Source organism: Streptomyces sp. NPDC085931 (assembly GCF_044540565.1).
Lineage (GTDB): Bacteria > Actinomycetota > Actinomycetes > Streptomycetales > Streptomycetaceae > Streptomyces.
In genome coordinates, this window is sequence record NZ_JBITSK010000025.1 from 1 (window position 1) to 55565 (window position 55565).

55 protein-coding genes, 1 rRNA gene, 1 pseudogene and 1 riboswitch (1 of these 58 running past the window's edge) are annotated in these 55565 nt (G+C 72.0%); of the genes and pseudogenes, 39 read left to right on the plus strand and 18 right to left on the minus strand.

Annotation, left to right across the window (positions count from 1 at the left end; translation table 11 throughout):
* The 11 genes from rrf to ACIGAN_RS34550 form a co-directional block, all read left to right on the plus strand.
* Positions 1-98: ribosomal RNA gene (gene rrf, locus ACIGAN_RS34500) — 5S ribosomal RNA — on the plus strand; the annotation flags it as partial.
* A 110-nt stretch (positions 99-208) separates the two neighbouring features.
* Positions 209-817 carry a CDP-alcohol phosphatidyltransferase family protein gene (locus ACIGAN_RS34505; protein ID WP_365742106.1) on the plus strand — a complete coding sequence of 203 codons (609 nt, stop codon included), beginning with the start codon at positions 209-211 and terminating at the stop codon, positions 815-817.
* A 115-nt stretch (positions 818-932) separates the two neighbouring features.
* Positions 933-3428 (plus strand): mannose-1-phosphate guanyltransferase, encoded by a 2496-nt coding sequence (locus ACIGAN_RS34510; protein WP_365099348.1) that lies wholly within the window; start codon positions 933-935, stop codon positions 3426-3428.
* 98 nt (positions 3429-3526) lie between these two features.
* Positions 3527-4441, plus strand: coding sequence for a DUF881 domain-containing protein (locus ACIGAN_RS34515; RefSeq protein ID WP_365099349.1), 915 nt, complete (start codon positions 3527-3529; stop codon positions 4439-4441).
* A complete protein-coding gene (locus ACIGAN_RS34520; RefSeq protein WP_003988855.1) occupies positions 4438-4770 on the plus strand; it encodes a small basic family protein in 333 nt (110 codons plus the stop codon). The genes ACIGAN_RS34515 and ACIGAN_RS34520 overlap by 4 nt, the downstream gene beginning before the upstream one ends.
* A gap of 5 nt (positions 4771-4775) precedes the next feature.
* Positions 4776-5750, plus strand: coding sequence for a DUF881 domain-containing protein (locus ACIGAN_RS34525; RefSeq protein WP_399863401.1), 975 nt, complete (start codon positions 4776-4778; stop codon positions 5748-5750).
* A 61-nt stretch (positions 5751-5811) separates the two neighbouring features.
* Complete coding sequence (locus tag ACIGAN_RS34530) at positions 5812-6768, plus strand: FHA domain-containing protein (protein ID WP_365742101.1); 957 nt, start codon at positions 5812-5814, stop codon at positions 6766-6768.
* Between the two features lie 52 nt (positions 6769-6820).
* Complete coding sequence (locus tag ACIGAN_RS34535; protein WP_399863404.1) at positions 6821-7558, plus strand: transcriptional regulator FtsR; 738 nt, start codon at positions 6821-6823, stop codon at positions 7556-7558.
* An 84-nt stretch (positions 7559-7642) separates the two neighbouring features.
* Positions 7643-8116, plus strand: coding sequence for a bifunctional nuclease family protein (locus ACIGAN_RS34540; RefSeq protein ID WP_026253112.1), 474 nt, complete (start codon positions 7643-7645; stop codon positions 8114-8116).
* A gap of 310 nt (positions 8117-8426) precedes the next feature.
* Positions 8427-9110, plus strand: a complete 684-nt coding sequence (locus ACIGAN_RS34545; protein WP_365099353.1) for a MerR family transcriptional regulator — start codon at positions 8427-8429, stop codon at positions 9108-9110.
* Between the two features lie 328 nt (positions 9111-9438).
* Entirely contained in the window at positions 9439-10896 is a 1458-nt protein-coding gene (locus ACIGAN_RS34550; protein ID WP_399863406.1) for a DNA polymerase IV, read from the plus strand.
* On the opposite strand, the gene ACIGAN_RS34555 is transcribed toward ACIGAN_RS34550, so the two are convergent.
* On the minus strand, positions 10830-11228 hold the full coding sequence (locus ACIGAN_RS34555; RefSeq protein WP_365099355.1) for a PRC-barrel domain-containing protein: 399 nt from the start codon (positions 11226-11228) through the stop codon (positions 10830-10832). The genes ACIGAN_RS34550 and ACIGAN_RS34555 overlap by 67 nt on opposite strands.
* A 113-nt stretch (positions 11229-11341) precedes the next feature.
* Positions 11342-11437: riboswitch (glycine riboswitch) on the plus strand.
* A gap of 174 nt (positions 11438-11611) precedes the next feature.
* Between ACIGAN_RS34555 and gcvP the strand changes: the two genes are divergently transcribed.
* The 6 genes from gcvP to ACIGAN_RS34585 all read left to right on the plus strand — a co-directional run bounded on the left by gcvP (position 11612) and on the right by ACIGAN_RS34585 (position 20372).
* Complete coding sequence (gene gcvP, locus ACIGAN_RS34560) at positions 11612-14497, plus strand: aminomethyl-transferring glycine dehydrogenase (RefSeq protein WP_365742095.1); 2886 nt, start codon at positions 11612-11614, stop codon at positions 14495-14497.
* A 294-nt stretch (positions 14498-14791) separates the two neighbouring features.
* Positions 14792-15337 (plus strand): DUF1707 domain-containing protein, encoded by a 546-nt coding sequence (locus ACIGAN_RS34565; RefSeq protein ID WP_399863411.1) that lies wholly within the window; start codon positions 14792-14794, stop codon positions 15335-15337.
* A 718-nt stretch (positions 15338-16055) separates the two neighbouring features.
* Positions 16056-17348: an extracellular solute-binding protein gene (locus ACIGAN_RS34570; protein WP_365742091.1), complete on the plus strand. Its 1293-nt coding sequence runs from the start codon at positions 16056-16058 to the stop codon at positions 17346-17348.
* Between the two features lie 6 nt (positions 17349-17354).
* A complete protein-coding gene (locus ACIGAN_RS34575; RefSeq protein ID WP_399863413.1) occupies positions 17355-18356 on the plus strand; it encodes a carbohydrate ABC transporter permease in 1002 nt (333 codons plus the stop codon).
* A 74-nt stretch (positions 18357-18430) separates the two neighbouring features.
* On the plus strand, positions 18431-19195 hold the full coding sequence (locus ACIGAN_RS34580; RefSeq protein WP_399863481.1) for a carbohydrate ABC transporter permease: 765 nt from the start codon (positions 18431-18433) through the stop codon (positions 19193-19195).
* Between the two features lie 52 nt (positions 19196-19247).
* Positions 19248-20372 (plus strand): endo-1,4-beta-xylanase, encoded by a 1125-nt coding sequence (locus tag ACIGAN_RS34585; protein WP_399863415.1) that lies wholly within the window; start codon positions 19248-19250, stop codon positions 20370-20372.
* Between the two features lie 153 nt (positions 20373-20525).
* On the opposite strand, the pseudogene ACIGAN_RS34590 reads toward ACIGAN_RS34585, so the two are convergent.
* The 3 genes and pseudogenes from ACIGAN_RS34590 to ACIGAN_RS34600 all read right to left on the minus strand — a co-directional run bounded on the left by ACIGAN_RS34590 (position 20526) and on the right by ACIGAN_RS34600 (position 22985).
* Positions 20526-21514, minus strand: a pseudogene (locus tag ACIGAN_RS34590) (LacI family DNA-binding transcriptional regulator).
* A 276-nt stretch (positions 21515-21790) separates the two neighbouring features.
* Positions 21791-21997: a DUF5999 family protein gene (locus ACIGAN_RS34595; protein WP_365099362.1), complete on the minus strand. Its 207-nt coding sequence runs from the start codon at positions 21995-21997 to the stop codon at positions 21791-21793.
* A gap of 403 nt (positions 21998-22400) precedes the next feature.
* Positions 22401-22985: a hypothetical protein gene (locus ACIGAN_RS34600; protein ID WP_365742083.1), complete on the minus strand. Its 585-nt coding sequence runs from the start codon at positions 22983-22985 to the stop codon at positions 22401-22403.
* 552 nt (positions 22986-23537) lie between these two features.
* Between ACIGAN_RS34600 and ACIGAN_RS34605 the strand changes: the two genes are divergently transcribed.
* Positions 23538-25055, plus strand: coding sequence for a glutamate-cysteine ligase family protein (locus ACIGAN_RS34605; RefSeq protein WP_365742081.1), 1518 nt, complete (start codon positions 23538-23540; stop codon positions 25053-25055).
* A gap of 67 nt (positions 25056-25122) precedes the next feature.
* Positions 25123-25923 (plus strand): CPBP family intramembrane glutamic endopeptidase, encoded by an 801-nt coding sequence (locus tag ACIGAN_RS34610; RefSeq protein ID WP_399863419.1) that lies wholly within the window; start codon positions 25123-25125, stop codon positions 25921-25923.
* A 51-nt stretch (positions 25924-25974) separates the two neighbouring features.
* Here the strand turns inward: ACIGAN_RS34610 and ACIGAN_RS34615 are convergent, their stop codons facing one another.
* Positions 25975-26793 (minus strand): PhzF family phenazine biosynthesis protein, encoded by an 819-nt coding sequence (locus tag ACIGAN_RS34615; protein ID WP_399863421.1) that lies wholly within the window; start codon positions 26791-26793, stop codon positions 25975-25977.
* A 174-nt stretch (positions 26794-26967) separates the two neighbouring features.
* Here ACIGAN_RS34615 and ACIGAN_RS34620 point away from each other — a divergent pair, with 174 nt between their 5' ends.
* The 4 genes from ACIGAN_RS34620 to ACIGAN_RS34635 all read left to right on the plus strand — a co-directional run bounded on the left by ACIGAN_RS34620 (position 26968) and on the right by ACIGAN_RS34635 (position 30722).
* Positions 26968-27594, plus strand: coding sequence for a PadR family transcriptional regulator (locus tag ACIGAN_RS34620; protein ID WP_365099224.1), 627 nt, complete (start codon positions 26968-26970; stop codon positions 27592-27594).
* 269 nt (positions 27595-27863) lie between these two features.
* Complete coding sequence (locus tag ACIGAN_RS34625; RefSeq protein ID WP_365742079.1) at positions 27864-28412, plus strand: Clp protease N-terminal domain-containing protein; 549 nt, start codon at positions 27864-27866, stop codon at positions 28410-28412.
* A gap of 84 nt (positions 28413-28496) precedes the next feature.
* Entirely contained in the window at positions 28497-29501 is a 1005-nt protein-coding gene (locus ACIGAN_RS34630) for an EamA family transporter (RefSeq protein ID WP_365742077.1), read from the plus strand.
* A gap of 228 nt (positions 29502-29729) precedes the next feature.
* Positions 29730-30722, plus strand: coding sequence for a DMT family transporter (locus ACIGAN_RS34635; RefSeq protein WP_399863424.1), 993 nt, complete (start codon positions 29730-29732; stop codon positions 30720-30722).
* A gap of 274 nt (positions 30723-30996) precedes the next feature.
* Here the strand turns inward: ACIGAN_RS34635 and ACIGAN_RS34640 are convergent, their stop codons facing one another.
* Positions 30997-31683, minus strand: coding sequence for a pyridoxamine 5'-phosphate oxidase family protein (locus ACIGAN_RS34640; protein WP_399863426.1), 687 nt, complete (start codon positions 31681-31683; stop codon positions 30997-30999).
* A 35-nt stretch (positions 31684-31718) separates the two neighbouring features.
* On the opposite strand from ACIGAN_RS34640, the gene ACIGAN_RS34645 reads away from it, so the two are divergent.
* The gene (locus ACIGAN_RS34645) at positions 31719-33050 is read left to right on the plus strand and encodes an aminotransferase class I/II-fold pyridoxal phosphate-dependent enzyme (RefSeq protein WP_365099219.1); all 1332 of its coding nucleotides are present in this window, start codon (positions 31719-31721) and stop codon (positions 33048-33050) included.
* Between the two features lie 241 nt (positions 33051-33291).
* Here ACIGAN_RS34645 and ACIGAN_RS34650 read toward each other — a convergent pair whose 3' ends face one another.
* Complete coding sequence (locus tag ACIGAN_RS34650) at positions 33292-34245, minus strand: DMT family transporter (protein ID WP_399863428.1); 954 nt, start codon at positions 34243-34245, stop codon at positions 33292-33294.
* A 75-nt stretch (positions 34246-34320) separates the two neighbouring features.
* Between ACIGAN_RS34650 and ACIGAN_RS34655 the strand changes: the two genes are divergently transcribed.
* Positions 34321-35223: a LysR family transcriptional regulator gene (locus ACIGAN_RS34655; protein ID WP_365099217.1), complete on the plus strand. Its 903-nt coding sequence runs from the start codon at positions 34321-34323 to the stop codon at positions 35221-35223.
* A 16-nt stretch (positions 35224-35239) separates the two neighbouring features.
* Here ACIGAN_RS34655 and ACIGAN_RS34660 read toward each other — a convergent pair whose 3' ends face one another.
* Positions 35240-35710, minus strand: a complete 471-nt coding sequence (locus ACIGAN_RS34660; protein WP_399863430.1) for a pyridoxamine 5'-phosphate oxidase family protein — start codon at positions 35708-35710, stop codon at positions 35240-35242.
* 291 nt (positions 35711-36001) lie between these two features.
* Complete coding sequence (locus ACIGAN_RS34665; protein ID WP_399863432.1) at positions 36002-36484, minus strand: Rieske (2Fe-2S) protein; 483 nt, start codon at positions 36482-36484, stop codon at positions 36002-36004.
* Between the two features lie 201 nt (positions 36485-36685).
* Here ACIGAN_RS34665 and ACIGAN_RS34670 point away from each other — a divergent pair, with 201 nt between their 5' ends.
* Positions 36686-37441, plus strand: a complete 756-nt coding sequence (locus ACIGAN_RS34670) for a HipA family kinase (protein WP_399863435.1) — start codon at positions 36686-36688, stop codon at positions 37439-37441.
* Complete coding sequence (locus ACIGAN_RS34675) at positions 37438-37851, plus strand: DUF3037 domain-containing protein (protein WP_365099213.1); 414 nt, start codon at positions 37438-37440, stop codon at positions 37849-37851. The genes ACIGAN_RS34670 and ACIGAN_RS34675 overlap by 4 nt, the downstream gene beginning before the upstream one ends.
* A 22-nt stretch (positions 37852-37873) precedes the next feature.
* Here the strand turns inward: ACIGAN_RS34675 and ACIGAN_RS34680 are convergent, their stop codons facing one another.
* Entirely contained in the window at positions 37874-38374 is a 501-nt protein-coding gene (locus ACIGAN_RS34680; protein WP_399863437.1) for an excalibur calcium-binding protein, read from the minus strand.
* Between the two features lie 228 nt (positions 38375-38602).
* Here ACIGAN_RS34680 and fabG point away from each other — a divergent pair, with 228 nt between their 5' ends.
* From fabG to ACIGAN_RS34705, 5 genes are all read left to right on the plus strand, one after another.
* Complete coding sequence (gene fabG / locus ACIGAN_RS34685; protein ID WP_010041288.1) at positions 38603-39364, plus strand: 3-oxoacyl-ACP reductase FabG; 762 nt, start codon at positions 38603-38605, stop codon at positions 39362-39364.
* Between the two features lie 13 nt (positions 39365-39377).
* Positions 39378-40136 (plus strand): SDR family oxidoreductase, encoded by a 759-nt coding sequence (locus ACIGAN_RS34690; RefSeq protein WP_365742061.1) that lies wholly within the window; start codon positions 39378-39380, stop codon positions 40134-40136.
* Between the two features lie 192 nt (positions 40137-40328).
* Positions 40329-41915 carry an ABC transporter substrate-binding protein gene (locus ACIGAN_RS34695; protein ID WP_399863440.1) on the plus strand — a complete coding sequence of 529 codons (1587 nt, stop codon included), beginning with the start codon at positions 40329-40331 and terminating at the stop codon, positions 41913-41915.
* A 92-nt stretch (positions 41916-42007) separates the two neighbouring features.
* Complete coding sequence (gene ung / locus ACIGAN_RS34700) at positions 42008-42691, plus strand: uracil-DNA glycosylase (RefSeq protein ID WP_399863443.1); 684 nt, start codon at positions 42008-42010, stop codon at positions 42689-42691.
* A 104-nt stretch (positions 42692-42795) separates the two neighbouring features.
* Positions 42796-43296: a hypothetical protein gene (locus ACIGAN_RS34705; RefSeq protein ID WP_365742056.1), complete on the plus strand. Its 501-nt coding sequence runs from the start codon at positions 42796-42798 to the stop codon at positions 43294-43296.
* Between the two features lie 14 nt (positions 43297-43310).
* Here the strand turns inward: ACIGAN_RS34705 and ACIGAN_RS34710 are convergent, their stop codons facing one another.
* From ACIGAN_RS34710 to ACIGAN_RS34720, 3 genes are all read right to left on the minus strand, one after another.
* On the minus strand, positions 43311-43838 hold the full coding sequence (locus ACIGAN_RS34710) for a hypothetical protein (protein ID WP_399863445.1): 528 nt from the start codon (positions 43836-43838) through the stop codon (positions 43311-43313).
* Positions 43839-43950: 112 nt separating this feature from the next.
* Positions 43951-44463 carry a DinB family protein gene (locus ACIGAN_RS34715; protein WP_399863447.1) on the minus strand — a complete coding sequence of 171 codons (513 nt, stop codon included), beginning with the start codon at positions 44461-44463 and terminating at the stop codon, positions 43951-43953.
* A gap of 44 nt (positions 44464-44507) precedes the next feature.
* Positions 44508-45098 (minus strand): TetR/AcrR family transcriptional regulator, encoded by a 591-nt coding sequence (locus ACIGAN_RS34720; RefSeq protein ID WP_365099205.1) that lies wholly within the window; start codon positions 45096-45098, stop codon positions 44508-44510.
* An 81-nt stretch (positions 45099-45179) separates the two neighbouring features.
* Between ACIGAN_RS34720 and ACIGAN_RS34725 the strand changes: the two genes are divergently transcribed.
* Entirely contained in the window at positions 45180-46364 is a 1185-nt protein-coding gene (locus tag ACIGAN_RS34725) for an FAD-dependent monooxygenase (RefSeq protein ID WP_399863449.1), read from the plus strand.
* 13 nt (positions 46365-46377) lie between these two features.
* Complete coding sequence (locus ACIGAN_RS34730; RefSeq protein ID WP_399863452.1) at positions 46378-47283, plus strand: Gfo/Idh/MocA family protein; 906 nt, start codon at positions 46378-46380, stop codon at positions 47281-47283.
* Here the strand turns inward: ACIGAN_RS34730 and lnt are convergent.
* A complete protein-coding gene (gene lnt / locus ACIGAN_RS34735) occupies positions 47207-48781 on the minus strand; it encodes an apolipoprotein N-acyltransferase (RefSeq protein ID WP_399863454.1) in 1575 nt (524 codons plus the stop codon). The genes ACIGAN_RS34730 and lnt overlap by 77 nt on opposite strands.
* Before the next feature lie 271 nt (positions 48782-49052).
* On the opposite strand from lnt, the gene ACIGAN_RS34740 reads away from it, so the two are divergent.
* Positions 49053-49673 (plus strand): DUF4291 domain-containing protein, encoded by a 621-nt coding sequence (locus ACIGAN_RS34740; RefSeq protein WP_399863484.1) that lies wholly within the window; start codon positions 49053-49055, stop codon positions 49671-49673.
* Positions 49674-49695: 22 nt separating this feature from the next.
* On the opposite strand, the gene ACIGAN_RS34745 is transcribed toward ACIGAN_RS34740, so the two are convergent.
* The 3 genes from ACIGAN_RS34745 to ACIGAN_RS34755 all read right to left on the minus strand — a co-directional run bounded on the left by ACIGAN_RS34745 (position 49696) and on the right by ACIGAN_RS34755 (position 51478).
* Positions 49696-49875, minus strand: coding sequence for a hypothetical protein (locus ACIGAN_RS34745; RefSeq protein ID WP_365099201.1), 180 nt, complete (start codon positions 49873-49875; stop codon positions 49696-49698).
* A 97-nt stretch (positions 49876-49972) separates the two neighbouring features.
* Positions 49973-50848: an undecaprenyl-diphosphate phosphatase gene (locus ACIGAN_RS34750; protein ID WP_365099200.1), complete on the minus strand. Its 876-nt coding sequence runs from the start codon at positions 50846-50848 to the stop codon at positions 49973-49975.
* Between the two features lie 159 nt (positions 50849-51007).
* Complete coding sequence (locus ACIGAN_RS34755) at positions 51008-51478, minus strand: winged helix-turn-helix transcriptional regulator (RefSeq protein WP_399863457.1); 471 nt, start codon at positions 51476-51478, stop codon at positions 51008-51010.
* 93 nt (positions 51479-51571) lie between these two features.
* On the opposite strand from ACIGAN_RS34755, the gene ACIGAN_RS34760 reads away from it, so the two are divergent.
* Complete coding sequence (locus tag ACIGAN_RS34760) at positions 51572-52741, plus strand: thiolase family protein (protein ID WP_365742043.1); 1170 nt, start codon at positions 51572-51574, stop codon at positions 52739-52741.
* Between the two features lie 22 nt (positions 52742-52763).
* On the opposite strand, the gene ACIGAN_RS34765 is transcribed toward ACIGAN_RS34760, so the two are convergent.
* Positions 52764-53555 carry a TVP38/TMEM64 family protein gene (locus ACIGAN_RS34765; RefSeq protein ID WP_399863460.1) on the minus strand — a complete coding sequence of 264 codons (792 nt, stop codon included), beginning with the start codon at positions 53553-53555 and terminating at the stop codon, positions 52764-52766.
* 37 nt (positions 53556-53592) lie between these two features.
* On the opposite strand from ACIGAN_RS34765, the gene ACIGAN_RS34770 reads away from it, so the two are divergent.
* The 3 genes from ACIGAN_RS34770 to ACIGAN_RS34780 all read left to right on the plus strand — a co-directional run.
* Complete coding sequence (locus tag ACIGAN_RS34770) at positions 53593-53799, plus strand: hypothetical protein (protein ID WP_399863486.1); 207 nt, start codon at positions 53593-53595, stop codon at positions 53797-53799.
* A 92-nt stretch (positions 53800-53891) separates the two neighbouring features.
* Positions 53892-55061 (plus strand): elongation factor Tu, encoded by a 1170-nt coding sequence (tuf, locus tag ACIGAN_RS34775; protein WP_399863463.1) that lies wholly within the window; start codon positions 53892-53894, stop codon positions 55059-55061.
* Positions 55062-55263: 202 nt separating this feature from the next.
* Positions 55264-55565, plus strand: the beginning of a protein-coding gene (locus tag ACIGAN_RS34780) for a spermidine synthase (protein ID WP_399863465.1). 544 nt of this gene lie beyond the right edge of the window; 302 of the gene's 846 nt are visible here — the first part of the coding sequence; the start codon lies at positions 55264-55266; its stop codon lies off the right edge, out of view.

Here is a 55565-nt window from a genome sequence, read left to right on the forward strand (position 1 = left end):
GGGAAACGCCCGGTTACATTCCGAACCCGGAAGCTAAGCCTTACAGCGCCGATGGTACTGCAGGGGGGACCCTGTGGGAGAGTAGGACGCCGCCGGAACTCCTTTTAGAGCTCCGGCTCTTGGGCATCGCAGCCCGAGAGCCGGAGCTTTTTTGCGTTGAGGTAAGGTCAGGGGGCATCGTTGGCACGTTTCCCCAGGAGGCACCCGGGTGGAGGTTCAGGAGACTCGCGTCCAGACGGACCGTGTGCTCACCATCCCGAACATCCTCAGCATGGCGCGGCTCGTCGGCGTGCCCCTCTTCCTGTGGCTGATCCTGAGGCCCGAGTTCGGTGGCCCCAAGAGTGACGGCTGGGCCCTCCTGGTGCTGGCGCTGAGCGGCATCAGTGACTACCTGGACGGCAAGCTCGCGCGGCGCTGGAACCAGATCAGCAGTCTGGGCCGGCTTCTCGACCCCGCGGCCGACCGGCTTTACATTCTCTCGACATTGGTCGGTCTCACATGGCGTGAGATTCTGCCCCTGTGGTTGACCGGCGTACTTCTGGCGAGGGAGCTGGTTCTGCTGGTGATGGTGGGCATCCTCCGCCGGCACGGCTATCCGCCGCCGCAGGTGAACTTCCTGGGGAAGGCCGCCACGTTCAACCTGATGTATGCCTTCCCCCTGCTCCTGCTCAGTGACGGAAGTGGTTGGATCTCGTCACTGGCTGCTATTTTCGGATGGGCGTTCGCCGGATGGGGTACAACGCTGTATTGGTGGGCAGGAGTCCTCTACGTGGTACAAGTCCGCCGCCTGGTCCGTGCGGACGCCAAGACCGATTGAACTCGCGGATTCCTCCGCCCAGCGCGGTGCGATGGCCCGTGGTCGAAAAGTGCGGGAGAATCCTCGCGGGGGAAGTCGGCTAGACCGTCGTCTCTTCGAGGAGGACGCTTCCGACATGAAGGCCGTCGTGATGGCCGGAGGCGAAGGCACACGCCTTCGTCCCATGACCTCAAGCATGCCCAAGCCGCTCCTGCCTGTGGCCAACCGCCCGATCATGGAGCACGTTCTGCGGCTGCTCAAAAGGCATGGGCTCAATGAAACAGTCGTGACTGTCCAGTTCTTGGCCTCGCTCGTCAAGAACTACTTCGGTGACGGCGAAGAGCTCGGAATGGAGCTCACCTATGCCAATGAGGAGAAGCCACTCGGTACCGCCGGAAGCGTCAAGAACGCTGAAGAGGCGTTGAAGGACGATGCCTTCCTCGTCATCTCCGGCGATGCGCTGACCGATTTCGACCTCACCGAGCTGATCAATTTCCACAAGGAAAAGGGCGCGCTGGTCACGGTCTGTCTGACCCGTGTGCCCAACCCCTTGGAGTTCGGCATCACCATCGTCGACGAGGAAGGCAAGGTGGAGCGCTTCCTCGAGAAGCCCACCTGGGGCCAGGTCTTCTCCGACACGGTGAACACCGGCATCTACGTGATGGAGCCCGAGGTCTTCGACTACGTCGACCCCGATGTGCCCGTCGACTGGTCCGGCGATGTGTTCCCGCAGCTGATGAAGGAAGGCAAGCCCGTCTACGGCTACGTGGCCGAGGGCTACTGGGAGGACGTCGGCACGCACGAGAGCTACGTGAAGGCCCAGGCCGACGTGCTCGAGGGCAAGGTCGACGTCGACATCGACGGATTCGAGATCTCGCCCGGTGTGTGGGTGGCCGAGGGGGCCGAGGTGCACCCGGACGCCGTGCTGCGCGGGCCCGTCTACATCGGCGACTACGCCAAGGTCGAAGCCGGCGCCGAAATCCGTGAGCACACCGTCGTGGGCTCCAATGTCGTCGTCAAGAGCGGTGCTTTCCTGCACAAGGCCGTCGTTCACGACAACGTCTACGTGGGCCCCCACAGCAATCTGCGCGGCTGCGTGGTCGGAAAGAACACCGACATCATGCGTGCGGCGCGGATCGAGGACGGGGCGGTCATCGGTGATGAGTGCCTGATCGGTGAAGAATCGATCGTGCAGGGCAATGTGCGGGTCTACCCGTTCAAGACCATCGAGGCCGGTGCATTCGTCAACACCTCGGTCATCTGGGAGTCGAGGGGACAGGCGCACCTCTTCGGTGCCCGGGGCGTCTCCGGAATCCTGAACGTCGAGATCACGCCGGAACTGGCCGTGCGGCTCGCGGGTGCCTATGCCACGACGTTGAAGAAGGGCTCGACCGTCACCACGGCCCGCGACCACTCGCGTGGTGCCCGTGCGCTGAAGCGGGCGGTGATCTCCGCGCTCCAGGCCAGCGCCATCGACGTGCGGGACCTGGAGAACGTGCCGCTGCCCGTGGCGCGTCAGCAGACCGCACGCGGCAGTGCCGGCGGGATCATGATCCGGACGACGCCCGGTGTGCCGGACTCCGTCGACATCATGTTCTTCGACAGCCAGGGCGCCGACCTGTCGCAGGGCAGCCAGCGGAAGCTGGACCGGGTGTTCGCGCGGCAGGAGTACCGGCGCGCCTTCCCCGGCGAGATCGGTGACCTCCACTTCCCCGCCAGCGTCTTCGACTCCTACACCGGGTCGCTGCTGCGGAACGTGGACACGACCGGGATCGCGGAGTCCGGGCTCAAGGTCGTCGTCGACGCGTCCAACGGAAGCGCCGGTCTCGTGCTGCCGAGCCTGCTCGGCAAGCTCGGCGTCGACTCCCTGACGATCAACCCCGGTCTCGACGAGTCCAGGCCCACCGAGACGGCCGACATCCGGCGGTCGGGCATGGTGCGGCTCGGGGAGATCGTGGCGTCCTCGGGAGCCGCGTTCGGCGTGCGGTTCGACCCCGTCGGTGAACGGCTCTCCCTCGTGGACGAGAAGGGCCGGATCATCGAGGACGACCGGGCGCTGCTGGTCATGCTGGACCTGGTCGCCGCCGAGCGGCGCAGCGGCCGGGTCGCCCTGCCGGTGACCACGACGCGGATCGCCGAGCAGGTGGCGGCGTACCACGGGACCCAGGTGGAGTGGACGACGACCTCTCCCGACGACCTCACGCGCGTGGGCGGTGAGGAAGGGACGATCTTCGGCGGCGACGGCAAGGGCGGCTTCATCGTCCCCGAGTTCAGCAGCGTGTACGACGCCACGGCGGCCTTCGTGCGGCTCATCGGTCTGGTGGCCCGGACGCAGCTCACGCTGAGCCAGATCGACGCGCGGATCCCGCGGGCGCACGTCCTCAAGCGCGACCTGGCGACCCCGTGGGCCGTCAAGGGGCTCGTGATGCGGCGGGTCGTCGAGGCGGCCGGTGACCGTTTCGTGGACACTACGGACGGCGTGCGGGTGGTCGAGACCGACGGCCGCTGGGTCATGGTGCTGCCCGACCCGGCCGAGGCCGTCACCCACCTGTGGGCCGAGGGCCCGGACGACGCCTCCGCACAGGCCCTGCTGGACGAGTGGTCGGCGGTCGTGGACAGCGCCGGCCGGTAATACCGCCTGCACGCGTGCGTGCCGGACAAGTGTCCCCAACGGGGCCTGTCCGGCACGCCGGTGGGGCCGTTCGGAGGTAGTGCCCGCGACGTGCGACGATGTGCGGCATGCCGCAGCAACCCCCCATTCGGAGCACACCCACGCGGCCCCGGCGCCCGGATGCGTCCATGTCGTTGATCACCAACGTCATGGACCACAGTCTCGACGACGGCTACGCCGAAGCCGCCGCGCGCAAGAAGGCCGCGGGGGACGGCGGCATGCCGAAGACCCTCCGGGCGAAGCTGGGGCTCGCGGCCGGCCTGGTGCTCGCGGCCCTGGTCGTGACCGTGGGAGCGGCCCAGGCGCGGGTCGCCGCTCCCGTCGTCGCCAAGGAGCGCGAGGAGCTGATCGACCGCATCGACCGGGAGACCGAGGCGGCGGACCGGCTGGAGGACACGGTCGACGAGCTGCGCGAGGACGTCGGCGCGCGCCAGCGCGAGGCGCTGAAGCACAGCGGCGGCAGCGCTCAATCGGAGCTCGTCGGCATCCTGTCCGGGTCCGTCGCGGTGCACGGTCCCGGTGTGAAGCTCGTGGTCAACGACGCCAAGGAAGCCGGCACCGGCGGTGACGGAAATCCGCGCGGCAGCTCCGGATTCTCCGACACCGGCCGGGTGCGTGACCGCGACATGCAGCGCGTGGTCAACGGGCTGTGGGAGTCGGGGGCCGAGGCGATCTCCATCAACGGGCAGCGGCTGACGGCGCTGTCCGCGATCAGGGCCGCCGGAGACGCGATACTGGTCGACAACAAGCCGCTGGTGCCGCCGTACACGGTGCTCGCGGTGGGGGACGGGCAGCGGCTGAGCACACGGTTCCAGGACAGTGCGGACGGGTTGTACCTGGCCGCGCTGCAGGAGAGCTACGGCATCAGGACAGGCATCTCCGTGGAGGACGACCTCCGGCTGCCTGCCGCGCCGAGCGTGATCGTACGAACAGCACAGCCGAGCACTGAGAAGAGCGAGAAGGGCACATCGTGATCGCCGTACTGGGCCTCGTCGTGGGAGTCGTGGCCGGCCTGTTGGTCCGGCCTGAGGTTCCGGCGGTGGTCGAGCCTTACCTGCCGATCGCCGTCGTGGCGGCTCTGGACGCAGTCTTCGGGGGGCTGCGGGCCATGCTCGACGGGATCTTCGACGACAAGGTCTTCGTGGTGTCGTTCCTGTCGAACGTCGTCGTGGCCGCGCTGATCGTGTTCCTGGGGGACAAGCTGGGCGTCGGGGCCCAGCTGTCCACGGGTGTGGTGGTCGTGCTCGGCATCCGCATCTTCTCCAACGCCGCGGCGATCCGCCGGCACGTGTTCCGGGCGTGAGGCCGATGAGCGAGCACGACGAGACGCGTCCCGAGGAGCGGGACGACACGCGCGCGGGCCGGTCCGACGGGAGTGGCGCCGGGAGCGGTGACGCCGCGAACCGGCTGCGCAAGGAACTGCCGATGGAGGTGTCCGCCCCGGTGCCCGCCGCGCGGGAGACCCCGCAGGCCGGGCCCGGAACCGCGCCCCGCCCCGCGTCCGCACCCGGGTCTGAACCCGCGTCCGTGCCGAAGGCGGATGCAGAGGCCGAGCCTCGGCTGACCGGGCGGCAGCGCCTGGTGCAGGGGTTGTGGCCGCCGCGTGTCACACGCGCCCAACTCATCGTCGCGCTGCTGTTGTTCGGCCTCGGCTTCGGTCTGGCCGTGCAGGTGGCGTCGAACAGTGACGGCGACAGCGCCCTGCGCGGTGCGCGCCAGGAGGATCTGGTCCGCATCCTCGATGAACTGGACGACCGTACTCAGCGTCTTGAGGACGAGAAGCAGGGGCTCGAGAAGCAGCGGGACGAGCTGGAGAACAGTTCGGACCAGGCCGAGGAGGCCCGGAAGCAGACGATCGAGAAGGAGCGGCAACTCGGCATCCTGGCGGGTACGGTCGCCGCGCAGGGGCCCGGCATCACCATGACCATCGAGGACACGAAGGGGACGGTCGAGGCGGACATGCTGCTCGACGCGATCCAGGAGCTGCGCGCGGCGGGTGCCGAGGCGATCCAGGTGAACGGCGTACGCGTGGTCGCCGGCACGTATCTCGCGGATTCCGGCAAGGGTGTGAGCGTCGACGGGAACAAGATCAACGCGCCCTATCGTTTCAAGGTCATCGGCAAGCCGCAGGACCTCGAGCCAGCGCTCAACATCCCCGGAGGCGTGGTGCAGACTCTCGAGAAGGAACAGGCCACCGTGACCGTCGAGCGATCGACGAAGATCGTCGTGGACGCCTTGCGAGCGGCGAAGCGGCCTGACTACGCTCGGTCGTCCTCGCAGTGAACCGGGGGTGCATGGGCGACGTCCGGCGAGGGCATGAGGTTGCGGGGGGTCGGCGCACCGAATGGGTGGTGCGTGGTGGAAACTGTCTGGTGCAGACGGACGTTGTCAGGATGTCCGGGTCGGCCAGAGTGTTCAGTCAGGGTTCGTCCTGCCCCACGGGCGGGTCTGTTTCGGTCAAGGGGAATCGCCCGTGAAGTTGTTTGCGAAGTTGTTCGGCAAGAGCGCGCGAGAGGGCAGCGACAGCAATGCCACCGCTCGCCATCGCGCACAGCCTGACGCGGAAGGCCAGCGGCCGCTCTTCCGCGACCAGGTCGCTGGTCCGGGTGGTGACATCTCCGGAGGTCAGGGCGCGCCGTCGGTTGACCCTGCGCAGTCCGGCGGCATAGGTTTCGGCCAACCGTCAGCCTCAGGTGCGGGTGGAGGGTTTTCCGACCCGTATGCGTCCCACGCTCCGGGTGAGCAGCCGCGGCAGGAGGATCCGATGTCGGCCCTGGTGTGTACGAGGTGCGGTAACCGCAACGCGGAGAACAGCCGCTTCTGCTCCAACTGCGGCGCGCCGCTGCGGCCCGGCGCGACGCCGGAGCGCCCGTCCGAGACGACCTCCACGATCTCCATCTCGGGTCTCGAGGCCTACGACAGCGAGACCACCGGCCAGACGCCGATGCCCACACTGTCCCCTGAGGCGCAGGCCGCCGTGGACGCGCTGCCCCTGGGTTCCGCGCTCCTGGTCGTGCGCCGCGGGCCGAACTCGGGCAGCCGCTTCCTGCTCGACGGCGACCTGACCACGGCCGGACGTCACCCGCAGAGCGACATCTTCCTGGACGACGTGACCGTCTCCCGGCGGCACGTGGAGTTCCGTCGCGGCCAGGACGGCTCGTTCACGGTGGCCGACGTGGGCAGCCTGAACGGCACGTACGTGAACCGCGAGCGGATCGACCAGGTCGCGTTGAACAACGGCGACGAGGTGCAGATCGGCAAGTACCGGCTGGTCTTCTACGCGAGCCAGCGGGGCTACTGACCCGGGTCCGCCCGGGGAGGCCCAGCGAAGGTCCGTCCGTCAGGGAAGGTCCATGCTTCGAACACCGAGCGGCGGTGCCGGACACGGTACCGCCGCCACGGACAGTGGGCTGATGAGCATCGGCACGGTGCTGAACGTCCTGCGCGACGAGTTCCCCGAGGTCACCATCTCCAAGATCCGTTTCCTGGAGGCCGAGGGGCTCATCGAGCCGCAGCGGACCCCCTCGGGGTATCGCAAGTTCAGCGCCCACGACGTCGAGCGCCTCGGTCACGTCCTGAGGATGCAGCGGGACCACTATCTGCCCCTGAAGGTGATCCGCGAGCATCTGGAGGCGATGGAGCGCGGTGAGGCCGTCCAGCTGCCCGTACTGGGCCGCCAGCGGGACGGCGAACCCGTGCCCGAGGCCCCCGAGGGGCCCACGGTGGCCAGGATCGGGCGGGCGGAGCTGCTCGCCGCGGCCGGCATCGACGAGCAGGAGCTCGAGGAGTGGGAGTCGTACGGGCTGCTCACTCCACTGGAGGACGGCGCGTACGACGCCGAGGCGGTCACGGTGGCCTCGCTCGTCGTCGAGCTCGGGCGGTTCGGGATCGAGCCGCGGCATCTGCGGGCGATGAAGGCCGCGGCCGACCGTGAGGCCGGGCTGGTGGACCAGGTGGTGGCTCCGCTCAAGCGGCACCGGAACCCGCAGACCAGGGCTCATGCGGAGGCGCGCACGAAGGAGCTGGCGGGGCTCACGGTGCGGCTGCACGCCGCGCTGGTCCAGACGGCACTCGGGGTACGGCTGCCCTGAGCGGCGGGCCGCGCGGGGGCCGGATCAGGCGCCCGATCCCGGCCCGACTACCCAAACATCCCGAGCACGGCCTAGGGTTGCTGTGTGAACGAGCTCGATGTCGTAGGTGTCCGGGTCGAAATGCCCTCCAACCAACCGATCGTGCTGCTGCGTGAAGTGGGAGGCGACCGTTACCTTCCCATCTGGATCGGGCCGGGGGAGGCGACGGCGATCGCCTTCGCCCAGCAGGGCATGGCTCCCGCGCGGCCGCTGACCCACGATCTGTTCAAGGACGTGCTGGAGGCCGTCGGCCAGGAGCTCACGGAAGTGCGCATCACGGACCTGCGTGAGGGCGTCTTCTACGCGGAGCTGGTCTTCGCCAGTGGAGTCGAGGTGAGCGCCCGCCCGTCCGACGCCATAGCGCTCGCGCTGCGCACCGGTACGCCGATCTACGGCAGTGACACGGTGCTCGACGACGCCGGTATCGCGATCCCGGACGAGCAGGAGGACGAGGTGGAGAAGTTCCGCGAGTTCCTCGACCAGATCTCTCCGGAGGACTTCGGCACCAGCAGCCAGTGAACCGCGGGTCCCGACAGGAGGGGGCCGGGAGCAGAAGCGGTCGGTGAGGCGAAGGGGCGGCCCGGCGGACGATGTGGTCCGCGGCAGGGCCGCCGACGCGTTGTGACGGGTGAAATGCCCGCATGTGCCGGTGGCGAGTGAGAGCGTCACACGGGTCGCGCCGAGCTCATTCGGCTAGCCTTTCCCCGCGGTGGGGCACGGGAAACCACTCTTAGGGTGATTATCACTCGGCGTGGCGAGTGTGGCGATCGTTGACGCACCCCTGGTGACTGCCTACCGTCGAGAAGGCAGGTCAAGGACGGAGGTCGGCGTGAGAAGCAGCGGCGACGGTACGGCTGGGGGCGGCCCCGAGCGCAGTCTCAGGGCGAGCGGTCCGTACCCTCCCCCCGGCTCACGGCTCCGCGCGAGCGGGGGATATCCCCAGCCCGGCGACGCGGCCGATCACGCTCCGCAGCGACCGACGGCCGTGCCGAGCAGCGGAGGGACGACGTCCATGGCGTCCGAGCAGATCGGCTATCGCGGTCCTACGGCGTGTGCGGCCGCCGGTATCACCTACCGGCAGTTGGACTACTGGGCCCGCACAGGGCTTGTCGAGCCGAGCGTGCGGCCCGCCTACGGGTCCGGGACGCAGCGGCTGTACAGCTTCCGCGACGTGGTCGTTCTGAAGATCGTCAAGCGGTTCCTGGACACCGGGGTGTCGCTGCAGAACATCCGCACGGCCGTGCAGCACCTCCGGGAACGCGGTTTCCGTGACCTGGAGCGGATGACGCTCATGTCCGACGGCGCCACGGTGTACGAGTGCACCTCGCCGGACGAGGTCCACGCCCTGCTCCAAGGGGGGCAGGGGGTCTTCGGGATCGCCGTCGGTGTGGTGTGGCGGGATGTCGAGAGCGCGCTGTCCCAGCTGCACGGGGAGCGGATCGACACCGGCGAGACGCTGGTCGGGCCCAATCCGGCGGACGAGCTGGCGCGACGGCGGAACCGGGCCGTATGAGCCGCCGCTGAGGCGGTGCTTCCGGTGATCGCAGGAGGCGGGACGTTTCGGCAGCCGGTGTTGCGACCGGATGGCTCGCGCGGGCCGGGTGTTTTCTACTGACAGGCACGTTCGCATCGGCCGGGCGGTTGCGCCGGCCGGCTTGCTCGCGTCGGCCGGAGCCGTCGCGCTGACCGGCTTGCTCACATCGATCGGGGCTTCGTACCGACCGCTGTGCTCGCGTCGACCGGGTGCGTCGCGCCGGCGGCAAGCGGTTGCTCCCCCGGGGTAGTCGCGGAGCGGGGCGGTCGGCGGGGCATTGTCAGTGGCGTAGGGCAGCATCGGAGATGTGAGAACCGCGCCCACGATCCTGCATCTCGACATGGACGCCTTCTTCGCCTCGGTGGAGCAGGCGTCCAAGCCGAGCCTGCGCGGGAAGGCCGTGGTCGTGGGTGGACTCGGCCCGCGGGGTGTCGTGGCCACGGCGTCGTACGAGGCGCGGGTCTTCGGGGTGCATTCGGCGATGCCCATGGGGCAGGCCAGGCGGCTCGCGCCGAACGCCGCGTATCTCGTACCGCGCTTCGGGCTCTACAAGGCGATCAGCGAGCGCGTCATGGAGCTGCTGCGGGCGCTGTCGCCGCTCGTGGAGCCGCTCAGCCTGGACGAGGCTTTCGTGGACCTGGAGGCCGGGGGAGTGGCCTGGGACGAAAGCTCGGCGCGGCTGGTCGGTACGCAGCTGCGCGCCGACATCCGCGCCACGACCGGCCTCACGGGATCGGTCGGGCTCGCCGCCTCCAAGATGCTGGCGAAGATCGCCTCCGAGCAGGCCAAGCCCGACGGGCTGGTGGTGATCGAGCCGGGCACCGAGCGGGCGATGCTCGGGCCGATGTCGGTGCGCACCCTGCCCGGCGTCGGGCCGGCCACGGGTGACCATCTGCGGCGGGCCGGGATCACCACGGTCGAGGAGATCGTCGAGGCGGGAGAGGACGAACTGGTCCGGCTGCTGGGCAAGGCGCACGGGCACGGGCTCTACGCGATGGCCCTGGCCAGGGACGACCGACCCGTGGTGGCGGAGCGGGAGGCGAAGTCCGTGTCCGTGGAGGACACGTACGACGTGGACATCCACGACCGGGTGCGGGTCGGGCTGGAGGTGCAGCGGCTGGCAGACCGGTGCGTACGGCGTCTGCGCGGGGCCGGTCTGTCCGGGCGGACGATCGTGCTGAAGGTACGGCGGTACGACTTTTCGACGCTCACCCGGTCCGAGACGCTGCGGGGGCCGACGGACGACCCCGGGGTGATCGGGGAAGCCGCGGCCAGGCTGCTGGACTCGGTGGACACGACGGGCGGGGTGCGGCTGCTCGGGGTCGGGGTCAGCGGCCTCGCCGACTACACGCAGGAGGATCTGTTCGCGCAGGCCGCGGGGGAGCGGGCGGTGGCCGAGGGGCCGGTCGAGGAGCACGCCGTGGCGCAGGCGGAGGAGCAGCCGTCGCTCGCCGAGCGGCGCTGGCCAGCGGGACACGATGTGCGGCACGCCGAGTACGGGCACGGGTGGGTGCAGGGCAGTGGGCTGGGGAGGGTCACCGTGCGCTTCGAGACGCCCGGCTCGGCGCCCGGCAGGGTGCGGACCTTCCGGGTGGACGATCCCGCGCTGGAGCCGGCGGATCCGTTGCCGCTGGTGTTACGAAGACCGGAGGAGTCGGAGAGCGGGCCCGTCGGCGTCGACGGGCCCGTGGGGACGCCTTACGAGGCCGCGTCCGGGGATCGCGTCGTCCGTTCGTCCGAACCAGCCAGCTTGCCGAACTCGTGATCGGGGAGCGGGGGAGGGGCTGCGATGTCCAGGCCGTAGTGGTGGTAGAGCTGGAGTTCCTGCTCGGGGGAGAGGTGGCGGCCCACGCCGAAGTCGGGGGCGTCCTTGATCAGCGCGCGTTCGAAGGGGACGTGGAGGGCGCCGTCGATCAGTTCGCTGGGCTCCAGCGGGACGAACGCGTCCCTGCTGAACAGGCCGGTCCGTATGGCCGCCCACTCCGGTTCGCCGGTGGCGTCGTCGAGGTAGACCTCGTCGATCGTGCCGATCCTGGTTCCGTTGCGGTCGAACGCCTTGCGGCCGATCAGGTTGCGCGGATCGATGTCGGTACGCACGGGACCTCCACAGGCTCGCAACTCATCCGTAAGCACTACAAAACGGCACAATCGAGGAGGCGGCCACTCGAAGGTTCGTGCGTTGACCTCGCTGGTACGCTGGCAACGGCTGCTGACCCCGTGCGGGAGAGTCCTCCGGACACCATCGGAGGCGCCGAAGGAGCAAATCCTCCCCGGAATCTCTCAGGCACACGTACCGCACGGACGAGGTCACTCTGGAAAGAAGAGCGGGTGTCGGCTTCCGCTCTCACCGACGGTGAAAGCCGGAGGCCTTCGGGCGATCCGGTGAAGCTCTCAGGTTGAGATGACAGAGGGGGAGGCCGTCCGGGTACCCGCGCCGTGGTGCCCCTCGAAGGTCGTGCCAGACCAGGAGGCCTCCGCCCATGACCGCCCATCGCATTCCGCTTTCCGAGCTCGAAGAAGCAGTGCCCTTCGAGCAGCGTCACATCGGCCCCGACCACGAGGCCCAGGCCAAGATGCTCGCGCAGGTCGGCTACGGCTCGCTGGACGAGCTCACGGCCGCCGCGGTCCCGGCCGTCATCAAGAGCGCCGAGGCCCTCGACCTGCCGAGCGCCCGCAGCGAGGCCGAGGTGATCGCCGAGCTGCGCTCGCTCGCCGACCGCAACCAGGTCCTCGGCTCCATGATCGGACTCGGGTACTACGGCACGTTCACGCCGCCGGTGATCCTGCGCAACGTCATGGAGAACCCGGCCTGGTACACGGCCTACACGCCGTACCAGCCGGAGATCTCGCAGGGACGGCTGGAAGCCCTGCTGAACTTCCAGACCATGGTCGCCGACCTCACCGGACTACCGACCTCCGGAGCCTCCCTGCTCGACGAGGGCACCGCGGCGGCCGAGGCCATGGCGCTGTCGCGGCGGATGGGCAAGAACAAGAAGGGCCTGTTCCTGGTCGACGCGGACGCGCTGCCGCAGACCATCGCCGTGATCCAGACCCGGGCCGAGCCGACCGGCGTCGACGTCGTCGTCGCCGACCTTTCCGACGGCATCCCGGCCGAGATCGCCGAGCGTGAGATCAACGGCGTCCTGATCCAGTACCCGGGCGCCTCCGGGGCCGTACGGGACATCAAGCCCGTCATCGACCGGGCGCACGAGCTCGGGGCGGTTGTCACCGTCGCCGCCGATCTGCTCGCCCTGACGCTGCTGAAGTCGCCCGGTGAGCTCGGCGCGGACATCGCGGTCGGCACGACCCAGCGGTTCGGCGTGCCGATGGGCTTCGGCGGGCCGCACGCCGGCTACATGGCGGTCAAGGAGAAGATGGCGCGCAGCCTGCCCGGGCGGCTCGTCGGCGTCTCCGTGGACGCCGACGGGAACAAGGCCTACCGGCTCGCGCTGCAGACCCGTGAGCAGCACATCCGCCGGGAGAAGGCGACCAGCAACATCTGCACGGCGCAGGTCCTGCTCGCCGTGATGGCCGGCATGTACGCCGTCTATCACGGTCCGGACGGCCTGAAGGGCATCGCGCAGCGCACCCACCGCTACGCCACGGTCCTGGCCGCCGGGCTCGCGAACGGCGGGGTCGAGGTCGTGCACGACTCCTTCTTCGACACCGTGACCGTGCGCGTCGCGGGCCGGGCCGCCGAGGTCGTGGCCGCCGCGCGGGACAACGGGGTCAACCTGCGCCTGGTCGACGCCGACCATGTCTCGATCGCCTGCGACGAGACCACCACCCGCGCCCAGCTGCGGGCCGTGTGGGCCGCCTTCGGTGTCGAGGGGGTCATCGAGGCGCTGGACGCCGCCACCGAGGACGGGCTCCCGGCCGGCCTGCTGCGCACCGACGACTACCTGACGCACCCGGTCTTCCACCAGCACCGCTCCGAGACGGCCATGCTGCGCTACCTGCGGCGGCTGGCCGACCGGGACTACGCGCTCGACCGCGGCATGATCCCGCTGGGCTCGTGCACGATGAAGCTCAACGCGACCACGGAGATGGAGCCGGTCACCTGGCCGGAGTTCGGGCAGCTGCACCCCTTCGCACCCGCCGAGCAGGCCGCGGGCTACCTCACGCTCATCCGGGAGCTGGAGGACCGGCTCGCCGAGGTCACCGGCTACGACAAGGTCTCCCTGCAGCCGAACGCCGGGTCGCAGGGTGAGCTTGCCGGTCTGCTCGCCGTCCGCGGGTACCACCGGGCCAACGGCGACGAGCAGCGGACCGTGTGCCTGATCCCGTCGTCCGCGCACGGCACCAACGCCGCCAGCGCGGTGATGGCGGGCATGAAGGTCGTCGTCGTGAAGACCGCCGAGGACGGCGAGATCGACGTCGAGGACCTGCGCGCGAAGATCGAGCAGCACCGCGACGAACTGGCCGTGCTGATGATCACCTACCCGTCCACGCACGGCGTGTTCGAGGAGCACGTGGCCGATATCTGCGCGCAGGTGCACGAGGCCGGCGGTCAGGTCTACGTCGACGGCGCCAACCTCAACGCGCTGGTCGGGCTCGCCAAGCCGGGGCACTTCGGCGGCGACGTCTCGCACCTGAACCTGCACAAGACCTTCTGCATCCCGCACGGCGGCGGCGGCCCGGGCGTCGGTCCGGTGGCGGTGCGCGAGCACCTCGCGCCGTACCTGCCGAACCACCCGCTGCAGCCCGAGGCCGGCCCGGAGACGGGCGTCGGTCCCGTCTCGGCGGCGCCCTGGGGCTCGGCCGGCATCCTGCCCATCTCGTGGGCGTACGTCCGGCTCATGGGCGGCGAGGGGCTGAAGCGGGCCACCCAGGTGGCGGTGCTCAGCGCCAACTACGTCGCCAAGCGGCTGGAGCCGCACTACCCGGTGCTCTACACGGGCCCCGGCGGGCTCGTCGCGCACGAGTGCATCATCGACCTGCGGCCGCTCACCAAGGCGACCGGTGTGAGCGTCGACGACGTCGCCAAGCGGCTCATCGACTACGGCTTCCACGCGCCGACCATGTCGTTCCCCGTGGCCGGGACGCTGATGATCGAGCCGACGGAGTCCGAGGACCTGGCCGAGCTGGACCGTTTCTGCGACGCGATGATCGCCATCCGCGCCGAGATCGAGAAGGTCGGCTCCGGCGAGTGGCCCGCCGAGGACAACCCGCTCCGGGGTGCGCCGCACACCGCCGGCGCCCTCGCCGGGGAGTGGGAGCACGCCTACAGCCGTGAGGAGGCCGTCTTCCCGGCCGGCGTCTCGACCGCCGACAAGTACTGGCCGCCGGTGCGCCGTATCGACCAGGCCTTCGGCGACCGGAACCTGGTCTGCTCGTGTCCGCCGCTGGACGCGTACGAGGACTGATCTGCCGACGGACCTGCGGGTCCGGCCGACGGGAGGGGCTCCGCACTGCGGGGCCCCTCCCGTCATGTCGTGGCCAGTGTCAGCCGTCCGTGTGGCGGGGGTCGGGGGGAGGGGGTGAGGTCGGCCGCGGCCGGTGGCCCGGTACGGGTGCGGACAGTTGGCCCGATCGGGGGATGGCCGGTTGGGTATAACGCGATATAGCGTTAGTGTCATGGGGCGGCATGGTGCTGTGCCTGGGGAGATCGGGGGTGTGTGGTGGTGGGGAAACTCGTGCGCACGGGGGAATCGTCCGAGGTGAGGGCCTCGCACGCGGACCGGGACCGGATCGTGGACGTGCTGCGTGTCGCCGCAGGGGACGGACGGCTGACCCTGGAGGAACTCGACGAGCGGCTGGAGGCCGCGCTGTCCGCCCGGACGGTGGGGGAACTGGCGGTACTGACAGCGGATCTGCCCGAGCCCGAGGTCCTTGGAAGCAGCGGCGTCGAGGATGTCGTGAGGATCGAGCAGACGGGGTCAGCGACCCGACGCGGTGACGCATGGGTGGTGCCCCGGCGTATGGAGATCCGGTCGGCCTGGGGCGAGGTGACGCTCGACTTCACCGACGCGGTGATCACGCACGACAGTCTGCACATCGACCTGGACCTGCGCGCCGGTGCCCTCAAGCTCGTGACCCGGCCCGGCATCGTGGTCGACACGACCGGGCTCGTGACGAACTTCTCCGCGGTCAAGGAGCGCCGGCCGGCGGACGCGCCCGTCGTGCTGCGGGTGCGGATCACCGGCGAGGTCGAGTACGGGCAGATAGTGGCGCGTCCGCGACGACGGGGCTTCGGCAGACGCTGAGGTGCCTGCCGGTGCAGCGGAAGTTGGTGGCGCCGAAGCCCAGCAGGGTCGGTGCGCACAGCGTGCCCTGCCGCAAGGGGAGCGGACGCCCCGGCAGATGATCGTGGTCTCGCCATGCGGGCTCTCCTCGGCGACCCTCCGGCATGGTCGCGAACGAGGAGAGAAGCCCGGCCTCGAGGGCGGCGATGCCGGGCCGGCAGCCGAGACGAGGGTCGAGAAGTAGTCGACGCCGCTCAGGCGCATCATGCGCCGGGTGGAGCGGAGGCCGTGAAGCTCGGCAGGTCGCCCGGTCGTGGCCATCGACGTGCTCTCGATGTGCGGCTCAGCTGGTTCCGGCCATCACGGGACAGCCGGATCGGCGTGCGCGGAGCGTGATGCCGTGACCCGTGGATGTGACGGGTGTGCGCGGCCGGCTTCCGTCGCTGACGGCGCCAGGGGCAGGTGTCTGATCCAAAACGCCAGTTGAAGCGCGTGTGGTGGTGCTGTCCGGGTGCAGGGCAGGGGTGTCGATCGCGCGGCTCAGAGGTCGATACCGAGTGTGATCGCAGGATCCGGAAGGTTCGTCATGTCGATCGAATGTTTCGGCTGCCTTCCCTGGTCCTCGCATCGCTGACAGATTGAGTGTGTACAAGGGGTTGCCACCGTTTACCGGCTGTCTCTAGGGTGCGGCATCAACGCAGCTTTCTGGATCTCAATCGAAACTTTCGAGGAGCGCATGATGGGCGACCCGGCACTGTCCCGCCGCGGCTTCCTGGCGGCCTCCGCCGCGGCCGGTCTGGGGATGACGGCACTGACCGCATGCGGCGGGGACTCGGACGGAGGGTCGTCCGGGACGACCACCATCGAATGGTGGAACATCTCCACCACCGAACCCACCAAGAGTGTCTGGGCCGCTCTCGCCCGCAAGTTCGAGGCGCAGAACCCCAAGGTCAAGGTCAAGATCGTCCAGTTGGAGAACGACGCCTACAAGTCGAAGATGACGGCCCTGACCTCCTCCGGGAAGCTGCCCGACATCTTCCACACGTGGGGCGGCGGCGTGCTGCGGCAGCAGGTCGACGCCGGGCTGGTGGAGGACCTCACGGACCGCACCAAGCCCTGGGGCGACGCCCTCCTGCCGGTGGCCCGGGAGCCGTACCTGATCGACGACAAGGCCTACGGCGTCCCGTTCGACATCGGCATGATCGGCTTCTGGTACAACAAGGCGCACTTCGAGAAGGCCGGCATCGGCGAGCCCCCGACCACCTGGAGCGGCTTCCTCGACGCGGTGCGCAAGCTCAAGTCGGCCGGCATCACGCCCCTCGCCCTGGCCGGCAAGGAGAAGTGGCCCGGCATGTACTACTGGGCGTACCTGTCGATGCGCACCGCCGGTGCCGAGGCGCTGCAGAAGGCGTACGAGGAGAAGGACTTCACCGGCGCGCCGTTCGTGGAGGCGGGCGAGCACCTGAAGGAACTCGTCGGCCTGCAGCCGTTCCAGAAGGGCTTCCTCGGCGCGGCCTACTCCAGTCCCACCGGCCAGGCCGCCAGTGTCGGCAACGGCAAGGCGGCCATGGAACTGATGGGCCAGTGGGCCCCCGTGGTCCAGGCCGACGCCGGCAAGGGCCTCGGCAAGGACCTCGGCTTCTTCCCGTTCCCGGCGGTCGAGGGCGGCCGGGGGGCGATCACCGAGGTGTTCGGCGGAGGCGGCGGACACGCCCTGCGCCGGGGCGCCCCGCAGGCGGCCGTCGACTTCCTGAAGTTCTTCGCCTCGGAGGCCACCGACCGGGAGCTGGTGAAGAAGACCGGGGTTCTGCCCGTGGTCCCGGCGGCCGAGAGCGCCATCGCCGACCCCAACATCAAGGCGGTCCAGGCCGAGCTGAAAAAGGCCACCGGCTTCCAGCTCTACCTCGACCAGGCGTACGCGCCCGCCGTCGGCCAGGAGGTCAACGACAGTGTCGCCGCGCTGATATCGGGCTCGATGTCGCCCGGGCAGGTCGCACAGTCGATCACGAAGACCGCGAAGGAAGAGCAGTAGCCGGCGATGACGTCCACGTTCCTGCCGAGCGAGCGGACCGGCCCCGAGACCGGCCCGCCGCCCCCGGCCCCCGCCGACCGGGCCCGGGGGCGGGCCCGGCGACGCGCCCTGAACTGGCTGACCGCCACCGGCTTCCAGCTGCCCGCCCTGGTGCTGTTCATCGGGCTCGTGCTGCTGCCGATGCTGTTCGCTCTGTACGCCGCGTTCTTCCGGTGGGGCGGCTTCGGCATGCCCTCCGAGTACATCGGCGGCGAGAACTTCACCCGGCTCCTCCAGGACGAGGTGTTCCTCGGCGACCTGTGGCGCTGCCTGGTGCTGGTGGTGCTCTCGCTCGCGCTGCAGCTGCCGTTCGCGCTCGCCATGGCCGTGCTCCTCAACCAGCGGATGCGCGGCCGGGCGGTCTACCGGATGCTGTTCTTCGCCCCGTACGTCCTGTCCGAGGCGATCACCGGAATCCTGTTCGGCATGATCTTCGCGCCGGACGACGGCTTCGCCGACCAGGTCCTCGGCCGGATCGGGCTGGAAGGGCTGGGCGGGGAGTGGTTCGCCGATCCGTCGACGGTGATGGCGACGCTGTTCCTGGTCATGATGTGGAAGTACTTCGGCTTCCACATGATGCTGTACCTCGCCGGGCTCCAGGCCGTGCCGAAGGAGCTGACGGAGGCGGCGCTCATCGACGGGGCGGGCCCCTGGCAGCGCTTCCGCAACGTGACCCTGCCGCTGCTGGCGCCCACCCTGCGCATCAGTGTCTTCCTGTCGGTCATCGGGTCGATCCAGCTCTTCGACCTGGTGTGGGTCACCACCGCGGGCGGTCCGGACCACCACTCCGAGACCATGGCCGTGACCATGTTCCAGTACGGCTTCAAGCGGTACCAGGTCGGCTACGCCAGCGCGATCAGCGTGGCCATGTTCGCCATCAGCCTCGTCTTCGCCCTCGCCTACCAGCGGTTCGTGCTCCGGCGCGACCTCGAAGGAGCCACCACCACCATGCGGGGTGACGGAAAGTGACGGTCAGTCGCAAGTCCCGCCGGGGCGGGAAGACCTGGGGCCTGCACGCCGTGCTGGTCGTCGTCGGCGCGGTCATGGCCGTGCCCCTGCTCTACGCCGCGCTCTCCGGCTTCAAGTCCACCGACGAACTCTCCCGCAACCCCGTGGGACTGCCCGAGTCGTGGGTGACGTCCAACTACACCGGGATCCTCGCCACGGGGGACTTCTGGCGGCTGATCGGGAACAGCACGCTGATCGCGGTGGGCACGACCGTGCTCGTCGTCGCGGTCTCGGCGCTGTCGGCGTTCTCGTTCGCGCGGTTCGCCTTCCGTGGCAGGGAGTTGCTGTTCACGCTGTTCACCATGGGGCTGATGTTCCCGTTCGCGGTCGCGGCCCTGCCGCTGTTCCTGCTGCTGCGGTCCCTGGGGCTGCTCGACAACCCGCTCGGCGTGATCCTCCCGCAGGCGGCGTTCGGGCTGCCGATGACCATCATCATCCTGCGCGGCTTCTTCCGGCAGATACCCGGCGAGCTGGAGGAGGCGGCCACGCTCGACGGCTGCGGCCCGCTCGGCTTCTTCTGGCGGGTGCTGCTGCCGATGGCGCGGCCCGCGCTCGGCACCGTCTCCGTGCTCGCCGTCGTCACCAGCTGGAACAACTTCTTCCTGCCCCTGCTGGTGTTCACCGACGCGCAGTGGTGGACGCTGCCGATCGGCGTGCAGCAGTTCCAGGGGCAGTACTCCGCGGACTACGCCAAGGTCTTCGCCTACCTGGTCCTGGCCATGGTCCCCGCCCTCGCCTTCTACTCGGTCGCCGAGCGCCAGCTCGTCGGCGGCCTCACCGCAGGCGCCACGAAGGGCTGACGCGCCGCGGACGTACGGCTCTGCCCACCTACCTGTCGTGAGGAGTCGCACCATGCGCAAGAACCGTCTCAGACTCGCCGGCGCCGTCGCCGTGTTCCTGGTGACCGCCGGGCTGGGGGCCGGCTCGCCCGCCCAGGCGAGTGACGGGCCGGCGAGTGACGGGCCGGCGAGTGACCGGCGGGTGAGCGGCCGGCAGGTGAGTGACCCGCAGGCCGGTGACCGGCAGCCCACCCTCGCCGACCTGGCCCAGCGCCACGGGCGCTACTTCGGCAGCGCCACCGACAACCCCGAGCTCACCGACGGGCCGTACACGGCCCTGCTCGGCAGCGAGTTCGACCAGATCACGCCCGGTAACGGGATGAAGTGGTACGCGACCGAACCCGAGCAGGGCGTGTTCGACTTCTCCCAGGGCGACGAGATCGTGAACCTGGCCCGGGCCAACCGGCAGAAGGTGCGCGGCCACACCCTGGTCTGGCACAGCCAGCTGCCCGGGTGGCTCACCGAGCGGGAGTGGACCGCCCCGGAACTGAGGGCCGTGCTGAAGAAGCACGTCCAGACGGAGGTACGGCACTACCGGGGCAAGGTCTTCGCGTGGGACGTCGTCAACGAGGCGTTCAACGAGGACGGGACGTACCGCGAGTCGGTGTTCTACAAGACACTCGGCCCGGGCTACATAGCCGACGCGCTGCGCTGGGCGCACCAGGCCGATCCGCGGGTGAAGCTGTACCTCAACGACTACAACATCGAGGGGATCGGCCCGAAGAGCGACGCCTACTACCGGCTGGCGAAGGAACTGAAGGCGCAGGGCGTCCCGCTGCACGGCATCGGCCTGCAGGCCCATCTGGCCCTCCAGTACGGCTATCCCACGACCCTGGAGGACAACCTCCGCCGCTTCTCCCGGCTGGGTCTCGACACCGCCCTCACCGAGGTCGACGTCCGCATGCAGTTGCCGGCGACCGAGGAGAAGCTGGCCCAGCAGGCGGAGTGGTACCGAGACCTGACCGAGGCGTGCCTGGCCGTGCGCCGCTGCGTGGGCGTCACCCTCTGGGACTACACCGACAAGTACTCGTGGATCCCCGCGTTCTTCCCGGGGGAGGGCGCGGCCCTGCCGTGGGACGAGCAGTTGCAGCCGAAGCCGGCGTACTTCGCGCTGCGCCAGGCGCTGGCACGCAGGTAGCCGGGAGGTGGGACCGGGGCCCGCAGCGCCCGCCGTCCCCGGCTGGCCCGGTTGCGGTCCCGGTCCCGCCCGGTCCCGCCCGGTGCCACCCCGGGGGCGCGGGCGGGCGCGGGGCAGGGCGTGGGCCAGGGTTTCCCGGTTCGGGCGGGTGGGTCAGGGCCGGGACGGCGGCGAGGCCGTGCTCGACCGGGCCACCAGGCCGGTGCCCAGCTCCACCCGGGGGGCGCCCGGTTCCTCGTCGCGGGCGAGGCGGAGCACCGTACGGCGGCCAGTCGGCCCATGTCCTTCAGGGGCTGGCGGATCGTCGTCAGCGGCGGGGCCGACCAGCGGACCTCCGGGAGGTCGTCGAAACCCACCACGCTCATGTCCTGTGGCACCCGCAGCCCGCGCCGCAGCGTCTCGATGGCGCCGAGGGCGCCGAGGGCCATCCGGTCGCAGGCCGCGAACACCGCCGTCGGCGGCTCGGGCAGGCCGAGCAGGGTCTTGCAGGCGGTGAAGCCGGACTCGGGACGGAAGTCGCCGGGGACGACGAGGGACGCGTCGGGGGCGATGCCGGCGCCTTCCAGGGCCGCCCGGTAGCCGTCCAGCCGGGCCCGGGAGCACAGCAGCCGCGGCGGCCCGGCGATCAGGGCGATCCGCCGGTGCCCGAGGGACAGCAGGTGCTCGGTGGCCGCCGGGCCGCCCGGCCGGTTCGCGGCGCCGATGGTGGGGGCGTCCAGGGCGGGGGAGCCCGCCGGGTCGACGACCACCAGCGGCACGCTGAGAAGTGCAACTCCTCGTGGTTCGTCGGCTCCAGTGCCGAGGTGAGGAGGACGACGCCCTTGGAGGCCCCGGCCCGCAGGTTGCGCATCCATGCGCGCGTCCCCCGACCGGCCGTGGTGGGCCCAGACCACCGTGCCGGCCCCGGCCGCGTGCGCGACCTTCTCGACCTAGCGGATGATCTCCACGGCCCATGGGCTGTCGAGATCGTGGAAGACCAGGTCGAGCAGGGCCGCCCGGGTGCCCGGGGCGGTGGGGTGCCTGCGGTAGCCGTGCCGGCGCAGCAGGTCCTCGACGCGGGCCCGGGGCTGCGGTGCGACGTCGGAGCGGCCGTTGACCACACGGGACACGGTCGGCACGGACACGCCGGCCCGCCGCGCGATCTCCCGCCCGCCGCGCGATCTCCGTGATCGTGACTCTGCCCCGGCGTCCGCCTCACGTGCCGGCACTACCCCCACCCCCGGTCGACGGTGATCGCGAAAGTGCCGGAAGTTTTCCCGACCACGGGCGTGCGGGGAAGCCGAGCGGGACCGGGAACACCGTGTCGCCGCCGGTGACGAGGAGTGATCGGGCCCGGACACGCGTCGGGGCCGGTGCGCGGCGTTTCCCGCGTCCGGCCCCTCATGTCTGCGGGCGGGGTCGGGCCCGCCCCGGCGCCCTCAGGCCGCCGTCATCACCTGGCTGCCCGAGAGCGGGCGGTGCGGGGCGATGATCCTGCCGTCCGGCAGGATCTCACCGGTGTCCTCGAAGAGCAGCACGCCGTTGCACAGCAGGCTCCAGCCCTGCTCCGGGTGGTGCGCCACGAGTCGGGCGGAGTCCCGGTCGGCGGAGTCGGCTGACGGGCACGGTGTCTGGTGCTGGCACATGGGTGGGATCTTTCGCTCTGTCGTGGTGGACGAGGTGAGGGAGTTCGTTGAGTCGGTTGTCGTGTCTGTTCCGCGGCTAGAAGTGTCGTTCATGGCCGCCCCCCGTTGTGATAAGTCGTCGGAACCCAGTGTTGCCCCACGGGCGTCGATCCGCAGGGATTTCGCCGCACCGCTTCTCACAGGTTCATGACGCATCACCCGCGCGGACGGTTCATCCCAACTGGACTGTCACTTCGGGTGGTTCGCACTGGCCGAATGGGGCTAGTCCGGTCGGGCCCCGTACTCCGTCCGGCTCGTACGAGCCGTTCGATGCTCGTAGGAGCGATCGCCTGCGCGGGGAAAGACCGACCCCGACGCCGGGAATGCGGCGACGGGGTCGGTGGGGCGGGCCCGGCGGCGGGCTTCAGGCGGGTGAGCCGAGAAGCCGGGTGGAGGTCGCGCGGTGGGTCAGCACCGGCAGGAGTTCGGCGACGCGGTGCGGGCGGTGGGCCGCGATGCCGGGAGGCGCGGGCGCCAGCGGGACGAGCAGGTCGGTCGCGGCGGGGTGGCCGGCGGCACCGTCCGCGGCGCTGTCCTCGTGGAGCCAGAGCGTCAGCATGTAGAGGCTGGGCACCGACAGCAGACGGGGCTGGTACGGCTGCGGCATCGTCTCGGCCTGGCGCAGGGCGCGTTCCGTCGAGGTGATGTACGGGCCCTCGAAGAAGTGCGAGAAGGCCCAGCCGTCGGGCGTGAGCATGGTCTCCGCCGCGGCCACGGCCCGGTCGCCGCAGCGGATCAGGAAACGCCACCCGGCCAGCCGGGTGGCGGAGACGCCCTCGGCGGTGACCCGGTCGAGGACGTGGACGGGCAGGGGGAGCTCGGGAGTCGCGGGCCCCTGGCTGCGGAGGAGGGCGGGAGTTCGGGCTTCACGGACCGCGGTGGGAGAGGAGAGCGCAGTCAGGACGGAACGGAGTGCGGGCGCGGGAGCCGGAGGGACATGCAGCGGCATGGTGGGTCGCCTCACATTCAAAGGCACGGTGGCGCGAGGGCGGGGGCGGACGGCGCTGTCAGCTCACGAGGGTCAGAGAGGCAGGGGCCAGGGTCGTGAACGAGAGGGGGGTGGGGTCCGCCGAACGTCGCCTCGGCGGCAGGGCCCGTCGACCGTGGGCGCCAACCTTCTGCCTTGTTCGCGGAGTTTATACGACACGGGTTCAGACTGTGTTTCGCCTAGCCGTTTCCGGTGAGTAGAACAAGGGTACATTCGGTCGGCGATACGCGAGAATTATCCCGATTCCCGGTGGTGGTGTGCGGCCATGACCTCGGGTAATGCCCGCGGACCGGTCGGCCCATTCTCGTCGGCGTTTTTCACGAGTTCGCCGGGCCCCGAAACCTGTCCTGCGCGGCATGCCGGGTGAATGTGCCACCGGTCACAGAGGACCAGCGTAGCGGTCGGCGAGCCCGTCCGGGACGTTATCGATCGCTTTCGCTGGGCATCCTCCACCTGACCGGGACGCCGACGGCCGGATCCCGGCCGGCATCATCCATGAGGAGGGACACGTCGATGGGCGAGAAGGTCGTGGCAGGGCGGTTCGACCTGTCCGATCGCCAGCGCTACCGCGACAAGCTCCGTCAGTGTCTGACGGGCTTGGAGCGACTCCTGGCGGAGAAGCGGTTCGATCGCCCGAAGAACCTCATGGGGCTCGAGATCGAATTGAATCTGGCCGGTGCCGACGGCATGCCGAAAATGTTGAACGGGCAAGTCCTGGAGCGGATCGCGAGTCGTGATTTCCAAACAGAACTCGCCATGTTCAACCTGGAAGTGAACATCCCGCCCCACCCGTTGGGGGGCCGGGTATTCGACCGGTTGGCGGAAGAACTCCGTACGTCTCTGGCATATGCCGACCGGAAAGCCGGAGAGGTCGACGCGGGAATCGTGATGATCGGTATCCTGCCGACCCTCGACCGGGACGACCTGGTGTCGTCGAACCTCTCCGACGTCGACCGCTACACGCTCCTCAACGACCAGATCGTGGCCGCCCGGGGCGAGGAGTTCACCCTCGACATCGACGGCGTCGAGCACCTCAGCTGCACCTCGAAGTCGATCGCCCCGGAGGCCGCCTGCACCTCCGTGCAGCTGCACCTGCAGGTCACGCCGGGCCGGTTCGCCGACGTGTGGAACGCGGCCCAGGCGGTCGCCGCCGCGCAGATCGCCGTCGGAGCCAACTCGCCCTTCCTGTTCGGCCGGGAGCTGTGGCGCGAGTCGCGGCCCCCGCTGTTCCAGCAGTCGACCGACACCCGCCCGCCCGAGTTGCAGGCCCAGGGCGTCCGCCCGCGCACCTGGTTCGGCGAGCGCTGGGTGGAGTCGGCCTACGACCTGTTCGAGGAGAACCTGCGCTACTACCCGGCGCTGCTGCCGATCTGCGACGACGAGGACCCGCTCGAGGTGATCGACCGGGGCGGCACCCCCACCCTCTCGGAGCTCGTGCTGCACAACGGCACCATCTACCGCTGGAACCGGCCCGTCTACGACGTCGCCGACGGCGTGCCGCACCTGCGCGTGGAGAACCGCGTCCTGCCCGCCGGGCCCACCGTCATCGACGTCGTCGCCAACGCCGCCTTCTACTACGGGGTCGTCCGCGCCCTCGCCGAGGAGGCCCGGCCGGTGTGGACCCGGCTGCCCTTCGAGGCGGCCGCGGCCAACTTCGACGCGGCGTGCAAGGACGGCATTGAGGCCCGCTTCACCTGGCCCCGGCGCGGCCGGTACGGCGGCACCACCGAGGTGGACGCGGTCAACCTGGTCCGGGACGAGCTGCTGCCGCTCGCCGAGGCCGGGCTGGACGCCTGGGGTGTCGAGCCGGCCGACCGCGACCTGTACCTGGGCGTGATCGAGGAGCGCTGCCGGCGCCGGACGAACGGGGCGACCTGGCAGGCCGCGACCTTCCACAAGGCCCTCGACGCCGGTCTCGGCCGCGAGGAGGCGCTGGCCGCCACGACCCGCCGCTACCGCGAGCTGATGCACCAGGGCGACCCGGTGCACAGCTGGCCGGTGGGGCTGCCGGAGCCGGTGTCGCTGGGCTGACGCGCCTGCGGGCCGGTGAACCCCTGCCGCCATACTGATCCGACAGGTCGGTGAAGTGGAGGCAGGGGTGCAGGCGCAGGCGAGCCCGGCGGACGGTCCCATTCCCCAGCAGGGGCTCTCGCGGCGGACGCTGCGCAACGAGACGCTGCTGGTCCTCGCGCTGTCGCTGGGCGCGAGCGGGGTCTCCGCGCTGATCAGCTTCATCGGGTCGGTGACCAGGCCCGGCGGGCTGAAGGACCAGGCGGCCACGATGAACGCCTCGGCCGCGCCCGGCCGCCCCTGGCTCGACCTCGCCTGGCAGCTGTTCGGCATCGCCACGGCCCTGGTGCCCGTGGCGCTCGTCGCGCACTTCCTGCTGCGCGAGCGGGCGAGCCTGCGCACGATCGGCTTCGACCGCACCCGCCCCTGGCCCGACCTCGGTCGCGGGGCCGTGATCGCGGCGGTCATCGGCAGCACGGGCATCGCGTTCTATCTGGCGGCGCGCGGACTCGGGTTCAACCTCACGGTGGTGCCGGAGGCGCTGCCGGACGTGTGGTGGAAGTACCCGGTGCTGATCCTCTCCGCGATCCAGAACGCCGTGCTGGAGGAGGTGATCGTCGTCGGCTACCTGCTGCGCCGCATGGACCAGCTGGGCTGGACGCCGACGGCCGCGCTGGTGGGCAGTTCCGTCCTGCGCGGCTCGTACCACCTCTACCAGGGCATCGGCGGGTTCGTCGGGAACATGGTCATGGGCGTCGTCTTCGTCCATCTCTACCGCCGGTGGGGCCGGGTCGGCCCGCTGGTGGTGGCCCACTCGCTGCTCGACATCGGGGCGTTCGTGGGGTACGGGCTGCTGGCGGGCAAGGTGGGGTGGCTGCCGACGGCATGAGACACCGGCGAGGGGGCGTACGACAGCGTCGTACGCCCCCTCGGCCCGTTCTCAGGCCAGGAGTTCGCCGTCGATGACCGTGACGGCTCGCCCGGTCAGCAGGGTGCGGTCGCCGCGCAGCTCCGTGCGGACGCGGCCCGAGCGGGACGAGGCCTGCAGACCGGTCAGGGCCGGGCGGCCGAGGCGCTCGGACCAGAACGGTGCCAGCGCGGTGTGCGCGCTGCCGGTGACGGGATCCTCGTCGATGCCGACGTTCGGGAAGAAGCAGCGCGAGACGTAGTCGTAGCCGCGCCCCAGGTCCTCGGCGCGGGCGGTGGCGATGACACCGCGCCCGGAGTGGGCGGCGAGGGCCCCGAAGTCCGGGGCGAGGGCGTGGACCGTCTTCTCGTCGGCCACCTCGACCAGCAGATCACCGACGTCGGGGCCGGTGTCGCAGACCGTGAGCGGCTCCGTGCCGAGTGCCCGGGACAGACCGTCCGGTGGGTCGACCCGGGTGAGCGGGGCCGTCGGGAAGTCCAGCGTGAGGGAACCGTCGTCCGCCGGTGTGGCGACCAGGACACCGCTGCGGGTGGCGAAGCGCACCGGGCCCGCGTGGCCGCCGGTGGTGTGCAGGACGTGTGCGGTGGCCAGGGTCGCGTGGCCGCACAGCGCGACCTCGGTGACCGGTGTGAACCAGCGCAGCGCCCAGTCGGCCTCGCCGCCCGGCGGGAGGGGATGGGCGAAGGCCGTCTCGGCGTGGTTGACCTCCAGGGCGACGTGCTGCAGCCAGGTGTCGTCCGGGAAGGCGTCCGCGCCCTCCAGGAGCAGGACACCGGCCGGGTTGCCGGAGAAGGGGCGATCGGTGAAGGCGTCGACGATTCGGATCCGCATGTCCCGAAGCTAGAGGCTGCGTGAAGCCGCAGGCCAAGGCCAATTCCCGGGTCCTGGACCCATTCCGCGCGGCCGGGGGCGGCACATCTCGGCGGATCGGGCCTTGCCGACCGAGCACTACCGATATATCGTTGAAGCATCGCGACAGATCAACGATGGAATGGAGTGGTTGCGATGCGTACCCATGGATTCGAGCACGGCCACGGTCACGGCGGACCGCGTCACGGCCGGGGCGGTTTCGAGAGTCTGCGTGCTGCCTTCGGGCCCTTCGGCCCCGGCGGCCCCAACTGGGGAGGGCCCGCAGGCCCTGGCTTCGGGCCCGGCCCCTGGGGCGGCCGAGGGCGCGGCGGGCCGAGGGGAAGGGCGCGGCGCGGTGATGTCCGGGCCTCGATCCTGGCCCTGCTGAAGGACCGGCCGATGCACGGCTACGAGATGATCCAGGAGATCGCCGAGCGCAGCGGCGGGGCGTGGAAGCCGAGCCCCGGCTCGGTGTACCCCACCCTGCAACTGCTGGAGGACGAGGGCCTGATCATCAGTGAGTCCGAGGGCGGCAAGAAGCTGTTCTCGCTCACCGAGGCGGGCCGTACCGCCGCCGACGAGGGCCCCGAAGCGCCCTGGGAGGAGGCCTCCCGCGGGGTCGACTGGGAAGCCCTGGGCGAGATCCGGCAGGCCGGCTTCGGCCTGATGGAGGCCTTCGGCCAGGTCTGGAAGACCGGCAGCAAGGAGCAGCGGGAGAAGGCGCTCGGCGTCATCAACGAAGCCCGCAAGAAGCTGTACCTCATCCTCGCCGACGAGGACTGAGACCCCGCCGGCCCGCCGCCCGCCGCTCGTGCGACGCGCCCCGCGGGCAGGCGCGGACAGGCGCCCCCGGAACACTCCGGGGGCGCTTCGGCGTGCCGCCGCGCCGCGCGGCCGGGGTGTCACGGCGAGGGCCTCGGCGTTCGGCGAGGGAACGCCTGATGTCCTCCGTAAGGAGGAGATTCCGGCCGGCGGTGTCCACTTCCCGTGGGACGCCAAGATGCTTCCCGCCGAGGATGCCCCGGGACCGCGGTGCTGATGGGGTAGGGGATGTGCAATCCCGTATCCCCCGGCAGTCGGCCCCTGAGCACGGCACCCACCGCGCGGACAACGATGCCGGGCTCAGTGACGAACTGGCCTCGGTGGTCGGCGGTGCCCGCCGCAGGGCGGTCCGGGACGGGGACCGGCAGGTCGACACCGCCCATCTGCTCCACTCGCTGCTGGAGTCCGACCCCGAGACCCGGGCCGTCGTCGGGGACGGGCCGCAGCTCGCGCGGCTCCTCGGCTACCTCGTGCAGCGCAGCATCGGCTACGGCCTGCGCTGGCAGAGCGGCGTCGAGGACTCGGGATCCGTCGCCGTGGTCAGCGGGAGCACCGGCTACTCACCGCTGGCGGCGGCCGCGATGAAGGACGCCTGCGCACGTGCCGCCGGACGCGAGGGACCGGCCCGCGGCACCGACCTGCTCGCGGCGATCCTCGCCGACCCGCAGGCCCGCGCGGTCGAGGTGCTCGCACGGGCCGGGATCGACCCGCGCGCGGTGCTCGCCCGCCTCGACGACCGGTCCGGCGTGAACCAGGAGTGCGGCGAAGCCGGTCGGTGAGCGCCCTCGCGGAGGCGGCGCGGCCGTCCAGGCAGTGAGACAGGTGCCATAGAGGATGACGCTCCTGTCATCGCCTGTCATCATGTGCCGGTGCCTACGTCTGACAGCAGTCCGAGCGCGCGCGGCAGGGGAGCGGGCCTGAGCCTGGCGCTCCTGTCCGCGGTCGCCTTCGGCGGATCCGGTGTCGCGGCCAAGCCGCTGATCGAAGCGGGGCTGGACCCGCTGCACGTGGTGTGGCTGCGGGTGGCCGGGGCGGCCCTGGTGATGCTGCCGCTCGCGGTGCGCCACCGCGGGCTGCTGCGCCGCCGCCCCGGACTGCTGGCCGGCTTCGGGCTGCTGGCGGTCGCGGGCGTCCAGGCCTGCTACTTCGCGGCGCTCTCCCGGATCCCCGTCGGGGTGGCCCTGCTCATCGAGTACCTGGCGCCCGCGCTGGTGCTGGGCTGGGTGCGGTTCGTGCAGCGGCGGCCCGTGACGCGTGCCGCCGCGGTCGGTGTGGTGCTCGCCGTGGGCGGTCTCGCGTGTGTCGTGGAGGTCTGGTCGGGGCTGCGCTTCGACGCCCTGGGACTGCTGCTCGCGCTCGGCGCGGCCTGCTGCCAGGTCGGCTACTTCGTCCTGTCCGACCAGGGCAGCGACGCCGGCGACGAGGCACCCGACCCGCTCGGCGTCATCGCCTACGGCCTGCTCGTCGGCGCCGCCGTGCTCACCGTCGTCGCCCGGCCCTGGGGCATGGACTGGTCCGTGCTGGGCGGCACCGCGCGCATGGACGGCACACCCGTCGCCGCCGTGGTGCTGCTCGGCTGGATCGTCCTCGTCGCCACGGTCGTCGCGTACGTCACCGGCGTGATCTCCGTACGGCGGCTCTCCCCGCAGGTCGCCGGGGTCGTGGCCTGTCTCGAAGCGGTCATCGCCACGGTCCTGGCCTGGGTGCTGCTGGGCGAGCACCTCTCCGCTCCGCAGCTCGCCGGCGGAGTGATCGTCCTGGTGGGCGCGTTCATCGCCCAGTCCTCGACGCCCGCGAAGGGCTCCGGGCAGCCGGTGGCGAGCGGCGGCCCGGAAAGGGAATTGTCCCGGCGCGGAACCAGCGCATAGGGTGGCGATCATGCCTTCGAACGCACTCGTTCTTCCGCCTCCGGCCGCCTGAGGCGGGCCCTCCGGAATCCGTGCCCGGCGCATGTGCCGCCGGGCCGAACGGTGCTGCCCGCAGACGAAGTCCGCGGACCCCGCTGATCACGACCGATCCGGGGCCCTTCCCGAACTTCCGCGCACCCGCGCCGCCCTCCGGGCGCCGCGTGCCGTGCGCGTCTGCGGAGAGAACACGTGTCGCACACTGCCTCCGGCCTGCCCCTCGGGCGAGGCCTTCTCTATCTGATCGTCGCCGGTGTCGCCTGGGGCACCGCGGGCGCGGCCGCCTCCCTGGTCTACCGGGCCAGCGACCTGGGGCCCGTCGCCCTCTCGTTCTGGCGCTGTGCCGCCGGTCTGGTGCTGCTGCTCGCCGTGCGCCTGCTGCGCCCGCGCACCAGAACCGCCGAGCGCGAGCCGCTCGGCCGGCGGGCCGTGCGGGCCGGGGTCACCGGGATCGGGCTCGCGGTCTTCCAGACGGCCTACTTCGCGGCCGTCGCCGCGACGGGCCTCGCCGTCGCCACCGTCGTGACCCTGGGCGCCGGGCCCGTGCTCATCGCGCTCGGCGCGCGCCTGACCCTGGCCGAACGCCTGGGCCGGGGCGGGGCGGCCGCCGTCGCGGGCGCCCTCGCCGGGCTCGGCGTCCTCGTCCTGGGCGGCGGCGGCGCGACCGTACGCCCCTCGGGCGTGCTGCTGGCACTGCTGTCGGCGGCCGGGTACAGCGTGATGACGCTGCTCACCCGGCGGTGGGGCCGGGACGGCGCGGCCGACTCCTCCCGGACGACCGTCGAGGCGTTCGCGGTGACGAGCCTGTGCCTGCTGCCTTTCGCGCTCACCGAGGGGCTGCTGCCGCACACCGCCGAGCCCGGGCGGCTGCTGGTCCTGCTGGCGTACGTGGCCGCCGTGCCCACCGCCCTCGCCTACGGCCTGTACTTCGCGGGCGCGGCCGTCGTCCGGTCCGCCACCGTGTCGGTCGTCATGCTGCTGGAACCGGTCAGCGCGGCCGTACTCGCCGTCGTCCTGCTCGGTGAGCGGCTGACGCCGGCGACGGTGGCCGGCACCCTGTTGCTGCTGGGGTCGGTGGCGGGACTCGCCGTGGGGGAGGCGCGGACGCGCGGGGAGCGGGTGGTGGCCGTCCGGCGGCGGCCCCGGGCTGCCGCCGACTGGTCGCGCAGTTCCCCGCGCCCCTAGGTCGTGTCCGTAAAGTCCCGTCGTCCGCCCGGAGGGCGGGCCCTGCGGCGTCTGGTGCGTGCTCTCGGCGCGCCGGGCGGAGTCCCGCGTACTGGACGTACTTGGGGCTTCGCTCGGTGCGGCGAGAGTGCGTGCCAGGCGTCGCGGGGCAGGCGGGACTTTACGGACACGGCCTGAGGCCTGTCGTGTGGATCACGCCGCAGACGCGTGGTCCGGCACGCGCATCTGCGGCGTCACTTTCCTACGACCTGATTCAAACGACAGGCCCCAGGAGTCACCTGCCGCTGAGGTAGCCGGGAAGTGCCGTGTCGGGGGCCAGCGCGGGGTCCGGGATCGGGGTGCCGTAGGTGGTCCGGACCGGGACGACTCCCGCCCAGTGGGGGAGGGCGAGGTCCTCGGGCTCGTCGTTCACGCCGCCGGTGCGGAGCTTGGCGGAGACCTCGTCCAGCTCCAGGCGGAGCACGGCCGTCGCGGCGAGCTCCTTCTTGTCGGCCGGCCGGGAGTCGGCGGAGCGGCCCGCGACGACGTGGTCGACCAGGGCGTCCAGCGCGCGGCGCTTCTCCTCCGGGTCGGTCACGTCGCGGGCGACGCCGTGCACCACCACCGAGCGGTAGTTGATCGAGTGGTGGAAGGCCGAGCGGGCCAGGACCAGACCGTCGACGTGGGTGACGGTCAAGCAGACCGGCAGCCCCGGGTCGGCCTGGCCGGCCGCCCGCAGCGGGCGCGAGCCCGTCGAGCCGTGCACGTACAGCGTCTCGCCCACCCGGGCGTACAGCGTAGGCAGCACGACGGGCGCGCCGTCGCGGACGAAGCCGAGGTGGCAGACGTAGGCCTCGTCGAGTATCGCGTGCACCAGCTCCCGGTCGTAGGAGGCCCGGTCGGCGGAGCGCGTGGGGACGGTGCGGTCGGTGGGCGTGTAGGCGGTCGCGGGCTGCGACGGCGTCCGGCTGGTCCCCTGCATGGCACTCCTTATTGCACTAGTGCATAATGTGTTTTGTGCTAGGAGAGTATCCGATCAGTGGGCGCCGCGCAGCGGACATTTCCGCGAGCGTGGAGCGCGCGGTGGGCGCCGGTGAGCTGCGTCCGGGACAACTGCTGCCGCCCATGCGGGAGTTGGCGGAGCGACTGGGGGTCAACCCCAACACCGTCGCGGCCGCGTACCGGACCCTGCGCGAACGGGGCGTCATCGAGACCGCGGGCCGCCGCGGCAGCCGGGTGCGGCCCGCGCCGGCCACGACCGGGCGGGACCACATCCGGGTCGACGTCCCGGAGGGCGTGCGGGACGTGGCGAACGGCAATCCGGACCCGGCTCTGCTGCCGCCCCTGGCGGGCGCGTTCGCGGCGGCGGCCGCCGAGGGCGATCGCGCCCCCGTGCTCTACGGGGCGGATCCGCTGGACGCGGAGCTGGCCCGGATGACCCGCGCCGGATTCGACGCCGACGGGGTGCCGGACGGGCCGCTCGCCGTGGTCTCCGGTGCCCTGGACGGGGTCGAGCGGGTGCTCGCGGCCCATCTCAAGCCCGGTGACACCGTCGCCGTCGAGGATCCCGGCTGGGGCCGCACCCTCGACCTGGTGCCGGCGCTCGGACTGCGGACCGTCCCCGTCGGCGTCGACGACGAGGGGCCGCGCCCGGACGACGTGCGGCGGGCCCTGGAGGGCGGGGCGCGGGCCCTCCTCGTCACGGACCGGGCGCAGAACCCGACCGGAGCGGCGGTGAGCGGCGCACGCGCGCGTGCCCTGCGGGCCCTGCTCCGCGTGCACCCGGAGGTGCTGCTCATCGAGGACGACCACGGCCACGGCATCGTCGACCTGCCCCTGCATCCGCTGGCCGGGACCACCCGGCACTGGGCGTTCGTCCGCTCCGCCGCCAAGGCCTACGGTCCCGACCTGCGCCTCGCCCTGCTCACCGGGGACGACGTCACCGTCGACCGGGTCCGCGGCCGGCAGCGGCTCGGGCCCGGCTGGGTGAGCCGGCTGATGCAGCGGGCCCTGGTGCGGCTGTGGGCCGACGGCGCGGTCGACACGGGGGAGGTGGCGGCCGCGTACGGGCGGCGGCGGGACGCGCTGATCGGGGCGCTGGACCGGCGTGGGGTCGCGGCGCACGGGCGCAGCGGCATGAACGTGTGGGTGCCCGTGCCGGACGAGACGGGGGCGGTGGCGCGGCTGCTGCACGCCGGGTGGGCCGTCGCGCCCGGCGCCCGCTTCCGGATGAGCGCCCCGCCCGGCATCAGGGTGACCGTCTCGACCCTCACCGAGCGGGAGACCGAGGCCCTGGCCGACGCGATCGCCGCGGCCCTGGGGCCGGCACCCCAGCGCGGCTACGTCTGAGAAACGGCCTTCGGGCCCGGTGCGGGTGTGGCTGAGGGCGGCTTTCGGCCCTCGGCGCGAGTGTGCCTGACGGGGGCTTTCGGGCCTGGCGCGGCTGCGTCTGAGGGCGGCTTTCGCGCCTGGCGCGGGTGCGTCTCAGGAGCGGTGGTCCGGGGTGTGTAGGCGCGGCTTCGTCCGGGGGAACCGGCCGTGCGCCGCGCCGGGCCTCCGAGGATCCGCCCGCAGGACCGGCGCGGCGCGGTCACGTCCGAGAAGCCGCCCGGGACTTCGGCCGTACCTGGGTCAGTGCCGCTCCCGCCAGGACGATCACCGCCCCGACCGGGGTGGACCAGGCGAGGGACTCGCCCAGGAGGGCCACGCCCGCGGCGGTGGCGATGACGGGGATGAAGTACGTGACCATCTGGGCGGTCGTCGGGCCGACCTCGTCGACCAGGCCGTACTGCAGCAGCACCGCGAGGCCGGTGCCCAGGGCGCCCAGGGCGGCGATCGCCAGCAGGGGGCCGACCGGCAGACTGCCGGGCAGGGTCGTGAACAGCGGGGTGACCACGGCCAGTTGCACCGTCGCCAGGAACAGCTGCGCGCCGGTCATCGACAGGTGCGAGTGGCCGGTGCCGGCCAGGGTGCGGCGGACGTAGATCCAGCCGACGGGGTAGCTGAGGGACGCCAGCAGGGCCAGCGCCGTGCCCGTGGCGTCCAGGCCGTGGAAGCCCTGCCAGGCGCCCAGCACGGTCAGCACGCCCAGGAAGCCCAGCCCGAGCCCCGCCACCCGCACCCGGGTCGGGCGGTCCTCCGACAGCGCGACCAGCGACAGCGCCATGCCCCACAGCGGCGAGGTCGCGTTGCAGATGCCCGCCAGCGTCGACGGGATCGTCAGCTCCGCGTACGCGAACAGCGAGAACGGCAGGGCGTTGAGCAGGAACGCGGCGACCGTCAGATGCCCCCAGGTGCGGGCACCGCGCGGCAGCCGCTCACGCCGGACGGCCATCGCGGCGGCCAGCACGGCCGTGCCGAACACGAGCCGGCCGAGCGTCACCTGGAACGGGGCGTATCCCTCGGTGCCCACCTTGATCAGCAGGAAGCTGAAGCCCCAGATCAGGGACAGGGCGGCGAAGCGGAGCCGCCAGTCGAGGCGGCGGCGGGACGGTGCGGGCGGGACGGAGGCGGCCCGGCCGGGCGAGGTGGTGACGGTGCTCATGGAGAACACGATGCGGGACCGGAACCTCGTAGCACAATCGAGAATTCGCACGCGGTATTGCGTAGTATCTCTTACATGTTGAACCTGGAGCGCCTGCGTACCCTCGACGCCCTCGCCCGGCACGGCTCGGTCAGCGGTGCGGCCGAGGGCCTGCACATCACGACCTCCGCCGTCTCCCAGCAGCTGTCCAAGCTGGAGCGGGAGGTCGGCCAGCAGCTCCTCGCGAAGAACGGCAGGGGCGTGCGGCTCACCGACGCCGGCCGGCTACTCGCCGAGCACGCGGCGCGCATCCTGTCCCAGGTCGAACTCGCCCAGTCCGACCTGGAGGCGCAGCGCGGGCAGGTCGTCGGCGAGCTCCGGCTGGCGGCGTTCCCGACCGCCGCCCGCGGCCTCTTCCCGCAGGCCCTGTCCGCCCTGCGCGAGCGGCACCCCGGGCTCAGGCTGCGCTCGTGCGAGCTGGAACCGGAGCAGGGCATCGCCGGAGTCGTCCGCGGCGACCTGGACCTCGCCGTGGTGCTCGACTGGTACAACAAGCCGATGGCGCTGCCCGAGGGCCTGGTCAAGGCGTCGATCCTGGACGACCCGGCCGACGTGGCCGTGCCGGTCGGGCACCGGCTCGCGGACCGCGCGGAGGTGGACCTCGGCGAGTTCGCCGACGACGAGTGGATCACTTGGAACAACGGCGAGTTCTGCCACGAGTGGCTGATGTTCACGCTCCGCTCGAAGGGCATCGAGCCCATCGTCGGCCACCGCGCGGCCGAGACCCACACCCAGCTCGGGCTGGTCGCCGCCGGTCTGGGGGTGTGCATCGCCCCGCTGCTGGGCCGCCACCCGGTGCCCGAGGGGGTCGTCACCGTCCCGGTCAGCCAGCGGGTCCGGCGGCACGTGTATGTCGTCTGGCGCGCGGACGCCGATCGCCGCCCGTCGATCCGGGCCGCGGTGAAGGCCCTGCGGGAGGCGGGGGAGAGCGTCGGCTGACCGTCCCCCGGGGGCGCTACCGCCCGGCCAGCTTGCGGAAGTCCCAGGACACGATCTTCTGCGGGGTCAGCCGCAGCCAGGCGTGCCGGCCGTCGTGCGGCAGCTCCTCCAGGCCGAAGTTCTTCCGCGCGAACAGCGTCTCGGGGACGTCGAGTTCGGCACACAGCTCGCCCGTGCGCGGGATCTCGCCGACGAACTCGACGGTGCCCGACAGTTCGGCGCCGCGCAGCTCGTCGTACTCCTCGCCCGTGTCCACCACGATCGCCACGCGCGGATCGCGCCGCAGATCGGCCCACCGCTTGCTGCGCACGACCGAGTACAGCCATATCGAGGTGCCGTCCCAGGCGAACCACAGCGTGCTCACGTGCGGGGCGCCGTCGGCCGACACCGTGGCGACCCGGCAGGTGCGCTGCGTGCCGAGGAAATCGTCCAGCTCGCCCGGCGTCATCATGATCTTCCGGCCCCGGCGCTGCTGTGTGACGGTCATGTTCCCCCTCTTTCCTTCTCTCACGTCGTGCCAGAGCGCTCCTCTGACTCACGTCGTGCCGGAGCGATCCTCTGACATCACGTCAGAAAAAGCACGGGTTCCGCCCCGGCCGGCAACGTGCACCGCGGACGCGCCGCCGTCCCCGCGGACGCCGTCGCCGTCCCCGCGGACGCCGTCGCGGGAGTGCCCTGTGACCGCACCCCCGCGACGAGCGCCACACCCTCGCGTCGGTCGCCACGGTCGCGACCGCGGACGAGGTGCCGGCGTGCTGCACGCGTCCGCGCGACGGACTCAGGCGAGCGTGATCGAGTCCCCGGCGACGGTGATCTTCATCTCGGGCAGCGGCTTGGTCGCCGGGCCGCTCTTCACGCTGCCGTCGGTGATCGAGAAGTTGCTGTTGTGGCAGGGGCAGTTGATGACGCCGTCGGCGATGCTCTTCACCGCACAGCCCTGGTGGGTGCAGGTGGCCGAGAACGCCTTGAACTCGCCCGCGGTCGGCTGGGTGACGACCACCTTCTGGTCGGCGAAGACCTTGCCGCCGCCCTCGGGGATGTCCGCGGTCGACGCGAGCGCGCCGCCGCCCCCTCCGCTCGACGGGGTGCTGCCCGCGCCCTGGTCGCCCTGGGCGGTTCCGGAGGAGTCCGCGGAGCCGGACGAGCCGTCGTCCGAGCCCCCGCACGCGGTCAGCGCGACGGCGAGGCCCGCCGCTCCGGCCGCCGCCACGACGGTACGACGGGCGGGACCCGATGCGGGCTGGAGCGATGCGCTGGTCATACTGGCATGTCCCTTCGGAAGGGTGTCGATGATCTGCCGGGAGGTACGGGCCCGGCGGACCGCCTGTTCAGACGGTGCAGAAATCCTGACCCGCCCGGAGGCGGCTGTGGACAAAACCCCGCTGTCGGTTCGCTGTCGGTTTCCCGCCCGCCGCCAAGGTGCCGGTGCCGGAGCCGGCCGGCACGTCAGTAACCTGGGGCGATGCTCAAGGAAGTGATCGCGACCCGCTTCATCGCGCCGCTGCGCGAGGGCGGTTCGCTGCCGGGCCTGATCGAGGCCGACGACTCCGGCACGTACGTCCTGAAGTTCACCGGCGCCGGACAGGGCCGCAAGACCCTCGTCGCCGAGGTGGTCTGCGGCGAACTGGCGCGCCGGCTCGGGCTGCGGGTGCCGCGCCTGGTGACGGTCGAGCTCGACCCGGACCTGGGCCTGGGCGAACCCGAGGAGCAGGTGCAGAGCCTGCTGCGCTCCAGCGGGGGCATCAACCTCGGCATGGACTTCCTCTCCGGCGCGCTCGGCTTCGACCCGCTCGCCTTCCGGGTGAGCCCGCAGGAAGCCGGCCGGATCGTCTGGTTCGACGCGCTGGTCAACAACGTCGACCGGTCCTGGCGCAACCCCAACCTGCTGATGTGGCGGGGCGAACTGTGGCTCGTCGACCACGGCGCCACCGTCATCTGGCACCACAACTGGGCCGGCGCCGAAGCCTCGGCGGACCGCCCCTACGACGCCTCCGACCACGCGCTGGCGCCCTTCGCGCCGGACGTCCGCGCCGCGGCGGCCGCCCTGGCGCCCCTGGTCACCGAGGAACTCCTCGCCGACGTCACCGGGTGCGTCCCGGACGCCTGGCTCGCGGACGAGCCCGGCTTCGACACCCCGGACGACCTCAGGCGGGCCTACGCGCGGCCGCTGCTGGCCCGGGCCGCCGTCATCCACGACCGCATCCGGGGGATCCAGTGAACGACCGGCACATCATCAGGGGCGGACCGCGCGAGCGCCAGGTCTACGAGTACGCCGTCCTGCGCGTGGTCCCGCGCGTCGAACGGGGCGAGTGCATCAACGCCGGGGTGCTGGTCTACTGCCGGGCCGCGGCCTACGTCGGCGCGCGCACCCACCTGGACGAGGCCCGCCTGCTCGCCCTCGACCCGCAGGCGGACGTGGCCGGTGTCCGGGCCGCCCTGCGCGCGGTGGAGGGCGTCTGCGCGGGCGGCACCGCGGCCGGCCAGGCGGCGGCCGACGACCCGGGCCGCCGCTTCCGCTGGCTGGTCGCGCCCCGGTCCACGATCGTCCAGCCCGGCCCCGTCCACACGGGCCTGACCACGGATCCGGCGGCGGAGACGGAGCGGTTGCTGGGCCTGCTCGTGCGGTAGCCGCCCCGGTCGCGCCCGGCCGTCAGCGCCGGCGGTGGCGCCTGATCAGGTATCCCGCCATGAGCGAGGCGCCCACGGCGAACGTCAGCCCCAGGCCGACGTCCCAGTCGGTCGGCCCCGCTGCGACCGCGCCCCCGACCCCGCCGCGCACGCCCTGGGACGGGGTGGCGGCGCTGGTCCCGGCGGGAGCGGTCGCGGTCGTGCTGGGCGACGGGACCGGAGTGGCCGGGACCGGGGCGACCGGTGTGGCGGTCACGGACGCGGACGGAGGGGCCGGGGACGTGGGGGAGATGATCCCGCTGCCGCGGCGCGGCAGCGCCTCGCACGCGATGCCGTCGTCGGGGCCCCGGTCCTCGTCCAGCCGGTGCGGATCGCTGCGGTCCGCGTCGAACACGGCCTGGGCGTCCTCCTGGAAGGCGAAATCGCGGCAGTCCCGGTCGGGCTGGGCATGAGCGGGGGCGGACAGGGGCACGATCGCGGCGACCGCGAGGAGCGTGCCGATGACACCGGTACGACGGCGCATGGTGCGCCTCCTTTCCGGCCACGAGGGGCTCGCGCTCCGACGCTAGGGCGGGGGGACGGCGGCCACCTGCGGTCCTGGGCCGTTCGGGTGTTCCCGGCCCCTCGCCGGGCAGGCCGGCGCGGGTGATGGATCACATGCCGCGCCCGGCCGTTGACACCGCGTGCCAGGGCTTCTAGCGTCACACCCACTGAAGGTACTAAGCGGTCGCTCACCTGAGGAGAACGAGTCATGTCCACCACTGAGCAGCGGGTCGCCGTCGTCACCGGTGCCGCGCGCGGCATCGGCGCCGCCACCGCCGTACGACTGGCCGCCGAGGGCCGCGCGGTCGCCGTGCTCGACCTCGACGAGGCCGCCTGCAAGGACACCGTCGAGAAGATCACCGCCGCCGGGGGCAAGGCGATCGCGGTCGGCTGCGACGTCTCCGACGAGGCGCAGGTCGAAGCGGCCGTCGCGCGGATCACCGAGGAGCTCGGCGCGCCCACGATCCTGGTCAACAACGCGGGCGTGCTGCGCGACAACCTGCTGTTCAAGATGAGCGTCTCCGACTGGGACACCGTCATGAACGTGCACCTGCGCGGCGCCTTCCTGATGTCCAAGGCCTGCCAGAAGCACATGGTCGACGCGGGCTTCGGCCGGATCGTCAACCTGTCCTCGTCCTCCGCGCTCGGCAACCGCGGCCAGGTCAACTACTCGGCCGCCAAGGCCGGTCTGCAGGGCTTCACCAAGACCCTCGCCAAGGAACTCGGCAAGTTCGGCGTCACCGCCAACGCCGTCGCCCCCGGCTTCATCGCCACCGAGATGACCAAGGCCACCGCCGAGCGCGTGGGCATGGGCTTCGAGGACTTCAAGGCCGCCGCCGCCACCCAGATCCCGGTGGCCCGGGTCGGCGAGCCCGAGGACATCGCGAACGCCATCGCCTTCTTCACCGGCGAGGCCGCCGGGTTCGTCTCCGGCCAGGTGCTGTACGTGGCCGGCGGACCGCTCGACTAAGGACGAAGAGAACATGACTTCCACGGAACTCTCCGGCAAGGTCGCCCTCGTCACGGGCGCCAGCCGCGGAATCGGCTACGGCGTCGCCGAGGCGCTCGTGGCGCGCGGCGACCGCGTCGTCATCACCGGCCGCAACGAGGACGCCCTCAAGGAGGCCGTCGAGCGGCTCGGTGCCGACCGCGCGGTGTACGTGGCCGGCAAGGCGCACGACGAGGCCCACCAGGCCGTCGCCGTCGACCGCGCGATGGAGGCCTTCGGCCGTGTCGACTTCCTGGTCAACAACGCGGGCACCAACCCGGTGTTCGGGCCGATCGCCGACCTCGACCTCAACGTGGCGCGCAAGGTCTTCGAGACCAACGTCGTCTCGGCGCTGGGCTTCGCCCAGAAGACCTGGCACGCCTGGCAGAAGGACAACGGCGGCGCGATCGTCAACATCGCCTCCGTCGCGGGCCTTTCGCCCTCGCCGTTCATCGGCGCCTACGGCGTCAGCAAGGCGGCGATGATCAACCTGACGGTGCAGCTCGCGCACGAGTTCGCGCCCGGGGTGCGGGTCAACGCGATCGCCCCGGCCGTGGTGAAGACCAAGTTCGCCCAGGCCCTGTACGAGGGCCGGGAGGCGGAGGCCGCGGCGGCCTACCCGCTCGGCCGGCTCGGCGTGCCCTCCGACATCGGCGGCGCGGCCGCGTTCCTCACCTCCGAGCAGTCCGACTGGATCACCGGCCAGACCCTCGTGGTGGACGGCGGCATCTTCCTCAACGCCGGTACCGGCTGAGGCGAAGCACCCGGCACGGGCGCCCCGAGGACCGCTCAGGGCGCCCGTGCCGTCGAAAATCCACCGCGAAGGCCGATGACAACGTCGTCAAAGGTTTATCGATCAAGAGGTCGTGTTCCGGGGAGGGTCAGGGGGCGCGGCACTGCGGTATGGTCTGCCGACCCTTGGTATGGCAGATCGAGGAGCGTGCGCGTGTTCAACCGGAACCGATGCCTGCGGCGGGTGGCGGCCATCGCGTCCATATCGTCCCTGGTGGCCGGATGCGGCGTACTGTCGTCCGACACCCCGGACGACGCGGGGCCGATCGTCGTCGGCACCACCAGTGCCCCCAGCACGCTCGATCCCGCCGCGTCCTGGGACAGCTCCTGGGAACTGTTCCGCAACATCTACCAGACGTTGCTGAGCTACCCCACCGGTGAGACCGCGCCCCAGCCGGACGCCGCCGAGCGGTGCCAGTTCAGCGACGCGTCGAACCAGGTCTACCGCTGCGAGCTGCGTGAGGGCCTGAAGTTCTCCAACGGCGAGGCGCTCGACGCCCAGGCCGTGAAGCACTCGTTCGACCGGATCCGCAAGATCAACGTCAACGGCGGGCCCGCCGGTCTGCTGGGCAGCCTCGAACGGGTCCAGGCGCCCAACGACCGCGAGGTGATCTTCCACCTCAACAAGCCCGACGCCACCTTCCCGTTCGTGCTCGCCACGCCCGCGATGTCCATCGTCTCGCCGAAGGACTACCCGGCGGACGGCCTGCGCAAGAGCGGTGACGTCGTCGGCTCCGGGCCCTACACCCTCGACTCGTACGACGAGGGCGAGGAGGCCGTGCTCGTCAAGAACGACGCCTACCAGGGCTTCGCCCAGCGGCGGAACACCGCGGTCACCATCCGCTACTTCCAGGACTCCGGCGAGATGGTCGAGGCCCTGCGGGACGAGCGGATCGACGTGACCTACCGCGGTCTGGCCGCCGGGGACGTCGTCGACCTGCAGAGCAAGACCTCCAAGGAGGAGGAGATCCAGCTCGTCGAGGGCACCGGCACGGACATCAACTACCTGGTGTTCAACCCGAAGGACCCCTGGGCGAACAAGAAGGCCGTGCGCCAGGCCATCGCACAGGTCATCGACCGGGCGGCGATCGCCCACAAGGTCTACAAAGACACCGTCGACCCGCTCTACTCCATGGTCCCCAAGGGCCTCACCGGCCACACCACCGGCTTCTTCGACGACTACGGCGACCCCGACGTCGCCAAGGCCCGCAAGATCCTCACCGAGGCCGGCATCAACCAGAAGGTCCCGCTGACCTTCTGGTACACGAGCGACCGCTACGGCTCCGAGACCGCCGCCGAGTTCAAGGAGCTGAAGCGCCAGCTGGAGGACTCCGGCCTGTTCTCGATCAGCCTCAAGAGCCGCCCCTGGAAGACCTACGTGGCGGGCTACCAGAAGGGCGAGTACCCGGTCTTCGGACGCGGCTGGTTCCCCGACTTCCCGGACGCCGAGAACTTCATCGCGCCCTTCGTCGGCGAGCAGAACGCCCTCGGCACGCCCTACCCGGCCCCCGAGATCACCGGTGACCTGCTGCCCCGCTCGCGCCGCGAGAGCGACCGCGCGAACGTGGAGAAGGAGTTCGAGGAGGCCCAGCGGATCCTGGTGGACGACGCGCGGCTGCTGCCGCTGTGGCAGGGCCGGCAGTACGTGGCGGCCAGCCGGGACGTCTCGGGCGCCGAGCGGGCCCTGGACCCGTCGACGATCATGATGATGTGGGAGCTGCACCGCAAGACCGCCTGGTAGGGCGGCGGGCAGCCGGCGTTCCCGGGCGCGTTGTCAGTGGTCGCCGGTAGGTTCTGAGCCTGCAAGTGACCGCACATCGTGAGGACGTTGACGTGACCGACAACGCCATGCTGCCCGAGTCCTGGCGCGGGGTTCTGGGTGACGAACTGCAGCAGCCCTGGTTCAAGGAGCTGACGGAGTTCGTCGAGGAGGAGCGGGCGAAGGGTCCCGTCTACCCGCCGCGCGAGGAGGTCTTCGCGGCGCTGGACGCCACGCCCTACGACCGGGTCAAGGTCCTGATCCTCGGTCAGGACCCCTACCACGGCGAGGGCCAGGGCCACGGCCTGTGCTTCTCGGTCCGGCCCGGGGTGCGGATCCCGCCGTCCCTGCGCAACATCTACAAGGAGATGCACGAGGAACTGGGCACCCCCGTCCCGGACAACGGCTATCTGATGCCGTGGGCCGAGCAGGGCGTGCTGCTGCTCAACGCGGTGCTCACGGTCCGGGCCGGGGAGGCCAACTCGCACAAGGGCCGCGGCTGGGAGAAGTTCACCGACGCCGTGATCCGGGCCGTGGCCGAGCGCCCCGACCCGGCGGTGTTCGTGCTGTGGGGGAACTACGCGCAGAAGAAGCTCCCGCTGATCGACGAGAGCCGGCACGCGGTGGTCAAGGGCGCGCACCCCTCGCCCCTCTCGGCGAAGAAGTTCTTCGGCTCGCGGCCGTTCACGCAGATCAACGCGGCGGTGGCGGCGCAGGGCCACGAGCCGATCGACTGGACCATCCCGAACCTGGGCTGAGGACGACGCCGCAGGTGCGCGTGGTGGACCGCGCGTCTGCGGCGTGATCCGAACGACAGGCCCTAGCGTCGGGACGAACAGCCGGCGAGAGGGCGGAGGGCGTCGTGGCGGAGCGACAGGGGCAGGCGGCGCCGGACGCGGTGCTGACGCGGATCGGGCAGGTCGTCATGCTGCACCACGCGGGGGACCGCGAGGAGGCCCGCCACCGCCTGCTGGATCTGTGGGCGGAGATCGGCGAGCACGGCGACCCGCTGCACCGCTGCACCCTCGCCCACTACCTGGCCGACACCCAGGACGACCCGGCGGACGAACTGGCCTGGGACCTACGGGCGTTGGCGGCGGCCCAGGAGGCCGGGGAGGACGCCCTCGCGGTGCTCGCGTTCTACCCCTGCCTGCATCTGAACCTGGCCGACGACTACGTCGGACTCGGCCGGTTCGATGCCGCCCGCACCCATCTGCGGTGGGCCCGGGAAGCCGCCGTCGTCCTCGCCGACGACCGCTACGGCGAGGGCGTCCGGGCGGCCATCGAGCGGCTTCGGGCCCGTCTGGGCGAGGGCGGTCCGGGCGGCGGCGGGACGTGGACGCCACCGCGGCAGCGGCCCTGACCCCGAGGCAGCGGTCAACGCCCGTAGGTGTCCCGGCAGATCGTCGCCTCCGGGCTGTCCGCCCGCCAGCCCCCGTAGCGCCGGCCCAGCGCGCACACGTCCGTGCCGCCGGGCACCTGCCCGCCGACACCCTGCCGCACCGGCTCCGGGACGCCGGGGCGGTCGGCGCGCGGCCGCTGAGGGCTGCGGCGAGGCGGCTCGGGGCGGTCCGGGCGGACGGGCCGGGTACGGGCCTCGTGCCGGCCGGACGGCGGCCGCTGCCGCTCGGGCGCCTCCGCCGGGGGCGCGGCCGCTCGCGCCGTCGACGGGCCGGACCCCGGGGCCGCCGGCATGGGGCGGCGGGACGCCTCCTCGATGAGCTGCAGGGCCTCGCGGGCCGGTGCCTGCACGATCTGCGGCTCCGTCCGCTCCCCGGGCAGCGGCGGCCGGGACGGGGCCGCCGAGGGGCCCGGCGCCACGGGCTGCTGCACCGTCGTACAGCCGGCCAGGGCCGAGACCGCCACGGTCACCAGGAGCGTCGCTGTGGTCGTCGTTCGATGCACCCGCGTCACTCTGGTGCGTCCGGCCCGCGCCCGGGCGGCGGACCGGCGCAGGATGCCCCGCACGGGTGACGTCCCGCCCCGTACGGAGGGCGCGGCCGCGCCCGGGCTGACGTCAGTCGCCGGTCGCGCCGTCGATGCGCTCGCGGAGCAGGTCGGCGTGGCCGTTGTGGCGCGCGTACTCCTCGATCATGTGCGTGTAGATCCACCGCAGGTTGAACCGCTCGCCGGTGCGCCGGTGCTTGCCCTCGGAGATGTCGTCCAGGCCGAAGCGGGCGGCGTTGGCGCGGGCCGCCTCGATCTCGCCCTGCCAGGCGGCGCCGGCCTCTGCCCAGGTGTCGGCCTCGGTCAGGTGGAACTCGCCGTCCAGGTCGTCGTCGCTGAAGTACAGCGGCGGCGCGTCCTCGTTGGCCAGCACGCGGCGGAACCAGCTGCGCTCCACGTCCGCCATGTGCCGCACGAGGCCCAGCAGGGACAGTTCCGAGGGGGGCGCGGAGGCGGTCCTGAGCTGCTCGTCGCTCAGTCCCTCGCACTTCCACGCGAGGGTCTGCCGGTGGAACTCCAGCCACCCCTCCAGCATCGTGCGTTCGTCGGCGGTCGTGGCGGGCATGCTGCGTTCGGTCGTCATGCCCCCATCCTTTCCCCGCGTCCCGGGCCGCACCACGGGTTTTCTCAGACCCGGAGCATCCCGGCCAGCAACTCCCGCAGTCCGGCCCGCACATCCTCCAGGCTCGGGGTCGCCGCGCCGAACGACCCCGCCACGCAGCTGAACATCAGTCCGTCCGCCCAGGCGATCAGCGACAGCGTGTGCCGGTCGGGGTCGGTGGAGCCCAGGCCGGTGACGAGGGCGGCCAGCTGGTCGCGGAAGCGGGCGCCCGCCGCGTCGAAGAAGACGCGCAGCTCGGGGCGGCGCGTCGCCTCCAGGGCCAGTTCGTAGCGGGCCAGCGTGAGCGCGCGGTGGCCGGTCAGGGCGCGGTGGGTCGCCAGGGCCAGGGCGTCCAGCAGCGACTCGGTCCCGGCCCGGGGGTCCGGCATCTCGTGCAGTGCGAGCACCCGGGCCTCGCGGTCGGCCAGCCGCCGCACCGCCAGCTCCAGCAGCGCCTGCCTGCTCCGCGCCACGTTCGACGTCGAGCCCTGCGGGAGCCCGGCGGCCTCGTCGACCGCGCGGTGCGTCAGACCGCGCATCCCGCGCTCGGCGAGCAGGGCGAGGGCGGTGTCGGCGACGAGATCGGCGCGGGAGGGGCCGGTGGTGCGTACGGACATGGCGGCCACGCTACCCGTCTCACTACGGATGTAGTAACGTCACCGGTGTACTACAGCTGTAGTGAGAGGCGAGGAGGAGCCATGGCACCGTCGAGGCGAGCCGTCGTGATCGGCGGCGGGATCGGGGGCCTGACCGCGGCGGCGGCCCTGCACGCGCGCGGCTGGCGGGTCACCGTGCTGGAGAAGGCCCGCTCGCTGGAGCCGGTCGGTGCGGCCATCTCACTGGCCCCCAACTCCCTGCGGGCCCTGGACGTCATCGGACTCGGCGACGAGATCCGCGCCCTCGCCGCCTGGGCGGGCGACGGCGGTCTGCGCACCCCGGGCGGGCGGTGGCTCGCGCGCACCTCGGCCGACGCCGCCGCCGCCCGCTACGGCGGCCCGCTCGTGCTGCTGCACCGCGCCACCCTCATCACGAGCCTCGTCTCCCGGCTCCCGGCGGACACCGTGCGCACGGCCGCCGCCGCGACCCTCGCCGACCCGGGCGGACCGGGCCGGCCCGCCCGCGTCACCACGCCCGACGGCGAACTGGAGGCCGACCTCGTGGTCGGCGCCGACGGCATCCACTCCGCCGTGCGCCGGGCGCTCTTCCCCCACCACCCCGGACCCGTCTACTCCGGCTTCACCACCTGGCGGGTCGTGATCCCGCTGCCCGGTGTGGAGTTCGCCTCGCACGAGACCTGGGGCCTGGGCCGGATCTGGGGCACGCACCCGCTCAAGGACGGCCGCGTCTACGCCTACGCCGCCGCCACGGCCCCGGCCGGGGGAAGCGCGCCGGACGACGAACGGGCCGAGCTGCTGCGCCGCTTCGGCGACTGGCACCAGCCGGTCCCGGCCGTGCTGGCCGCCGCCCGCCCCGGCGACGTGCTGCGCCACGACGTCCACCACATCGCCGAGCCCCTGCCCGCCTATGACCACGGCCGCATCGCCCTGGTCGGCGACGCCGCGCACGCCATGCCGCCGACCCTCGGCCAGGGCGGCAACCAGGCGATCGAGGACGCGGTCGTCCTCGCCCACCACTGCGACGACCTGGCCGCCTACACCAGCGCCCGGCTGCCCCGCACCACCGCCGTCGCACGCCGGGCCGTGCGGGTCGCGCGCCTCAACCTGATGACCGGCCGCACCGCCATCGCCGTCCGCGACACCGCCATGGCCGCCTTGTCCAAGGCCGGGCCCGCCCTGTTCCTGCGCGGCTTCGACGGCATCGCCGACTGGCGGCCGCCGCAGCGGCCGTATGCTTCGCAGCAGTCCCCGGCAGGCAACCACTAGAGGAGAGCACCACGTGAAGGTCGGCTGCATCGGACTCGGCGACATCGCGCAGAAGGCCTACCTTCCGGTCCTCGCCTTCCAGCCGGGCGTCGAGCTGCACCTGCAGACCCGCACGCCCGCCACGCTCGACCGGGTCGCCGACGGCCTCCACCTCCCGCGCGAGCGGCGGCACACCACCCTCGACTCCCTGCTCGCGGCGGGCCTCGACGCCGCCTTCGTGCACGCGCCCACGCTCGTCCACCCGGAGATCGTGACACGGCTGCTGGAAGCGGGCGTCCCCACCTACGTCGACAAGCCGCTCGCCTACGAACTCGCCGACTCCGCGCGGCTGGTGGCCCTCGCCGAGGAGCGGGGCGTGAGTCTCGCCGTCGGCTTCAACCGGCGCCACGCCCCCGGTTACACGCAGTGCGCCGACCACCCCCGCGAGCTGATCCTGATGCAGAAGAACCGCGTCGGGCTGCCCGAGGAGCCGCGCGCGATGATCCTCGACGACTTCATCCACGTCGTCGACACCCTGCGGTTCCTGGCGCCCGGCACGATCGACGACGTCACCGTGCGCGCCCGCGTCCAGGACGGCCTGCTGCACCACGTGGTGCTCCAGCTCGCCGGGGACGGCTTCACCGCGCTGGGCGTGATGAACCGGCTCAGCGGCTCCGCCGAGGAGATCCTGGAGGTCTCCGGCCAGGACACCAAGCGGCAGGTGGTCAACCTCGCCGAGGTGATCGACCACAAGGGGCAGCCGACCGTACGGCGGCGCGGGGACTGGGTGCCGGTCGCCCGGCAGCGCGGCATCGAGCAGGCGGTGCTGGCGTTCCTCGACGCGGTCCGGGCGGGCCGGCCGCTCAGCGCCCGGGACGCGCTGGAGACCCATGAGCTGTGCGAACGGGTGGTACGCGCGGTTCAGGAGCGGACCGCCTGAGCCGCAGCGTCCGTACGCCCTCACCGGCCGCCCACGCGGCGAGGATCAGCAGGGCGGCGTGCACCGTCCAGTCGCCGTACCGGACGTAGGGCGTGGTGCCGTGCGCGAGGGGGACGTCGTGGACCTGGGCGGCGGAGGCGTCCGTGCCGAGCCGCGGGCCGACGCGCTGTCCCTGCGGCCCGTAGACGGCCGACACGCCCGTGAGGGTCGCGTGCACCATGGGGCGGCCGGTCTCGGCGGCGCGCAGCGCGGCCAGCGAGGCGTGCTGCTCCGGCGCCCAGCTGTGCTGGAAGGTGGACGTCGCGGACTGGCCGACGAGCACGTCCACGCCTTCGCGCGTGAGGTGGCGGGTCATGTCGGGGAAGGCCGTCTCGAAGCACACCATCGGCCCGGCGCGCAGGCCGTCGCCCACGTCCATGACGACCGGCCGGGAGCCGCGCCGCCGGTCCTCCCCGGCCGCCTTGCCGACGGAGGTGGCCCAGCCGAGCAGTGAGCGGGCCGGGACGTACTCGCCGAAGGGGACCAGGCGCATCTTGTCGTAGCGCTGCCCGGTCAGGCCGTCCGGCCCGACGAGGACCGAGCTCTTGTAGATGCCGGGCTTGTCGGAGCGCCGCGCGTCCACGTTGACCAGGATGTCGGCGCCCGTCACGCGGGAGAGGTCCGCGAGGCGGCGGGCGAGGTCGGTCCGGTCGCCGAGGTCGAACCCGACGCTGCTCTCGCCCCACACGATCAGGTCGACGTCCTGCCCGGCGAGCCGGCGGGTGAGCTGCTCCTCGCGGTCGAACCGGCGGTCGCCGCTGTCCGGGCCGCCGATCACGCCCGGCTGGACGACGGCGATCCGGACCTGGCCGTCGACGGCGGGGCGGGGTGCGAAGGCCCAGGCGGCGGAGGTGGCGGTGGCCACGGCGACGAGTCCGGCCAGGGCCGGCACCCGGGCGCCGCGGACCGCGACGAGGACGGCGACGGCCACGTTCAGCGCCACCAGCAGGAAGCTCAGCAGCCACACCCCGCCGACCGAGGCCAGCCGGAGCGCGGGCCCGACCTGCCACTGGCTGCTGCCGAGCACGCCCCAGGGGCCGCCGAGCCCCTGCCAGGAGCGGACCAGCTCGACGGCCAGCCACCCCGAGGGCAGCACCAGCAGCGCCACGGCGACCCGGCGCCGGGACGGGATCCCGCCCAGGTGACGGCGCACCAGCCAGCCCCAGGGGCCCCACAGGGCGCCGAGCAGGGCGGCGATGACGAACGTGAACACGTGCAGGCTCGGCAGCAGCCAGTGGTGCATGGCCAGCATGAAGCCGAAGCCGCCGCACCAGCCGTCGTACACCGCCCGTTTCCCGGTCGGCGCGGTCCGCAGCAGCAGGAGCCACGGGACCAGCGCGACGTAGGCCCACCACCACAGGGACGGGGCGGGGAACGCCAGGACGGGGAGGGCGCCCGCGACCGCGGCGGCGGCCGAGCGCCGCCAAGGGGAGGAGAGCCAGTGGCCGAGCCGTTTCATGGGCGCCTCCTACCCCGCAGGTGCCTCCAGTGTGCGTCCTGCGGACGATCTAGGACAGAGGAGGCCGGGCCAGTCGACCACAGACGGGGTGGCCGCCCCGGAAGGCGCCGCCGGTCATGGACCTGGAGCCGTGCGCGATATTCGGTGGCCGCGAGGTGTCCGCGGCGGCGAGCCTGTCCTCGTGAACGATCAGAATGAAGTGCTCGATCAGAATGAAGTGCTCGATCAGAATGAAGTGCTCGGGCAGAACGAAGTGCTCGGGCAGAGGGAACTGCCCGGGCAGAACGAAGCGCACCGGCGGAGCGAGCCGCGTTGTGCGGTACGGGCCCGCCACACGGAGTCCACGCTCACCGTCTACCAGGCCTACCGCCCGGAGATCGGCGGCCCCGCGGCCCGGAACGGCCGCTTCCCGTCGTCCTGGAAGCGCGACCGCATGACCTGGATCAAGCCGTCGTTCCTGTGGATGATGTACCGCTGCGGCTGGGGCACCAAGGAGGGCCAGGAGACGGTCCTGGCGGTCGAGATCCGGCGGGAGGGCTTCCTCTGGGCGCTGCGCCACGCCTGCCTGTCCCACCATGTGCCCGCCCTGCACGGCGACCGGTCCGCCTGGCAACGGCAGTTGAAGCGGGCGCCGGCGCGGGTGCAGTGGGACCCGGAGCGGGATCTGCTGCTGCGGCCGCTGCCGCACCGCTCGCTCCAGCTGGGGCTCGCCGGGGAGGCGGCCGCGCGGTACGCGGACGAGTGGATCGTGGGGATCGAGGACGTCACGCCGCTCGCGGCGGAGATCCACGCGCGGGTGCGGGCGGGTGAACTCGCAGCGGCCGCCGGGCTGTTGCCCGAGGAGCGGCCCTATCCGGTCGAGGAGGAGGTGCTGGCGCGGCTGGGCGCCTGAGGGACGGGAGCGCGGTGGCCGGTCAGGCCGCCTTGACGACGGCGCCGCGCATCGCGGCCGCCCACTCGACGACGAGCAGCTCGTACTCCGCGCGCTCCTCGGCCGACAGGGTGCCGCCCGTGCGCCGCCACAGCGCACGGATCTCCTCGTTGACCTCGGCGGCGGACCGCACGGAACCAGGGGTCACGAAATCGGGGGACATGCGGACAAGCCTAGGGGCAGCCACTGACAGGCCGCTACCGGACGGCTACCGGATCGCTATGCGGTTGGTCACGAGACGGGGGTCACAACAGGCCGTCTCAGTGCGCCGGCTCACCCGCGTGCGGGCTGATGGCACCCGTGCTGACCAGGGCGATGATGACGATGCCGAGCGCGATGCGGTACCAGACGAACGGCATGAAGCTCTTGGTCGAGATGAACTTCATGAACCAGGCGATCACCGCGTAGCCGACGCCGAAGGCGATCACCGTGGCGAAGATCGTCGGACCCCAGGAGACATGGCCGCTCTCGGTGGCGTCCTTCAGCTCGAACAGGCCGGAGGCCAGCACGGCGGGGATGGCGAGCAGGAACGAGTAGCGGGCCGCGGCCTCGCGCTTGTACCCCATGAACAGGCCGCCGCTGATGGTCGCGCCGGAGCGGGAGACGCCCGGGATCAGCGCCATGGCCTGGCACAGGCCGTAGATCAGGCCGTCCCGGACGCCGAGGTCCTCCAGGGCCTTGCGCTGCTTGGGCGCGCGGTGCCGGCCGCCGCTCTCGTCCCGCGCGGCGAGCCGGTCGGCGACGCCCAGGACGATGCCCATGCCGATCAGCATCGTGGCGGTGATCCTGAGGTCGCGGAAGGGGCCCTCGATCTGGTCCTTCAGCGTCACGCCGAGCACGCCGATCGGGATCGAGCCGACGATCACCAGCCAGCCCATCCGGGCGTCGGGGTCGCCGCGCAGCGCCTTGTTCGTGAGCGAGCGCGTCCACGCAGAGATGATCCGCCCGATGTCCTTGCGGAAGTAGATCAGCACGGCGGCCTCGGTGCCGATCTGCGTGATCGCCGTGAAGGCCGCGCCCGGGTCCTCCCAGCCCGAGAAGGCCGCCGTCAGGCGCAGGTGGGCGCTGGAGGAGACGGGGAGGAACTCGGTCAGCCCCTGGACGAGTCCGAGGATGAGTGATTCGAACCAAGACATGAGGTAGCGGAGTCCAAGTGCCGATCGTGGGACGGACGACGGGCACACCGGGCCGCCGTCGCGAGGAACGGGGGATCATGTGTGCCGAGGGGGAAGCGTAGCGCCCCCGGGAGACGGGCCGGACACAGGGGTTTGGAAGCGGTCCCGGAGCGGAGCGGATCAGGCCGCGGTCGGTCCGGTCACCGTCCAGCCGGGCGTCTGCGGACGGGCCGTGAGGTCCTCGTGGCGCGCCTCGTCGCCGCAGGCCCGGCAGGTGACGACCGGGGCGAGGGCCCGGCCGCAGGAGTGCTCCAGGACCATCGGGCGGTCGCCGTCCGCGCGCAGATGGCGGTCGCCCCACGCCATGAGCGTCAGCAGCACCGGCTCCAGTTCCAGTCCGGCCCGGGTGGGCCGGTACTCGAAGCGCTGCGGGCGCTCGCTGTAGAGGTGCTTGGCGAGGATCCCGGCGTCCACGAGCCGGCGCAGCCGGGTGGCGAGGATGTCGCGCGGAGCGCCGATGTTGCGCACGAGCTGGTCGAACCGGCCGTTGCCCAGGCACACCTCCCGCAGCACGAGCAGCGAGTACTTCTCGCCGACCAGCGTCAGGGTGTCGGCGATGGAGCAGGGGCGCGGATCTTTGCGGGCGGCCATGGCGCTCAGTCTACGAGAGGGTTGGATTTTCCAACCCTGCGGGATACCGTGAGTTCGGATTTCCTACTCACCAGTAGCCGTGGAGGCCCGCCCATGCGAGACGCAGTGATCGTCGAAGCCGTACGCACCCCGATCGGCAAGGGGAAGCCGAACGGCGCCCTCGCGCACGTCCACCCGGTGGAGCTGCTCGCCCACACCCTGCGCACCCTCGTCGAGCGGTCGGGCGTCGACCCGGCGCTGATCGACGACGTCATCGGCGGCACCGTCGACCAGGTCGGCGAGCAGGCCATGAACACAACCCGCTACGCCGTCCTGTCCGCCGGCTTCCCGGAGTCGGTGCCCGCGACCACCGTCGACCGCCAGTGCGGCTCCTCCCAGCAGGCCGTGCACTTCGCCGCCCAGGGCGTCCTCTCCGGCGCCTACGACCTCGTGGTGGCCTGCGGGGTCGAGTCGATGAGCCGGGTGCCCATGTGGTCGAACGTGCCGCCCGGCGCGGACCCCTTCGGCCCCGGAGTCGCCGGGCGCTACCCCGAGGGACTCGTCCCGCAGGGCATCAGCGCCGAGCTCATCGCGGCCAAGTGGTCCATCGGCCGCGAGCAGCTGGACGCCTTCGCCGTCTCCTCGCACCACAAGGCCGCCGCGGCCTGGGAGGCGGGGCTCTTCGACGCCGAGGTCGCGCCCCTGGAGGGCGTCACGCGCGACGAGTGCGTCCGCCCGGACAGCACCCCGGAGGTCCTCGCCGGGCTGCGGCCCGCCTACCACGACCCCGGCTTCGCCGAGCGGTTCCCGCAGATCGAGTGGAACGTCACGGCGGGCAACGCCAGCCCGATCAACGACGGCGCCTCGGCGGTGCTCATCACGTCGAGCGAGACCGCGGCCCGGCTCGGGCTTCGGCCGCTCGCCCGGCTGCACAGTTTCGCCGTCACCGGCTCCGACCCGCTGCTCATGCTCACGGGCGTGATCCCGGCGACCGAGAAGGTGCTGCGCCGGGCCTCGCTCACCCTCGACGACATCGACCTGTTCGAGGTCAACGAGGCGTTCTCCAGCGTCGTCCTGGCCTGGCAGCAGGAGACCGGCGCCGACCTCGGCCGGGTCAACGTGCACGGCGGCGCCATCGCGCTCGGCCATCCGCTGGGCGCGAGCGGCACCCGGCTCACGACGACGCTGGTGCACGCGATGCGGGAACGGGGCGCCCGGTACGCGCTCCAGACCATGTGCGAGGCGGGCGGGCTCGCCAACGCCATGGTCCTGGAACGGGTCTGAGGCGGACGGTGGTGAGGGCCCGTCAGAGACGGCGCAGCTGGTGCCGCTTGCGCCAGGCCACCACCACGCCCGCCAGCGCGGGCAGGGCGATGCACGCCAGGGCGATCAGGAAGGCGGGGGACGTCGGCGTCGAGGCACGGGCGCCGGCGACCACGTAGGCGGCGGTGTTCGGGATCGATCCGAGAGCGGTGGCCAGCAGGAACGGCAGCAGGCCCATGCGGGAGAAGGAGGCGCAGTAGTTCGCGGCCCAGAACGGCACGCCGGGGAACAGCCGGATCGCCAGCATCGAGCGGAAGCCGTGCCGGCTGAGCTGCCCGTCCGCCGCCTTCAGCCAGCGCCCCCGCAACAGCGGCCGCAGCGCGTCCTGGCCGAGCGCCCGGCCCAGGCAGAAGGCGATCCCGGCGCCCAGCACCGTGCCCGCCAGGGCCGCCCCGAGGCCGGCCTGCGAACCGAACAGGGCGCCCCCCGCGAGGTTCAGCAGCGGTCTCGGCACGAACGCCACCGTGCACACCCCGTACGCCGCCGCGAACACCAGCGCGGCGGCGGCTCCGCTCAGTTGGGGCGGCCAGCCCTGCGTCAGCAGGCGCTGCGGTTCGAACAGGAGCATCGCGCAGGCGGCCCCCGCGAGCAGGGCGACGAGCAGGGAGAGCCGCGACCAGGGGGAGAGCACGACTCTGGTGCAGCGGGCGGTGAAACCGGTGGAGACGGCGGGCGGGGCGGTCGTCGCCGGGGAGGCGGTGACGGCGAGGTCCGCGGTGGTGGCCCGGGGAGAGGCCGTGGCGGTGCCCCCAGAGCGGGTGGTGGCATCGAGCATCCGGTGACACTAACCGACATATGTGTGTGATCGCCGTATGGTTCGTCTCACGACCGTCACGGAGAACCCGGCCGCACCCCCCGTGAGCGGGCCGGACGAAAACCGTTCGACGCCCGATGCGGCGTCGGCGATGATCGACCTCATGTTCCGGCACGCCTTCGCCCTTGCAGCATCCGCGGTCGCGGATGCGCCGAAGGCTGCCGTCCCCGTTCTCCTGGCCGCTGTCGACGGCGCCCGAAGCTGACCCTCTCCGGATCGTCCGGCGGACCCCGCAGGGGGAGGGTCGGCGAGTCCTCGGGGTCCCCAGTTCCTGCGAAGAGGCTTCGAGGTACCGCCATGCCCAAGACGGCATACGTACGCACCAAACCCCATCTGAACATCGGCACGATGGGCCATGTCGACCACGGCAAGACCACCCTGACCGCCGCCATCACCAAGGTCCTCGCCGACCGCGGCACCGGCACCTTCGTGCCGTTCGACCGGATCGACCGGGCGCCCGAGGAGGCGGCGCGCGGCATCACCATCAACATCGCGCACGTCGAGTACGAGACCGCCACCCGGCACTACGCCCATGTCGACATGCCGGGCCACGCCGACTACGTCAAGAACATGGTCACCGGCGCCGCCCAGCTGGACGGGGCGATCCTGGTCGTCTCCGCGCTCGACGGGATCATGCCGCAGACCGCCGAACACGTGCTGCTCGCCCGGCAGGTGGGCGTCGACCACATCGTGGTGGCGCTCAACAAGGCCGACGCGGGCGACGAGGAGCTCACCGACCTGGTCGAGCTGGAGGTCCGCGACCTGCTCACGGCGCACGGCTACGGCGGCGACTCCGTGCCCGTCGTGCGCGTCTCCGGGCTGAAGGCGCTGCAGGGGGACCCGCGGTGGACGGCGTCCGTCGAGGCGCTGCTCGACGCGGTGGACACGTATGTGCCGATGCCCGAGCGGTATCTGGACGCGCCGTTCCTGCTGCCGGTGGAGAACGTGCTGACCATCACCGGGCGGGGGACCGTGGTCACCGGTGCGGTGGAGCGGGGCGTGGTGCGGGTCGGGGACAGGGTCGAGGTGCTCGGGGCCGGGGTCGAGACGGTGGTCACGGGACTGGAGACCTTCGGCAAGCCGATGGAGGAGGCGCAGGCCGGGGACAACGTGGCGCTGCTGTTGCGGGGCGTTGCCCGGGACGCCGTCCGGCGGGGGCACGTGGTGGCCGCGCCCGGGAGCGTCGTGCCCAGCCGTCGCTTCACCGCGCAGGTGTATGTGCTGTCCGCGCGCGAGGGCGGGCGCACGACGGCCGTCTCCAGCGGGTACCGGCCGCAGTTCTACATCCGGACCGCGGACGTGGTGGGGGTCGTCGACCTCGGGGAGACGGCCGTCGCGCGGCCCGGTGACACCGTCGCCATGACCGTGGAGCTGGGCAGGGACGTGCCGTTGGAGGCGGGGCTCGGGTTCGCCGTCCGTGAAGGCGGACGGACGGTGGGGGCCGGGACCGTGACCGCGGTGGGCTGAGGCGGTGCGGGGCCGGGGGGGGGGGGGGGCCCCGGCCCCCCCCCCCCCCCCCCCCCCCCCCCCGGCGGCCGGGGGGGGGGGGGGGGGGGGGGGGCCGGGGGCGGGGGGGGGGGGGGGGGGGGGGGGGGCCGGGGGGGGGCGGCGGCCCCCCCCCCCCGGCCCCCGCGCCTGTGACGGCGTGGACCCGCCGCACAATGGAGAGGTGAAGGAAGCCATTCCGGTCGCCCGCGCCGTCGACCACGGGTTCGCCAAGCTCATGCCCGACGTCGACCGGGAGCGGGCCTGGCTGCTGACCGTCGACGGGGCGCCGCAGTCGTACGTCGACCTGGACGACCCGACGCACCTGGAGTTCGAGTACGCGCGGCGGCTCGGGCACGTGCTGGACGTCGTGGCCGAGCCGGGGCGGGCGCTGGACGTGGTCCACCTCGGGGGCGGGGCGCTGACGCTGCCCCGGTACGTGGCGGTGACGCGGCCCGGCTCCCGGCAGGATGTCGTCGAGGCCGA

What these genes read in the sequence shown, in the direction of transcription:
- gcvP (WP_365742095.1), top strand. Translation starts at nt 11,612, where the DNA reads ATGACCGCCCATCGCATTCCGCTTTCCGAGCTCGAAGAAGCAGTGCCC.
- ACIGAN_RS34535 (WP_399863404.1), top strand. Translation starts at nt 6,821, where the DNA reads ATGCTTCGAACACCGAGCGGCGGTGCCGGACACGGTACCGCCGCCACG.
- ACIGAN_RS34770 (WP_399863486.1), top strand. Translation starts at nt 53,593, where the DNA reads ATGGTTCGTCTCACGACCGTCACGGAGAACCCGGCCGCACCCCCCGTG.
- tuf (WP_399863463.1), top strand. Translation starts at nt 53,892, where the DNA reads ATGCCCAAGACGGCATACGTACGCACCAAACCCCATCTGAACATCGGC.
- ACIGAN_RS34680 (WP_399863437.1), bottom strand. Translation starts at nt 38,374, where the DNA reads ATGCGCCGTCGTACCGGTGTCATCGGCACGCTCCTCGCGGTCGCCGCG.
- ACIGAN_RS34745 (WP_365099201.1), bottom strand. Translation starts at nt 49,875, where the DNA reads ATGTCCCCCGATTTCGTGACCCCTGGTTCCGTGCGGTCCGCCGCCGAG.
- ACIGAN_RS34510 (WP_365099348.1), top strand. Translation starts at nt 933, where the DNA reads ATGAAGGCCGTCGTGATGGCCGGAGGCGAAGGCACACGCCTTCGTCCC.
- ACIGAN_RS34575 (WP_399863413.1), top strand. Translation starts at nt 17,355, where the DNA reads ATGACGTCCACGTTCCTGCCGAGCGAGCGGACCGGCCCCGAGACCGGC.
- ACIGAN_RS34670 (WP_399863435.1), top strand. Translation starts at nt 36,686, where the DNA reads ATGCTCAAGGAAGTGATCGCGACCCGCTTCATCGCGCCGCTGCGCGAG.
- ACIGAN_RS34615 (WP_399863421.1), bottom strand. Translation starts at nt 26,793, where the DNA reads ATGCGGATCCGAATCGTCGACGCCTTCACCGATCGCCCCTTCTCCGGC.
- ACIGAN_RS34750 (WP_365099200.1), bottom strand. Translation starts at nt 50,848, where the DNA reads ATGTCTTGGTTCGAATCACTCATCCTCGGACTCGTCCAGGGGCTGACC.
- fabG (WP_010041288.1), top strand. Translation starts at nt 38,603, where the DNA reads ATGTCCACCACTGAGCAGCGGGTCGCCGTCGTCACCGGTGCCGCGCGC.
- ACIGAN_RS34690 (WP_365742061.1), top strand. Translation starts at nt 39,378, where the DNA reads ATGACTTCCACGGAACTCTCCGGCAAGGTCGCCCTCGTCACGGGCGCC.
- ACIGAN_RS34650 (WP_399863428.1), bottom strand. Translation starts at nt 34,245, where the DNA reads ATGAGCACCGTCACCACCTCGCCCGGCCGGGCCGCCTCCGTCCCGCCC.
- ACIGAN_RS34570 (WP_365742091.1), top strand. Translation starts at nt 16,056, where the DNA reads ATGGGCGACCCGGCACTGTCCCGCCGCGGCTTCCTGGCGGCCTCCGCC.
- ACIGAN_RS34600 (WP_365742083.1), bottom strand. Translation starts at nt 22,985, where the DNA reads ATGCCGCTGCATGTCCCTCCGGCTCCCGCGCCCGCACTCCGTTCCGTC.
- ACIGAN_RS34765 (WP_399863460.1), bottom strand. Translation starts at nt 53,555, where the DNA reads ATGCTCGATGCCACCACCCGCTCTGGGGGCACCGCCACGGCCTCTCCC.
- ACIGAN_RS34580 (WP_399863481.1), top strand. Translation starts at nt 18,431, where the DNA reads ATGGCCGTGCCCCTGCTCTACGCCGCGCTCTCCGGCTTCAAGTCCACC.
- ACIGAN_RS34515 (WP_365099349.1), top strand. Translation starts at nt 3,527, where the DNA reads ATGTGCGGCATGCCGCAGCAACCCCCCATTCGGAGCACACCCACGCGG.
- ACIGAN_RS34760 (WP_365742043.1), top strand. Translation starts at nt 51,572, where the DNA reads ATGCGAGACGCAGTGATCGTCGAAGCCGTACGCACCCCGATCGGCAAG.
- ACIGAN_RS34525 (WP_399863401.1), top strand. Translation starts at nt 4,776, where the DNA reads ATGAGCGAGCACGACGAGACGCGTCCCGAGGAGCGGGACGACACGCGC.
- ACIGAN_RS34585 (WP_399863415.1), top strand. Translation starts at nt 19,248, where the DNA reads ATGCGCAAGAACCGTCTCAGACTCGCCGGCGCCGTCGCCGTGTTCCTG.
- ACIGAN_RS34755 (WP_399863457.1), bottom strand. Translation starts at nt 51,478, where the DNA reads ATGGCCGCCCGCAAAGATCCGCGCCCCTGCTCCATCGCCGACACCCTG.
- ACIGAN_RS34530 (WP_365742101.1), top strand. Translation starts at nt 5,812, where the DNA reads ATGGGTGGTGCGTGGTGGAAACTGTCTGGTGCAGACGGACGTTGTCAG.
- lnt (WP_399863454.1), bottom strand. Translation starts at nt 48,781, where the DNA reads ATGAAACGGCTCGGCCACTGGCTCTCCTCCCCTTGGCGGCGCTCGGCC.
- ACIGAN_RS34725 (WP_399863449.1), top strand. Translation starts at nt 45,180, where the DNA reads ATGGCACCGTCGAGGCGAGCCGTCGTGATCGGCGGCGGGATCGGGGGC.
- ACIGAN_RS34660 (WP_399863430.1), bottom strand. Translation starts at nt 35,710, where the DNA reads ATGACCGTCACACAGCAGCGCCGGGGCCGGAAGATCATGATGACGCCG.
- ACIGAN_RS34620 (WP_365099224.1), top strand. Translation starts at nt 26,968, where the DNA reads ATGCGTACCCATGGATTCGAGCACGGCCACGGTCACGGCGGACCGCGT.
- ACIGAN_RS34720 (WP_365099205.1), bottom strand. Translation starts at nt 45,098, where the DNA reads ATGTCCGTACGCACCACCGGCCCCTCCCGCGCCGATCTCGTCGCCGAC.
- ACIGAN_RS34665 (WP_399863432.1), bottom strand. Translation starts at nt 36,484, where the DNA reads ATGACCAGCGCATCGCTCCAGCCCGCATCGGGTCCCGCCCGTCGTACC.
- ACIGAN_RS34595 (WP_365099362.1), bottom strand. Translation starts at nt 21,997, where the DNA reads ATGTGCCAGCACCAGACACCGTGCCCGTCAGCCGACTCCGCCGACCGG.
- ACIGAN_RS34655 (WP_365099217.1), top strand. Translation starts at nt 34,321, where the DNA reads ATGTTGAACCTGGAGCGCCTGCGTACCCTCGACGCCCTCGCCCGGCAC.
- ACIGAN_RS34605 (WP_365742081.1), top strand. Translation starts at nt 23,538, where the DNA reads ATGGGCGAGAAGGTCGTGGCAGGGCGGTTCGACCTGTCCGATCGCCAG.
- ACIGAN_RS34640 (WP_399863426.1), bottom strand. Translation starts at nt 31,683, where the DNA reads ATGCAGGGGACCAGCCGGACGCCGTCGCAGCCCGCGACCGCCTACACG.
- ACIGAN_RS34715 (WP_399863447.1), bottom strand. Translation starts at nt 44,463, where the DNA reads ATGACGACCGAACGCAGCATGCCCGCCACGACCGCCGACGAACGCACG.